This window comes from Lewinella sp. IMCC34183, assembly GCF_003390915.1.
Lineage (GTDB): Bacteria > Bacteroidota > Bacteroidia > Chitinophagales > Saprospiraceae > Neolewinella.
Window position 1 is genome coordinate 1 of sequence record NZ_QMEM01000005.1, and the last position, 57671, is coordinate 57671.

Consider the following 57671-nt stretch of genomic DNA (forward strand, 5'->3'; position numbering starts at 1 on the left):
GCAATGATGCCGAGGCGCTGCTGGGTGGAAAATTTGCTCTGACGCATAGCGTACAAATTGAACGGGTTTGAGAAAATTACGGGTAATTTTCTACTCATTCATGGACGCGGGGGAAGGGAAGTCTACAGGTCACTACTAAAGCAACTGCCACTACTGCTATAGGTAGACGGCGGTAGCGTTAGCTTCTCGGCTAAGCGGCGGTCGATCCGGCAATGGGAGGTAAGAGCACCAAGATTCCCGTCCGTGTACCCAACCGGAAATGTAGCTTTAGCCCTATAATCCAAGGCACATGAGGCAGCTGGCGCTCCACTGGAAGATCATCATCGGCATGGTACTGGGCGTGGCCTTCGGTTTCGCCGCCAGCGCGGCGGGGGCGACGGACTTCGTCGTCGACTGGATCAAGCCCTTCGGCATCATCTTCATCAATGCGCTGAAGCTCATCGCCATCCCGCTCATCGTGGCCTCGCTCATCAAGGGCATCAGCGACCTGCAGGACATCTCCCAGCTCTCCCGCATCGGCGGACGTACCCTGGCGATGTTCCTGTTCACGACCGTAACCGCGGTGACCGTCGGCCTGGGCATCGTCAACCTGGTGAACCCGGGCCAGGTCGTCCTCCCGGAAACGCGGGAAAACCTGCTGGCCGCCTACGCCACGGACGCCAACCAACGCATCGAGATCGCTACCTCCCAGGCGGAGCAGGGGCCGCTGCAGTTCTTCGTGGACATGGTGCCGGACAACATCGTCGGCGCGGCCGCCGCCAACGGCAACATGCTGCAGGTGATCTTCTTCGTCGTCTTCTTCGGGGTCGGGCTCATCCTCATCCCGCCCGACAAGGCGCGGCCGGTGAAGGCCTTCTTCGACGGGGTGAACGACGTCGTCCTGAAGCTGATCGACCTGATCATGGCCACCGCTCCCTACGCCGTCTTCGCGCTGCTGGCGGCCCTGGTGGTCGAGGCCCCGACCGCCGACCTCTTCGCGGCGCTGCTGACGTACAGCGTCTGCGTGCTGCTGGGACTGGCCGTGCTGGTGCTTGGGTTTTACCCCCTCCTCGTCCGCCTGTTCACCGGCGTCGGATACGGGGCCTTCTTTCGCGGCATCGCCCCGGCGCAGTTGCTGGCCTTCAGCACGAGCTCCAGCGCCGCTACCCTGCCGGTTACCCTGGAGCGCACCACGGGCCACCTGGGCGTATCGGAGGAGATCGCCAGTTTCGTGTTGCCCATCGGCGCCACCGTGAATATGGACGGCACGAGTCTGCACCAGGCGGTCGCGGCGGTCTTCATCGCGGAGGTCTTCGGGCTGGATCTCGACCTGACCACCCAGCTCGGCATCGTCGTTACGGCCAGTATGGCGTCGATCGGCGCGGCGGCCGTGCCCAGTGCCGGCATCATCACGCTGGTCATCGTCCTCGGGCAGGCGGGCATCCCCGTGGAGGGCATCGCCCTGATCTTTGCCGTCGACCGCCCCCTGGACATGTGCCGCACCATCGCCAACATCACGGGCGACTCCACCGTAGCCATGGTCGTCGCCAATTCGGTGGGCAAACTGGACAAGGAGTCGATCGCGCGCTGACCGACGCCGTACGCCGTGCACGCGGCCCGGGCATTGCCGGCGCCCCCTGCACCCGCGCTCCGCCGCCGCCTGGGGTACCCGGAGCCGGCGCGACGAGCCCGTCGCCGTGAACATCCGGGCCCGCGGCGACTTGCAGCTCTGAATCCCCGAAACTGTATCCCTATGGCCGCCTGCGAATTCCCCATCACCTTCCACCAGGACCTCGACGAGCTCCTGGACCGCTTCACCCAGGCCGTACAGGTGAAAGGCGGCTCCTTCTCCCGCGACGGGCGGGCCGGCCGCTTCAGCATCCCCTCCCCGGAGGGCCCGGTGGAGGGCCTCTACACCGTAGCCGGCAACACCTTCCACTTCGAGATCACCACCCAACCCGCGGCGATCACCTGCCACCGCATCGACAACAGCTTCCGCAGCCTCATCGGCTCCCCGCCGGATACCAGCCTCGACTTTGGCCTCGCGGAGGAAGAATAGGGGCGCCGGGCGCAGGTGCGAGGAAGCCGGAGTGGCCCGGGATACTGGCATCCACTGCTTCGGACCGCTGCCGTGGACCGTCTGGCGGGGCGGACGCATTAAAAGGGCAGGCATCGGGTGACAACTGAGGTTTCGCCGGTATAAAGGGGCACAAACACACGCTCCTATGATTACACTCCCCTACCCCCACCTGCTGGTCTGCCTACTGGTGCTGATCCTGCCCTCTATGCTAACCGCCCAGCTGGGTTACGCCCTGGAGATTCCGGACATACCCGGAGAGGAAACCCGCCTGGGCTTCGAGGACCAAATCACCATCAGCAGTTTCTCCTACGGCGTCTCCTCCGACGACGACGGGGGTTCGTCCCGCCCTTCCGTCACCCAGGGATGCTTTCTGCTGGGCAAGTTCACGGACCGGGCTACCCCCTTCCTCTTCGACGCGGTGGCCAGACACAGGCGCTTCGATGAGATAACCTTCACCGCGTACCGGACCACCGAAGGCACCGTCAACCTGATCGTCTACGAACTGAGGGACGTCAAAATCACCAAGTGGGAAACCGGCGCCGAAGACGGTACGGCCATCGAGGAGGTGATCGGTCTGGTTGCCGAGGAAGTTGAGGTCACGTACTACCTCCAGGACCCATCCGGCGGCCAGACGGAATACTCCATGAAGTACAACTTCGCGACGCCAAGATGAGCCCCCTGATCAACACGATCCTTCGCCTTACGGCCTTATCGGTACTCGTGGCACTGTCGGCGATCGGAGCGGCCCAGACTCCAACCCTGACCGCCCCCTCCGTCAGCCCGATCGCCATTGCCGATGCCGGGGCCATCTCCGAGATCAGCGTCCCCCGGATCGCTTTGGCCGACGCGCCGGGGAGCTGCGGGAAGGTATCGGCCCCGATCGTCTCCACCCACGATCCACAGCGCATGGTCGGCATGCGCGTGTACCCCAACCCGCTGGTGGGCTGGGCGAAAGTGGAACTTCCCGAAATCCGCCGCGCCGGCGAACTGCAGCTGATCAACCAGCTGGGACAACAAGTTTGGTCGCAGCAGTATGCACCCGAAGCCGGTAAGCTCGTCGACCTGCAGCTGCCCACGGTTCCGCCCGGTGTGTACCTGCTCCTGTGGCGGGTCGGTGGACAGGTGCTGGCTGCGGAACGGGTGGTGAAGGTGCGTAACTGACCGGAGCACGATCCCGCCGGCGGACGTCAACTCCCCACCCGCTCAGGTGTCCTATTGGCCACGTCGGACAATGAAATTACTGAAGCGGGTCATGGGTATAGCGATCATACTTTTTGCGGGCCTGGCGCTGGCCGGAGTCCTGTTCCTGCGGCAGGAGAAGCTGGGGGCCAGCCCGAGCGGGGAACGGCTGGAGCGCATCCGGCGGTCGCCGCACTACCGCGACGGCAAGTTTCGCAACCTGACGGAGACGCCCCTGCTCTCCGAGGGGCACGGCTGGCTCGACGTGCTGTACCGCAACTACGTCAAACCGATTCCGCGGCACCACCCCGTGGATACGCTGCCTTCCCTGAAGACGGACCTGCAGCAGCTGCCCGCGGACCGGGACCAGCTCGTCTGGTTCGGGCATTCGTCCTATTTCCTCCAGCTGGCGGGAAAGCGCATCCTGGTCGACCCGGTATTCAGCGGACAGGCGTCGCCGCTGCCCGGCACCCTGAAGGCCTTCCCCGGCACGGACGTGTACTCCGTCGCCGACCTGCCCGCCATCGACTACCTCTTCATCAGCCACGACCACTACGATCACCTCGACTACGAGACCATCGTCGCGCTGCGGGACAAGGTCGGCCAGGTCATCTGCGGGCTCGGCGTGGGCAGCCACTTCGCGCGCTGGGGCTACCCCCCGGAAAAGATCGTGGAGCGGGACTGGTACGAATCGCTCACGGTGGATACCGGCTTTACCGTCTACGTGGAGCCGGCGCGGCACTTCTCGGGGCGGGGCATCTCCTCCGCCAATACCCTCTGGGCGAGCTACGTAGTGCAGACGCCGTCGCGCACCGTCTACCTGGGCGGCGACAGCGGCTACGACCGCCACTACGCGGAGATCGGCGCCAAGTACGGACCGATCGACCTCGCCATCCTGGACAACGGGCAGTACGACACCGCGTGGCGGGAGGTGCATAACCTGCCCGAAGATGTCCTGCAGGCCGCGCAGGACCTGGGGGCAACGAGCGTCCTGCCGGTCCACTCCTCCAAGTTTCCGCTCGCCGCCCACGGGTGGGACGAGCCCCTGCGCCGGATCACCGAACTGAATGCGGACCATAATTTCCGGCTCGTCACGCCGATGATCGGAGAAGTGGTGTACCTGGACGATGGCGTGCAGCCATTCACGCGCTGGTGGGAGGGGGTTCGGTAAGCGGGTGACCGGCCGGCTAAACGCTGGAGCGGGCGAATGGCGCTTTTATCCTGCCCGCTAGCGCGCAGTTGTGCAGTATAAGCCCGTTCTTCAAGGCCGTGTCTATGACTATACGCACGATCCTACTATCCCTACTGGCATCTTCCGCTTCGCTACACGGTCAGTCCGGGGCCCCCATCATCCGTAGCGACGCCGTAGAAGTAAGTGGTACCGTGGGTAGAGATGGGAATGTGCTGTTGGCCGTACTGGAACGCCGCGTGGTCGCGGGATTACCCAGGGGGCAGATCTCGGTCTACGGCGCTTCCCATAAGGACGGATCCTGGGAGCCGATTTACCAAACGGGCGAAAGCAGTACCGCTGAGGACGTGGAATACGGAGACCCCAGTCTGGTGTACAACAGCCACGACGACCGTTTTTACCTGTTCGGAATGAAAATTCGTCGCTTGACGGGAAAGGACGGAGATGCGGTCTACGAGCCACCGGAGTTCAGGTCGGATCTGTTCGTCCGGTCGGCCGGCTCGGCCGGGAAGGACTGGTCGCCACCCAGGTTACTTCACGAAGATGCCGGCCGGTCCTTTGCCGACTATCCGGTAGCTCTGCTGCTCGATAAAACGCGCATCCTGGTGGCTTACACGGCAATTACCAGCCGGGACGCCGCAAGCGCTTCTTCCAGAATCCATTTGTCCTTGCTCAACCCGCTCGACGGCAGCTTGAGGTCCACTACCTTGCCCGAGGACCTCGGTATCGCACCCACGAAATCCGTAAGCTCCGTGGTGGCGGAGGGCAGCACCGTCTATTTGACGGTCGCTGACCCGGAGCGCCTTCATATTGTCGCGTACGACCTCGTCCGCGAATCCTTCAAATTGCTGATCAGCTACCCCCACTCGTTCGACTGGACCAGGAATGTGGTGATCACCAAGTCGGTCGTGCACGGGGGGAAGGTGTACGTCGCGGCGCACCAGGCGCATACCGTCAATTCGGTCGTTAGCCTGTACCGTTTTGACCTGCGGCGGGGCATAGCCGCGGCTATTCGCAGCGATATAAAGGGTTCGCATATCTGCCTGGTTGGGGCAGGAGACAGATTGGTGATCACCGCGAACCAAAAAATAGGAAGCCGGAGCAAGCTCGCCGTATACGCGCAACACCGGGGGAGCGAGAAGATCCGGCTGATCCGACGCTACGATACGGGAAAGTGGTCTTCGACGGGATATACGGGAGAATACCAGTACCTCCTGGAAACCGAAGGAAAGCTCACGCAATACTACATCAGGCATTCCCACCCACCCGGCGTCGGGCAGCGGCTGATCGGGCACTAGGCTTGTTTTCTCTTTTGCCCAACGTAAGTGCTGCGCTAGCCAGCCAATGGTATACATTGAACGAGGGATCAGTGCCTGTACCCTATCCCTCACCTAAATCAAGCCCCCACCACGGATACTTCCCAAATGAAAGCGCACGCGGTGGCCTGATGCCCGGCGGTACAGGACGGACCGGAAGGCTTTACCGGCCTACTTCGAGCGCATGCCGGAAGGTATTCCGACAGGATCATCACCTTCCTCCGCTGCATTGCCGAGCACGATCTGGTGGTCCTGCACACCCAGCAGACCCGGCCGGGCGAGTTGGAATACGTAACCGTGACTTTCTTCCGGGTTGACCGGGACGGCAAGATCTGCGAGGCCCGGGGCGCGGTACAGCAAGTCCCACCCCCGAGGCCAGCAACGGCAACACGATGTACTATCCGGACAACACTTCGATCCTGGCAATTCCCTGCACCTGCGTCCGCGCCCTACCCTGCCTGAAAAGCCGGAGGGCTTGAACGTACGAACGCAGCACCTACTATCTTTTGGCCTGCGGCAAACGACCCCGAACACGACGGCATGACGGAAATCACCTTCATCAGACACGGCAGCACCGACTGGAACCTGGAGCAACGCGCTCAGGGGCACACCGACATCCCCCTCAATGCCACGGGCAGGCTGCAGGCGCAGGCCCTCGCGGAGCGGCTGCGGGGAGAACGCTGGGACTACCTGTACTCCAGCGGGCTGAGCCGGGCCCGGGAGACGGCGGAGATCATCGCCGCGGTGCTGGGCCTGAGCGTCAGGACGGACGGGCGGCTGATCGAGATGTCCTGCGGCGACTGTGAGGGGACGACCCCTGCGGAACGGGTGCAGCGGTGGGGCAAGGACTGGAAATCGCTGTCCCTGGGGGTGGAAAGCAGGGAAGCGATCGTGGAGCGCGGGCGTTCCTTCCTCTCCGACGTGCTCGATCGCCACGGGGGTGCCAAGGTGCTGGTGGTCAGCCACGGTGCCCTGCTCGGCCTGACCCTGCGCCACCTGCTTCCGGACATCCATACCGTGGGGGGGCTGCGGAACACGTCCATTACCAGACTTATCTTCCGGGAGGGCAGGCGGGAATGCGCGCTGTACAACTGCGCCGAACACATCAAATAGCACTGGCTGCCCCCCCCCGACGCGCACCATGACAAAAATAAAGGGGGAGGCTGGCGCGCGCGGACGCGGGTGCCAAGCTGACTTCGGGCCGCGGTCCGTCCGTCCCGGAGCTTCACCTAGGAAATAAAACGGTTTGCCACCCGTGGGGGGCGTACCTTTGCGGCCGGTAGAGTTAGTACGCTATTACCTCGCCGATTAATACCAAGCAGACTCTACCATGAGCAACGGAACCGTAAAATTCTTCAACCAGAGCAAAGGCTTTGGCTTCATCGCCCCCGAAGACGGTGGTAAGGACATCTTCGTCCACGCCAGCGGCCTCAACGGCGCCGACCTCGAAGAGGGCGACAAAGTCACCTACGACGTCGAGGAAACCAAAAAAGGACTCAGCGCTATCAACGTCTCCATCGCGGAGTAAGCGCAGCGCCCCTAAAAAGCAAAGGCCCGTCAGTATCACTGACGGGCCTTTCTGTTTTATGGCTTGGGCGGTGCGGGCCGCGGCGGCAGCGCACATCCGCGTATCCGGACTAGTGGACGCGCACGGACATGGCCACGGGTCCCTTGGGCCCCTTCCCGGCCTCGAAGGTCACCTTGCTGCCTTCGCGCGCGGAGGTTCCCAGCTCGTCAATGTGGACGAAATAGCTGATCTGGCTGTTGTTGTCGGTGATGAAGCCGTAGCCCTTGTCGAGGTTCAGGAACTTGACGAAGCCCGTCTTCTCGAAGCGGGAGCCGGCCGGCTTTTCGCCCTTCGGAGTGCTCACGTCGATGTCCTCGATGGCGACTTCGGCCTTCTGGCTCTCGTCGGGGCGCTCGGTGGTCAGGTTGCCGTTCTCGTCGACGAACATGAACTCGGGCGGCTTGCTGTTGCTCAGTTTCTTCTGTTCGCGGCGCAGTTGCTTGTCCCGGTTTTTCTTGCGGCGCTTCTTGTCTTTTTCTTTCTTGCTAAAACTAATTGCCATACTGGTAATTTTGCGGCGATGGAGGTCAATATCGACCCGGTTGACAACCCGATACGTAGGTTACCAAAGCTCACCTACTATACCTAACCGATAGCTCGCCACAAAGTTACCGACCCCGCGAAACGGCCGGTCCCGATTCCGGGGGCGGGAAACTAGTACCGGAGCCGAGGCGTTCGCACGGCAGAGCAATCCCCTACCCATGACCCACCTGCGCGGCGTACTGTGTATCATCGCCGGCGCGGCCAGCTACGGGGTACTCGCGACGGGGGTGAAGCTCGCCAACCTCCAGGGCCACCACACCGCCGTCCTCACCTTTTTCCAGTTCCTCTTCGGCGCGGCCGCGCTCAGCCTCGCCGTACGCTTCGGTGATCGCCGTCCCTCCCCCACCCCCACGGCGGATCCCCACGCCCGCCGCACCTTGCTGCTCTACGGCACCTCCCTCGGCTTCACCAGCTGCTTTTATTACCTGTCGCTCCGCTACGTTCCCGTTTCCATCGCCATCATCCTGCTGATGCAGACCATCTGGATGGGCACCGTGCTCGAGATGATCCTGACGCGTTCCCGCCCCGAACGCCTCAAGACGGTCGGCAGCCTCGTCGTGCTGGTCGGCACGGCCCTGGCGGTCAACATTTTCGACAACCTGGACGCCCTCGACCCGCTGGGGGTAGCCTACGGTCTGCTCGCCAGTATGGCCTATACCGTTACCCTGCTGGCCTCGAACAAGGTGGCGGTCGAGCTGCCCGACGTGGTGCGCAGCAAGTACCTCGTACTGGGGGGCTTCGTCACCATCCTGCTCTTCTGGAACGTCCAGATCGTCCGCCACTTTCACCTGGACGACGTCCCCCTGCTGCTGTACGGCCTCTTCCTGGCGGTCTTCGGCACCATCCTGCCTCCCGTGCTCTTCAGCCGCGGCTTCCCCGTCGTCGGGGTGGGCATCGGGAGTATCCTGGCGGCGGTGGAGATCCCCGTATCCATCCTCTCCGCCAACGTACTGCTGGACGAGCAGGTCCGTGCCATCCAGTGGATCGGCGTGGGCATCATCATCCTGTCCGTGGTCCTGATCAACTACCAGCACCTGCGCCGGGAGACCAAGCTGATTTCCTAGCCTACCGATTAATTCGCGGCGCGGCCGCGGGTGCAGGGTGTTGGCTGAACCAGGCGGTGCGGGGCCGGTTACACCATTAAACGATCACACCATGCCCGCCAACCCCATTACCGTCAAGACCACCGTCGACGCCCCCCGCTCCGAAGCCTGGCACCTCTACACCGAGGCCGAGCACGTCATCAACTGGAACTTCCCCTCCGAGGGCTGGCACTGTCCCGCCGCCGCCAACGACCTGACCGTCGGGGGCAAGTTCAAGATCACCATGGCCGAAAAGCAGGGCAACCTGGAAGTCGAACTGGAGGGCACCTACGACGAGATCGAGGAACCCAACCACATCGCCTACACCCTCGACAACGGCCGCAAGGTGACCGTTGACTTTACCGAGCAAGGCGAAAAAACGGATGTCTCCGTCCAGTTTGAGCCCGGCGATAAGCAGCCGGCGGAAGAGCAGAAGAAACACTGGCAGGCCATCCTCGATAACTTCGCCACCTACGCCTCAAACTACGAGTCGGTCGCCGAGTAACCCCCGTACGACGCTGCCTCCGGAAGCCCAGTACAACGCTGCCTCCGGCAGCCCAGTACAACGCTGCCTCCGGCAGCGAAAGCACAATGCTGCCTCCGGCAGCGCAGTACAATGCTGCCTCCGGCAGCGCTACCCCCCCCCCACCATGTCCACCACCCCCACGTTCCACACCTTCACCGCCGACGACATCAAGGGACACCAAGTCTCCATGAACGACTACCAGGGCAAGGTCGTACTGGTCGTCAACACCGCCAGCCAGTGCGGCCTCACGCCCCAGTACGAGGGACTGGAGTCGCTCTACCAGCAGTTTCACGAGCGGGGCCTCGTGGTACTCGGTTTCCCCTGCAATCAGTTCGGCAACCAGGAGTCCGGCGGCGAGGAGGAAATCAGTGAGTTTTGCCAGGTGAACTACGGCGTCAGCTTCCCCATGTTTTCGAAGGTCAAGGTGAACGGGAGCGAAGCCCACCCCCTGTTTCGCTACCTCAAGAAAGCCACCGGCGGCTTCCTCACCGACGCCATCAAATGGAACTTCACCAAATTCCTGATCGACCGCGACGGTACCCCCGTCGAGCGGTTCGCGCCCACGACGGCACCGGAGCAGATCGCGCCCGCCATCGAGAAGCTCCTCTGACGCGTTGCACCCGCGCGCCGCCGCCCGCGGCACTGGGGTCGCTCACTCCGTAATCAGTCGTCATGTCCACCCCTACCCTCCCCGTTATTTTCTTTGACGTCAACGAGACCCTGCTCGACCTGCAACCCGTCAAGGACAGCGTCACCACCGCCCTCGGGGGCCGCCAGGAACTGGTACCGCTGTGGTTCGCCACGCTGCTGCAGTATTCCCTGGTGGCTACCGTGGGGAAGAATTACCAGCCCTTCGGAAAGATCGCCGCGGCGGCCCTGCAACTGGTCGCCAAAAAGAACGACCTTAACCTCTCGGAGGCCGACGCCCGCGCCGCCGTACGGGCCCTGCGGGCCCTGCCGCCCCACCCCGAAGTGCCCGACGCCCTGCGGCGGCTGAAGAAGGCGGGCTATCGCCTCTTCACCCTCACCAATTCCGACCCGGAGGCGCTCGCCAACCAGATGGGGCACGCCGGCCTCGACGACTTCTTTGAGGACCTGCTCAGCGTCGACGCGGTGCGCAAGTTCAAGCCCCACCATGAGACCTACGCCTGGGCCGCCAGCCGCGTCGGACACGCGCCCGGCGATTGCCTCCTCGTCGCCGCCCACGGCTGGGACGTGGCCGGAGCCGGCTGGGCGGGCATGCAGACGGCCTTCGTGGCGCGGTCCGGACAGGCGACCTACCCCCTGGCCGACGCACCCGGCATGACCGTTCCGGACCTCTCGGCCCTGGCGGACGCGCTCGTCGCCGGGTAGGCGCAGGGACCTCCGTGGGCCGGTCTGCCAGCGGCAGCTTACCTTAGGAGGGCTACGGTCACGCTATTTCCGCCCATGTTCTACCCCCTTACGCTATTGCTGCTGCTCGCTACCGCGGCGGGCGCCCAGGACTACCAGCCGCTGGACCCCCGGGATCCGGTCGATTTCCGGGGGAGCTACCTGGTGTACCGGGGGGATACCATACGCCCTGGACCGCGGACCTTCTACGTCGACGGGCAACTGAGCGCGGCCGAGGCCGCCGCTTACCCCTACGTGTTTCACTCCGTACAGGCGGCGGCGCGGGAGCTGAATGCCGGTAGCGAGGAGGAACCGATGACCGTCTACCTCGCGCCCTACGTGTACTGGATCGACGACCCCGACGACCCTGCGGTACGGGTCCCGAAGCCGGGCCGCCCCGTACCCTACGGAATGGAGATCGCCTGTCCCTGGCTGCGCTTCGTGGGGCTGAACCGCCATCCGGAGAACGTGGTCCTGGCCAGCAACCGCGGGCAGACGATGGGCGCGAAGGGCAACTTCACGATGTTTCGCTTTTCGGGCGACGGCACCGCCGCCGAGAACCTCACCTTCGGCAACTACTGCAACGTCGACCTCGACTACCCCCTGGCCCCCGCCCTCGGCCGGCCCCGGCGGGGAGACGCTATCGTGCAGGCGCAGCTGATCCACTGCGACGGTGACAAGATATTCGCCCGCAATGTGCGCTTCATCAGCCGGCTGAACCTCTGCCCCTTCGTCGGTGGCCGGCGGACGCTCTTCGACAGCTGCCACTTCGAATCGACCGACGATGCCCTGTCCGGCTCGGCGGTGTACCTGAACAGTACGCTGACCTTCTTCAGTTCCAAACCCTGGTACCACACCACCGGCACCGGTGCGGTACTGCTCGACTGCGATGTCACCGTGCACACCCGCGGGATGCAGTACTTTACGAAGGCCGGTGGGCAGCTGGCGGTGGTCGGTACCCGCTTTGCTTCGGACGCGATGACCGGCGCGGACTGGAGCGACCACCCCGCGCCCACCACCCGGAACTACCAGTACGCGGTAACGCTCAACCGTGCCCCCCTGCCCATCGGAGGAGCGGGCTCGCCGCATACCGTACCCCTCGCCGGCGCGCCGGTCTTGGACGCCTACCGCTTCGTACACGACGGCGATACGGTCTACAACGTCTACAACCTGCTGGCCGGGGACGACGGCTGGGATCCTTTACACCTCGGTGCGCGGGTACGCCGCGCGGAACGCGAGCTGGGCCGGCCACTGACGGGCCTCCCCGTACAGCTCAACCTGTCGCCCCGCACGGCGGCCCTGGAGACCGGGACCGACTCCCTCACCGTGACGGCCACCAGCCTTCGTTTCGGCAACGTGCCGGCGGCGGGTACGCAGGTGCGGTGGTCCGTGGATACCGCGGACGCGGATTGGGTTATGCTCCGACCGGGCCCCGATGGAATTTCCTGCCGGGTGATTCCCACCAACCGGCAGGATACGGCCCGCCAGGTAATACTGACGGCAAGTACGCCGGCCGGACTGCGGGCCGCCAGCGCCCTGACCGTGCGCCCGGCGCGGTTGCCGGCCCCGGCCTTCGTGCACCCACCCAGGCTGGAACGGGCTGGTCCCGATGCGTTCCGGGTAAGCTACACCCTGGGGCAACTGCCCTACGCCGACGTCTCCGACATCAGTTGGTACCGCTGCGCGGACGCCGCCTGCACCGACCCCATACGCGTGGCCGTCACGCGTGACGATGCGCCGCTGCGCAGGTACCGCCTCACCGCCGCCGACGCCGGCTGGCACCTGATGGCCGAGGTAGCCCCCCGCCACCTGCGCAGCGACCCCGGGGCCCCGCGTGCCGCGGTACTGGAGCGGCCGCTGAGCGCCGGGGAGGTACCGGCCCCGGACGCGGTCATCGCGACCGACTTCAGCCAAGAGGCCGTGGGAGACCAGCCTCGCGTGCTGCCCGGCTTCTGGACCTTTCGCCCCCTGACCGTTCCCGACATGAAAGAACCACCCCCACCGGGAGATACCTGGATGTACGGCCCCGGTAGTGCGGGCTCGGAGGGCATGACCGGCCTGCTACAGCGGGGCCGCACCGGCTCGCTGGCCTATACGCCGGTCGGTGAGGGATTCGGGGATATGGCCGCGCAGGTCACCGTCACCCCCTTCAAGACGGCCGGTCAGGGCTTCAGCGTAGCCCCCCTCTACATGGACATCCTGGTGAAGTACGACGCCGGCAGCAAAAGCGGTTACGGGCTGCGGCTGACCCGGGGCACTACCTACGGTAACGCGGTGGAGGCCTACCTGATCCGGTACGCGGACGGGGCGGTGGAGGCCCTGACCGAGCGCGTGTTCATCAGCGGATTCCGGCCGACCACCACCCTGGAGCTATCCGTGCGCGACGGCGTACTGCAGGCCCGATCCGGCACCACGGCGGAGTACGATGCCCGTGCTTACCCGGCGGAGGTCGTCCCGGACCTGGACCTCAGCGTACCCATACATGCCGGCCCGGCCGGCGGATTTGGCATCGAATACAACGGCGGTTCCACCACGTTGATCAATCGCGTGCGGCTGGAGTGGCGGCGGTAGCCCGGTCAGTGCCCGCCGGCGGTCTGGCGGTCGGTGCGGATGGCGTCCATGTGCTCCTTGGCCCATTCCACCAGTTGCTGGAGCAGGGGGAGCAGGCTTTCGGCGCGGTCGGTAAGCCGGTACTCCACCCGCGGGGGGACTTCGGGGTACACCTTCCGGTGGACGAGCCCGTCGGCCTCCAGCTTCTTGAGGCTCACGGTAAGCATCTTCTGCGAAATACTGCCGATGGCCCGGTGAATCTCCCCGAACCGCAAGGTGCCCTCCGTACCCAGCAGCAGCAGGATGAGGGTAGACCACTTATCGCCGAAGCGGTCCAGCACGTTGCGCACCGGGCACTGTTCGGCATCGGTAAAATCGATGGACTTTTTTTCTTCCATAAGTGACTGGTTATCAATAGTACTTACCCCGGGGTGCGTCGCGGAGACGGGCGTGCGCTCTTGTTCGCGGCGCAGCAGCCCCCTACCTTTGACTTACCAAAAGTAAGTAACAAACTTAAAACAACTAAAAGTAAATAACCATGCGTGAGACACTGATCACCGGAGTTACCGGACAACTCGGACGCGGCGTCCTGGAAGCACTTCAAGCGCGGAACGTTACCGACTCGCTGGCCGTCCTGACGCGTCACCCCGAGGGCGATACGACCGAGGGCTTCCGCGAGCAGCAACTAGACGTCCGCATTGCCGACTACGCGGACCGGGCCGCCCTGGAGAAGGCCTTCGCAGGAATCGCGGTCCTTTACTTCGTGTCGTCGAGCGACATCGAGCACCGCCTGCCGCAGCACGAGAACGTCGTGGCCGCCGCACGGGCCGCCGGGGTGGAGCACATCCTCTACACCAGCAGCGTGCGCAAGACGGAGGGGCCGGAGACGGTCCTGCACCCGGTCATCGAAGCCCACCGGCAGACGGAGGAGTGGATCCGGGAGTCCGGCCTCACCTACACCATCCTGCGGCACAACCTCTACGCCGACCTGCTGCCATTCTTCATGGGCGCCCCCGAGCAACTGCTGAATACCGATACCGTGTACCTGCCGGCGGGGGCGGGCCGGGTGGCCCTGGTGCCCCGGGACGACCTGGCGGAAGCGGCGGCCACCATACTGGCCGACCCCGCCCCCTACCGCAACCGGATCCTGGAATTCAACGGCAGCGAGAACGTCACCTTCGGCGAGCTGACGGAGCAGCTTTCCGGGGTCCTGGGCCGGGAGCTCGACTACGTTTCCCCCTCCCGCGAGGAATTCCGGGAAACCCTGCGGGGGCACGGCGTCCCCGACGGTGCTATCTGGATGACGGACGTATTCGCGACCGGAATTGCCGACGGGGAATTCTCCGGCAGCACTACCGATTTGGAGAAGGTCCTCGGTCGCCGGTCGCGTCCGCTGCGCTCCCTGCTCCACGAAGTCTATGGCTGAGCGACGTCTGCGGTACTGCGCCGCGGTGTTGTACATTTCGGGGGCGGACACGTTCCGCCCCCTACCCTACCGACCATGCGCCCCACGATCGATACCCAACCCACCGACTCCCCGGAAGAGGCCTTCCAGAACCAGACCCTGCGCCCCATCCTGAAGCAGCAGCACGACGGCCTCGTGAAGGTCCTGCAACACTACCTGCGCAAGCGCAAGGTGCGGATGGAGCAGGTAGCTGCCGACCAGCGCTTCGCCAAGGTAAAGGAGCTCGTCACCCGCGACAACCGCCTGCGCGGACTGCTCTTCGGCATGACGATCGGTCACTTCGACGCCACGGAATTGACGTTCTACCTGGACCACGAGGGGGAAATCAACCGGAGAATCACCAACTTGCTGGTGGAGCGGCTGCGGGGCGCCCTGTAGTTCGGCGACGGCCATCGGTAGCGCATGTCCCGGGTGGGCCGTAGCTTCTCGGGCAAAGCAGGATCATGCGTAATTTCTTTTCTCTCCTGTGCCTCGTGCTGACCGGTGCCCTTCCGGGTCAGTCCGCCGCACCGCCAAACGTTATCGTAATCTTTGCCGACGACCTCGGATACGGGGACCTGGGCAGCTACGGTCATCCGACCATTCGTACGCCCCGGCTTGACAGCATGGCGCGCGAGGGGCAGCGGTGGACGAGCTACTACGTGGCCGCCAACGTATGTACCCCTAGCCGGGCGGCCTTGCTTACCGGCCGCTATCCGATCCGCAGCGGCATGACGAGCGGCGTCCACGGCGTGCTGTTTCCCTACAGCACGGGGGGCTTGCCGGCCAGTGAGATCACCGTGGCCGAGCAACTGCGATCGGCCGGCTACGCTACGGCAGCGATCGGCAAGTGGCACCTCGGCCACCTGCCGCAATACCTGCCTACCCGCCACGGCTTCGACCGGTACTTCGGCATTCCGTACTCCAACGACATGGACCTGCAATCGGAACTCTCCTACGGCGATTTCTGGCGGCAACCCCACGACTCCATCCGCCCCGGAAACTTCAACGTGCCCCTGCTGCGCGACACTACGGTCGTGGAGCGCCCCGCCGACCAGCGGACCATCACGCGGCGCTATACCGAGGAGGCGCTGGACTTTATCCGTGAGCAGAAAGACGGTCCCTTCTTCGTATACCTGGCCCACAACCTGCCGCACGTACCGCTCTTTGCCTCCGCGGACTTCCTGGGCCGCAGCGACCGGGGACTGTACGGCGACGTAGTGGAGGAGATCGACGACGGCGTGGGCCGCATTCTGGACTTGCTGCGCGAGCGCGGCCTGGCGGAGAACACCCTGGTCATCTTCACCTCCGACAACGGTCCGTGGCGTTCCTACGGGCTCGACGGCGGCAGCCCCGGCCCCTTCTACGCGGGCAAGGGCACCACCTGGGAGGGCGGCCACCGCGTGCCGGCGATCTTCTGGTGGCCCGGGCACATCTCCCCGGCGACCGTCCGGGGCGTCGGCACGACCCTCGATCTGCTGCCTACCCTGTCGGCCCTGGCCGGCGTGGCGGTACCCGATGACCGCCTGATCGACGGCGTCGACCTGTCGGCCACCCTCCTGGAGGGGGCGGAAAGTCCCCGGCAGGAGATGATCTACTACCGCGATACGACGGTGTACGCGGTGCGGCAAGGCCCCTGGAAGGCACACTTCGTGACCCAGGGGAATTACGGGCAGTTCGGGGCGCGGGAGGTTCACGATCCGCCGCTGCTGTACCACCTGGGCCGGGACCCCGGAGAAACCACTGACGTGGCCGCCACCCACCCCGACATCGTACGCGCGCTCACCGCACTGGCGGACCGCCACCGGGCTACGGTGGTACCGGTGCCGGACCAACTGGCGGAATGGCGGGAGTGAGTGGTGGGATCGTCGCCTCGGTGACGGGATTCGGCGCCGGGCGGTCCTAGTAATCGGGTAATCAGTACCTTGTATCGACCGACCCGAAATGCTAAACGGCCATGAAGCTGCTGTTCCCCCTCCTTTTCCTGCTTTCCACCCCCCTGATGGCCCAACTGGACCTGCCGGCCGACTTCCAGGCGCGCCTAGACGGTATGGACATCCGGTTCAACGCCCCCCTCGACAGCGACTTTCGCGAGCGGACGCTGCGGCAGGACAACCGCTGGCTGGAGGACCACTTCGCCATGACCTCCCGCAGCGAGAAACTGGAACTGCGCTTCCACCTCCTGCCCGAGCACGAAGGGGACACCTACTACCAGATGCCCCACCTGGCCGCGACCACGCTGGCCATGAACCTGGGCAGCAACGACGAGGACGCCGTCACGGCCGTACACAGCTTCGGGGAGGAGGAGCTGATCCTCTACGGGGCCGATTGGGCGCGGATGTACACTTTTCGGCCTAAACGTAGCTTCAGCGACAAGGAGCAGGCCCAGCTCATCGCGCTGTACCGGGAAGGGCGGGGGCTGGCCTATACCATCCTGTTGTTCGATAAGGCACCCATTACGCTGGAGGGGCGACAGCTATCGCTGCGGTTCCGCTAAGTTTTCAGGCGACGGCCAGCACGGATTGCTCCGCCAGGACGAACACCCGGTCGCCGGGCCGTACCGCTACCTGCGCACAGCCGGTAAATTCTCCGAAGGCCGGCAGGATTCCTTCGGCGGCACCAAAGTAGAAGGCGGGCAACTTCATGCCGCGCCGGCTGCGGTCGAGCAGCTTTACGCAGGGATGCACGTGTCCGCACAGGTTGTACCGCCCCGGGATACGGTCGGTCTCCGACAGCGGATGGTGGCTGAAGCTGAACCCGTCCTCGGTGATGACCTCGGGGTGAAGGATCAGCCGCGCCTCCCGGTAATGATGCGCCGGCAGTATGTCGTGATTGCCGGGTACCAACTCGAACGAGATCGCCGGATAGGCAGCGGTGAAGTCACAAAACGACTGCCACACGTGGTTGTGGTCGCTGTGGAACAGGTCGCCAAGTAGGAGCACCCGCCGGGGCCGTAGTTCCTCCAGCAGGCCGCGGAGGCGGGCAAAGTTGACGTCGCACACCAGTGACGGCACGGCAATGCCCGCGCGCCGGAAGTGAGCGCCCTTGCCGAGGTGCAGGTCGGCGAGCAGCAGCGTCGCTTTCCGTTCCCAGAACACGGCGCGGTCGGGGTGCAATAACAGGCGTTCGTCCGCTACGGTGATGGGTTCCATGTCCCGGCAAAAGTAGCGCAAGGAACGCTAGCGGAGGGCGGCCGGGGGGGACGGCTTGCGTCATACGGGGGACAGCTGCGCGGGGGCGGGGTGCCTCCAAACCGTCAAGGAAACGTCAAGGTGGGCCCCGTTACCCAACCCCGGGGTGTCCCGGTACCTTGTACAGGCGTATGCAACTGAACCAAATCCCCCTACTGCTTTCCCTGCTTCTTTGCACCTGCGGCCCCGCCACCTCGGAGGGGCAGCTGCCCTACGATGTCAATGGCCCCGAGTTGGTAGCCGACCTGCCGGACCAACTCGAGGAAATTTCCGGATTGGGTAGTGACGGCGACAAGCTCTACGCCATTGAGGACGAGGACGGTATCCTGTTCGTACTCGACCGCACTACCGGCTCCCTGATCGGACTGTACGACTTTGCGGAAGACGGGGATTACGAGGGCGTCGACGTAGTGGGCGATGAGGTGTGGGTCGCTCGCAGTGACGGGCACCTCTTTCAGATCCGGCAACCGGGCCAGGAGGACCAGGACGTGACCGAGTACAAGACCTTCCTCACCGAAGGGAACAACGTCGAGGGGCTGTTTTACGACGCCCCACATGACCGCCTGTTACTGGCCTGCAAGGATGACCCGAAGGGGAACGGCCTGGACAATGAGAACCGCTACGTCTTCGCCTTCGATCTGAACAGCCGGCGACTGGAGGAGGACCCCGTGATCTCCTTCCCGCGCATGAACAGCTTTTCGCCCTCCGCGATCGCCATCCACCCGCAGCGTTCGGAGATCTACCTGCTCAGTAGCGTAGGGAAGCAGCTGGCGATCCTGACGCCGGAGGGTAAGTTCAAGTCGCTTCACAAGTTGCGAAAAAGCCTCTTCGGGCAACCCGAGGGGCTCACCTTTACGCCCGACGGTACGATGTACATCAGTACCGAGGCCCGCGGCGGCAATCCGGCCCGGTTATATAGGCTACCTTTGCTGCCCTAATCAGCCGCCCTCCCCTGATGGCCACCGGCCTCGACGAAATAAAGCGACCCATCGCCCACGAACTGGAAACCTTCGAACGAAGGTTCCGCGAGACCCTGCGGTCGCCGGTACCGCTGATGGACCGCATTACCTACTACATCGTGCGGCGGAAGGGCAAGCAGATGCGGCCGATGTTTACCTTCTTCTGCGCGCAGGCCTGCGGCGGCATCAACGACGATACCTACACCGCCGCCAGCCTCATCGAACTGGTGCACACGGCCAGCCTGGTGCACGACGACGTGGTCGACGAAAGCTACGAACGCCGCGGCTTCTTCAGCATCAACGCCCTGTGGAAGAACAAGATCGCGGTGCTGGTGGGCGACTACTTCCTCGCGCGGGGGCTATCCATCGCCCTTAAGAACCGTCAGTACCGTACGCTGGAGATCAGCTCCGACGCGGTCCAGTCCCTCGCCGAGGGGGAACTGCTGCAGATAGAGAAAGCCCGCCGCCTGGATATCGACGAGGACATCTACTTCGAGGTCATCCGGCAGAAGACCGCCAGCCTGATCGCCGCCTCCTGCGCGGCCGGCGCGGCGTCGGCCACCGAGGATGAGGACACGGTGAGCCGCATGCACGCCTTCGGGGAAAAGATCGGTATCGCCTTCCAGATCCGCGACGATCTGTTCGACTTCGGCCTCGACAACGTCGGCAAGCCCCGCGGCATCGATATCAAGGAGAAGAAGATGACCCTGCCCCTGATCCACGCGCTGAACCGCGCCCCGCGGGCGGAACGTCGCCGGGTGATTCGAAACATCAAGAAGCACAGCGACGAACCCGAGCGGGTCCAGGAAGTACTTCGCTTCGTCCGGGAAAGCGAGGGAATTGCGTACGCGGAGGCCGCGATGTACCGCTACCGCGACGAGGCCTTCGAGCTTCTACGGGAACTGCCCCCCTCCGAGGCCCGCGCCTGCCTGGAGCAGTTGGTGAACTACGTGGTCGACCGCGAGTACTAAGCAGAACCGGCCCGAACTTATCCGGCCGGTTGACCTTGATATGACGTCTTCTCCCTCCCCTCGCTAATTGCCCAGCTATGCGTAATGTCAGCCTGCTCTCAGTCGTCCGGGGAAGATACCAGCAACTGTGCCGCGTACTGCAGGGGGTCGCCCAACTGGATGTTCGACCGCGTGAGGTGATACTGGTATTCATCAACGAACCCATCCCCCACTGTCTACCGAATCCGGGCTGCCCGGCATACTCCTTCCGGCTCTGTGCCGCTGACGCCCGCTTCCGGTCAGCGTATTGAACGAGCCCGGGACCGATGAGGGGGGGGCGGCCGCCGCGACGGGCTCTTCCGCTGATTCAGTAAATGCCTCCGGTGTGGGCGACTACGATCACGGCACCCGAGGGGTATGCCCCGGCGCTCACGCGGTCCAGTACTCCCGTGAACAGCTTGGCGGTGTAGACCGGCTCCAGCGGCGGCAGGCCGGCCACGCCGATATCGGCCCGCGTGGCCAGCGCGCCCGCCGGCCGGTGGAGTTGCCAGTGAGCGGGAAACTTCGCATAGCCGCGTCCGGCATACCGGGAAAACACGCTGAACTCCGCCCGGGCGTTTCCCATCTGCCGCCGGATGGTTTCCGCCATCCACTCACCGCGCAGGGCAGGGAATACTTCCACGTGGGTAGTGGTGCCCGCAGCCGCGGCAACGACCCCGGCGGCCGTTCCTCCGGTGCCGGCACTGAGGCAAAAGTAGTCGGGGGCATATCCGAGTTGGCGCACGGTTTCGTGAAACAGCTCTCCGGTGAGGGGCAGGGAAGCGGTGGAGGTGCCGCCCTCAGGAACGATGATATGATCCGGATCCGGCACCAGTTGGCGCAGGGTAGCGGCATCGTCCCGCAGGCGGTAGGTCGTACGGTCCAGGAAGCGGAGCTCACCGCCGCGCGCCGCGGCAAAGTCGAGTACGGGATTGCGTACGGGTTCGCCGCGGATGAGGAAGCTCGTCCGGAAGCCGAAGCGCTCCCCGGCCGCAGCGAGGGCCGCCACGTGATTACTGTAGGCACCACCGAAGGTCACTACCGTACGGCCGGCCAGATCGCTGCGCCGTAGCAGGGGGCTAAGCTTACGCACCTTGTTGCCCTGGAGCGGACTCCCGGGTTCGAAGGCGTATCGATCGTCGCGCTTGACGAAGCACCGCAGGCCGCGGGCCGTAATTTCCGGCAGAAGGAGGGGTTCGAGGGGGCTCGGCGGGAGCACGCCTAGTCGAGGGGCCGAATATCGTAGCCGGCGTCCTCGACGACGCGAACGATCGCGTCTTCGGAGGCCGTGCCTTCGACGGTGAGCACCTTCCGGTCGTCCTCCACGTCAACGCGCCAGATGGTCACGCCCTCCAGGTCGTCGAGGAAGGAGCTCACGCTGCGGACGCAGCTGACACAGTTGATGTTAGTGGCAAAGGATTGAAGCGTAGCGGTCATGGGTTTACATGGTCTATTCGGTGCTATGAACGCCCCAAACCGAAAAATGGGTCACCCTCCCGGAGGAAGATGACCCATTTAATGATTCGGGGGGGCGGTTTAGCCCAGGGCGACGTGCTTGAAGTCGGTGACTTTCAGTCCCTTCTCGACGCTGTCGAGGTACTGGGCTACGGTCTGCTTGTCGCTCTTCACGAAAGCCTGGTTTTCCAGGGTGTTCTCCTTGAAGAACTTGTTCAGGCGGCCCTGACCGATCTTTTCGAGCATGGCCTCGGGCTTGCCTTCCTGGCGGGCGAGGTCCATGGCGATGTCGAGCTCCTGGTCGATGGTAGCCTGGTCTATGCCTTTCTTGTTGACGGCGATCGGCTTCATGGCGGCTACCTGCATGGCAACGTCGCGGCCGGCCTCGAAGGCATTTTCGTCGTTCTTGGTAAGGGCCACCAGCACACCGGCACGGTAGCCGCTGTGGATGTAGGGAGCCACCAGCGGGGCGCTGAGCTGCTCGTAGGCGGTGACGCTGATCTTCTCGTTGATTTTGCCGACCATTTCGGTGACCTTGTCGCCTACGGTCAGGCTACCTTCCATGGTGAGGCCGTTGAGGGCGTCCACGTCGGCGGGCTTTTGGGCCAGGGCGAGGTCGGCGATCTTCTGGGCGAAGGCGACGAAGTCGTCGTTCTTGGCCACGAAGTCGGTCTCGCTGCTGAGCCGAACGATCACTCCGTAGTCGTTAGCGTCGTTCACCTGGGCGATGACCACGCCCTCGTTGGCTTCGCGGTCGCCGCGCTTGGCCGCAACCTTCTCGCCGCGCTTACGCAGAATTTCAATGGCCTTGTCGAAGTCTCCCTCGGCTTCCGCCAGGGCCTTCTTGCAGTCCATCATACCGGAACCGGTCATGTCCCGCAGTTTCTTTACTTCTTGGGCTGAAATAGCCATAGTCTGTAGATATTTATTGGTTCTTGATAGGTGGTGGCGGGTAGTATATAGCGGAGAGTGGATAGCGTACTACACGCTACCCACTCTCCGCTACTTCCTGCTTACTCGGCGGTAGCGGCAGCTTCCGTCTCCTCCCCGCTGCTTTCCTTGGCGTCCTTCTCTTCGCCGCGCTGGGCCAGGCCCTCCTTGATGCACTCGACGAGGTAGGCGATGATCACGCCAACGGCCTTGCTGGCGTCGTCGTTGCCGGGGATAGCGTAGTCGACGCTGGTGGGGTCGGCGTTGGTATCCACGATACCGAAGGTGCGCATGCCCAGCTTCTTGGCTTCGGCGATGGCGAGGTGCTCGTGTACGATATCGACGACGAAGATGGCGTTGGGGATCCGCTGCATGTCAGCGATACCACCCAGTACTTTATTCATCTTCTCGTGCTCCCGGGTGAGGGTCAGGCGCTCCTTCTTGGTGACGCTGTCGAGGGTACCGTCGGCGAGCATGCGCTCGATGTTCTGCATCTTGCGGATGGAGCGACGGATGGTGTTGAAGTTGGTGAGCATACCTCCCTGCCACCGGTCGGTGACGTAGGGCATGTTCGTTTCCTGAGCGGCGGCGGTAACGATGTCGCGGGCCTGCTTCTTGGTGGCCACGAAGAGGATCTTCTTGCCGGCACGGGCGATCTGCCGCATTGCGTTTCCGACGCGGTCGAGGCTCTCGAGCGTCCGATTAAGGTCGATGAGGTGAATGCCGTTCTTTTCCGTAAAGATGTAGGGCGACATCTTGGGGTTCCACTTCCGGCGCAGGTGGCCGAAGTGTACGCCGGCGTCCAGGAGCTGCTGATGGGTGGGCTTAGCCATGGTTTCTTTATATATGTAGTCCGCGGGGGGAGTACGGACCGGTTCGTTAAATGATGGGAAAAAGGGAAGGGACCGGAAGTACCCCGACAAGCGGCGGCCCACAGGGAACCACCAGCCGGGTGAGCTTCCGTACGGCCGCTAGCGCTTGGAGAACTGGAAGCTCTTACGGGCCTTGGGCTTACCGTACTTCTTCCGCTCTACTACGCGGGCGTCGCGGGTCAGCAGCTTGTTGCTCTTCAGGGGGCTGCGGAAATCTTCGTTGAGCTTGACGAGGGCGCGGCTGATGGCCATGCGAATGGCTTCGGCCTGTCCTTTGTACCCGCCGCCGTCGACGTTTACGTTGACGTCGTAGATGGCATTGTCCACCTCAATGACGTGGAACGGCTGGACGATTTTGCCCTGGACGTGCGTCTGGGGAAAGTAGGTCTTGTAGTCCTTACCGTTGACGGTGATATTACCCTTACCCTGCATGAGGTAGACGCGGGCGACGGCGGCTTTACGGCGGCCTATGGCATTAATTTGTTCCATTAGTTGTTGCTTTGGTGCGTTGTCGGATTGGTGCGTTTTCGGCTCTCAGAAACGGAGGTTTCGGCGGGGCCGCAGGTGCGAGGGCCGTGGGTGGGGGAAGCGGGCCAACGCAACAACGCAGTAAATCACTGACGCAATAACCTATTTGAGTTCTTCGGGTTGCTGGGCGGTGTGGGGATGCTCGGCGCCGGCGTATACGTGAAGCTTCCGGTACTGGGCGCGACCAAGCTTGGTCTTGGGCATCATGCCCTTGATGGCGTGCTCGATCACCAGCTCGGGCTTGCGGGCCAGGATCTGACGGGGCGTTGCCTTCCGCTGTCCCCCCGGGTAACCGGTGTGGCGCAGGTATACCTTATCGTTGAACTTCTGTCCGGTGAAGCGGACTTTGTCGGCGTTAATGACGATCACGTGGTCGCCGTTGTCGAAGTGGGGGGTGTAGTCAGGCTTGTGCTTGCCGCGCAGAACGTGCGCGATGCGGCTGGCCAGGCGACCGACGATCTCGCCCTCGGCGTCGATCACGTGCCACTTGCGCTCAACGGTATTCACGTTGGCCGACTGCGTCTTGTAGGAAAGGGTATTCACGGGAAATACTTGATTTTACGGATTTATCGCCCCGCGAGGCACTCCGCAGGGAGCGCCGTTACGAAAGCGGACGCAAAGGTACAAGTATCCGGCGGTACAACCAAGGGTTTGGAATCCTATTTTCCGCACCCTACCCTCATAAGTCACTGAAAAACAGTTAAAATTTCGCACGGAGCCGCGCACGGTCCCTTCGGAGGGCAACGCTAATGAACTTACCCTTAGCGTAATATGTCCGGCCGTACCGCACGTCCGGCGATTAAACTCAACGCCGCGTGTCGGGGTCCGAAGGCGAACCCGCCGCATCGGGGCCGGACGCTTCCACGATCTGTACCCTTTCCCTGGCCAGCCGGGCTCCGGCGGACAGGCGGGCGAGGTAGCGTACCATTGCCTCGCGGATGTCGCAGTGCAGGTCCCAGGCGGAACTGGCGTCCTTTGCAGAGCACAGGCACCGGATTTCCAGGGCCTCCTTGTCGCTGCCAATTACCTGTACGGTGGGCTTACTTTCCTGGTCGTAGAGATCGTGGTTACGCAGCAACTCCCCGAACTTGTCGCGCATCGCGTCTACGTCTACCGTGTAGTCGGCGTGCAAAATGATGGGCTTGAGCATGTGTGGATCGTTCATGCTCCAGTTTTCGAACGGATGAGTAATGAAGTACTTCAGCGGTATGATAAGCCGCCGGGCGTCCCAGGTCTTGATTACCAGGTACGTAAAGCGGATAGACTCGATGGTGCCGTACTCGCCCTCGAAGATGACGCTGTCCCCGATCCGGGCGGGTTTGGAAATGGCGATCTGCAGGCCCGCCACGATATTGCCGAGCGTGGGTTGGGCGGCGATACCGAGCAGAATAGTAGCCAGCCCCGCCGAAGCCATCAGGCTGACGCCCAGGGTCTGCAGGCCGGGAAACTGCCCCACCACGACGCCCATTCCCACGACCACGACGACAAAGATTACCACCCGGCGCGCCACGCTGATCGAGGTCAGCATCCGCCGGCTTTCCATGTTCTGGTCGTCGGTGATGTCGCCCACCTGCGTATCCGTCAGGCGCTCCATGAAGTAGTCTACTGATCCGATGACCAGCCAGATGACGGACACGATGACCACTACCAGCAGAAATGCGTAGATGTAGGCCGACCACGCTCCGGCAATGCTGAGTACGTCATTCATCCCCAGGTAGAAAACGAAAACGGCCAGCGCCAGTGACACCGGTCGGGCCACGTGCTCGCTGAGGTCAGTCACCCAGGGGTTTTTGCTGCGCCCCAGCAGGAAGCGGGTCACGTACCGCATGAAGTAATAAAGCCCCCAGCACACGGCCGCCAGCAGCAGCACCGCCACGACTTTCCACAGCGAGATCCCCAGTACCGTGCGGTCCGCCCACTCCGGGACGTTGCGGTCCAGCCAGGTAGGGCCGAAAGCCGCGTACAGGGTTTCGACATTTTCGACCGTTGAGGGGGCCACCACCCACACCGGCGCGCGCTCTCCTACCCGCACGCGCTGGAGGTAGAGTTGATATTCCCGGTCGGCGGGTTGCAGGCGGCCCCAGGAAACGGTCCGCCGGGGCTGGCCCGCGATGGCTTGCTGGCCGGCCGCCGCCATGTTCGTCTGGGCATCGGGCCGGTCGGACAGCCCCCCCCAGTCGATGGAAACCCGCTGGTTGATCACGTAAAACAGCTTGCGGGCAAGTACAGCCCCCTGGGCTGCCTGTACGCGGGCGGGCAACAGATTGAAATTCAGGGCGTAGGCCGCCCGCTCGAAATCCCCTTCCCGGGCGCTGGTTATAAAGTGTTCCAGCGCAGCCTGCGGGGTCCGCAGGTTGATATCTGCGGGTCGCTCGGGCAGGCCCGCATTGAGCCGGTCGAGTGAAAAGTAGGCCGCCTCGTAACCGTTGAGCGCCATGGTATCCGGAAGGGTGGCAGGAGCCGGACGTACCAACGTATCCTTGGACGGGAGGGAATCGGAGGAGGTTGACTGCGCAATGAGCAGGTAAGGAAGCAGTAACAGGTAATAAATCAGTGAGCGCATACCGATGCAACGCCCCGGATGGGCTACCGTGTTTGCAAATTGCTGGTCGGTGCCGAGGAATTATCCGGTAAGTAGAAGGTAAAGGTGCTACCGGCACCCATCTCGGATTTTACCTCAATGGTCCCGCCGAGTGCCTCGACCAAACGCTTCACGATGGACAAGCCGACGCCGTGTCCGGCCGGTCCGCTCTGCCGGGCGCTGTGAAAAAGCCTAAAAATGGCCTTGAGGTCGTGTTTCGGAATCCCCGGTCCGTTATCGGTTACCGAGAAGCGGCATCCCCGCCCCGCCTCCTGGCCGCAATCGATTTCTATTCGGCACACAGCCTTCTCGCAAAACTTGTGGGCATTACCGATGAGGTTCTGGAAGATTTGGAGAAGGGCCACGCGGGAAGTGTATAGCTCCCTCAGGTTACCGGTCAGAACACACTCGCACCGCTCCCGGGTACCAAGCTGCCGGATAGCCAGTTCCACGATCTCCTGCACGTTGACCTGCGTACGGTCGGAGGTTAGGCTGCGTGATACCTGGCTGTACCGCAATACCCCCTCGATCATACTGGAGGCGGCTGCGGCCCGCTCGGTGATCATGTCCACCAGTGTCCAGCCGTCCGGCGGGAGAGCATCCCGGTATTCCTCACGGAGGATTTCGCCGGCCTGCTGGATGTTGCGCACCGGGGCTTTCAGGTCGTGGGCAATGACGTGACTGAAATCACGCAACAGGGAATAGGCGGCCTCCCGCTCCCGCAACCGTTCCTCCGCCTCCGCGAGAAGCCGCCGCAGTTCGAACAACTTAACTACCTGGCTGGCAAGACCCTCCAGCGCAGAAAGTTGTTCCTCCGTCAGCACCCGCGGTTCCCGGTCGATCACGCACAGACTGCCCAGCGCGTGCCCTTCCCGGGTCACCAGGGGTACCCCCGCATAAAAGACGATCTGGGGGTCGCCTTTCACGAATTCATTGGCCGCGAAGCGCTTATCCTTCCGGGCATCCGGGACGATCATGGGCTGCTGCGGGGTGAGTATGGTATGGGAACAGAACGCCAAATCGCGGTCCGTCTGCCGCAGGTCGGGATCCAGCCCCCGCTGGGACTTAAACCACTGTCGGTTCTCGTCCACCAGGCTGATGAGGGAGATCGGCGCACCGCAGATGTAGGCCGCCATGGCCGTGAGGCTATCGTACTCGTCTTCAGGCAGGCTGTCGAGAATGCGGTACGACCGCAGGTTCTCCAATCGTTCCGCCTCTTGCTCGCTTGAAGGTGATTCCACGTACTAATAAGCGAATGAGCGGCCGGAGAGTTGGGTTTACTTCAAAAATGAGCGGACTTTCCACAGGTGAAGGTCCAGCATATCCTTGACGGAGATGAGCAGATCCTGGGTGACGGGGTCCGTTTCGCCGGTTTCGGTGATGCGACGGGCCACGTTGTTGGAGAGTTGTTCGTAGCGCTCCGCAAGGATCTCCAGGCTCCGCTTGTCGCTGACGAAGCCGGCGGGGGTGGCCGGGCTCAGCGGACTGTCGGAAACCACCGTGGCGGGACGGTTGTCGGCGGGTTGGTCGAGGGCGAGTTTACGCTCGGCTACTTCGTCGATCGTGCCGGAAAGGCCTTCGTAGAATTCTTCGTAGAGCTCGTGCAGCGAGATGAAGAGCGGGCCGGTTATGTTCCAGTGCAGCTGGTGCACGGCGTAGTACTGATCGGTCAGCTCTACCAACGTGGCCTGTAGCGCATCGGTGGTGGGCGGGATGTCGGTTTCGGCCCGGGGCACGCGGTCGGCACCGGTCGGGGATCGGTAATCGGTACTAAAGCTCTGCTGGGCGAAGCCAACGACGGGTAGGAGGAGAAGGGAGAAAAGAAGGGATTTCATGATCTTATAGGTTGGGGGTTATCAATTGTCCAAACAATCAAATCCAAGCCCCCCTACGGGCACCCGGTCGTGTCTGCTCTGGTGGAACCACCGGGGCCCCGCGGCTTGTTCCGGGCAACACGCTGTTAGTTTAGACAAATGCGAAAAGGTACTGGTCCGCCCAACCCCTACGGTGTCGGTGTCGGTGGTCACGCGTCGGTCAGGCCTTTTTGGGGTGCCGGTTAACCAGAAAGTAGAAATACACCCCCCCGAGTCCGTAAAACAGATAATCGATCACGTCGCGGCTAAACCCCTCCTCGTAACGGGGGAAGACTTCCTCGAACAGCACCGCCAGCAGCAGGGTAGCCACGGCGGTTTCGAGCGCGGTCAGCCGCGGAACCCGGAAGATGACCCGGCGCTCGAGCAACCAGAGCCCCAGCAGTACCGGAGGACACAGGAAGGGATCGAGGTAGCCGTCCAGCAGGCCGGAGCGCAGACCGAACCCGAGTTGCGCTACCTGGTGCAGCACGAAGGCCACCACGGCGATCCACCAGAACGGATTGCGCAGCACCCTCACAGGACGGCGAAGAATGCGACGACCACGCCAATGAGGATGAGGGGGGAAAGGGCAAGCAGGACGATGATCCCCAACAGTCGGACCCCGAGCTTCGTCAGGCCGACCAGGGGCGGATCCTCGGGGTGGATGGTCGCGAGGTTGTTCCACCACTGGTAGGTTTCCACCGCCTTTTCGGTGATGGCGGGTTTACCGGCCTCCGACGCGGCTTCCTGTTCTTGCTCCATGCAGACCCTAACGCCGGCGACCGCCGTTCGGGTTCGCGCGCGGGAAGGGCGAGCCCGGGCCGCACCTTACCTTAGCGTAAAGCGATCCGATGCACCCACCCACCCTTTTGGCGGTTCTCCTCGCCTGCCTCGCAGCTCCGCTCGCCGCCCAGGCACCTTACGTCTTCTCCTACTTTACCGGCAACGGAGAGGACGGGCTGCACCTTGCCTACAGTGAAGACGGGTTTGCGTGGGTCCCACTCAACGAAAACAGGCCCGTCCTCACCCCCTACGTGGGTGAGGACAAACTAATGCGCGACCCCTGTATCGTGCGCGGGGGAGACGGCATGTTCCACATGGTCTGGACCGTCAGCTGGCACGAGCGCGGCATCGGGTACGCCCGCTCGCCCGACCTAATCCACTGGTCCGACGAACGCTACCTGCCCGTCATGGAGCACGAGCCGGAAGCGCGCAACGCCTGGGCCCCCGAAGTATACTACGACGCTCCGAGCGGCCGCTATTTGATCTACTGGGCGTCCACTATTCCGGGACGCTATCCCGCTACCGACTCCAGCGGCGACAATGGCCTCAACCACCGTATGTACTATACCGTCACCGAAGATTTCTCCTCCTTTACGCCGACGGAAGTGCTCTACGACCGGGGCTTCAACGTCATCGACGCCACCATCCACGCCGACGGGGACCACTACGTGATGTTTTTGAAGGACGAAACCAAACTGCCGACGGCCGAGAAAAACATTCGCATCGCCTACGCCGACCACCTTACCGGTCCCTATACAGACGCCTCACCCCCCGTGACCGACCATTGGGTGGAGGGCCCCACGGCTACACGGATCGACGGCGATTGGGTGCTGTACTACGATCGCTACACCCACCACGCCATGGGGGCGGTACGCTCACCCGACCTGCAAGCGTGGACCGATATCTCGGACCGACTCGCGTTTCCGGAAGGTACCCGCCACGGTACGATAGTGCCCGTCACGACCGTCGAACTGAAGCAGCTACGGGAAGTGCTGGAGGAGTAGCCTGAGGGAGCAGTGGGCGCCCGGCGCAGGCAGTGAAGGAGGACTCGGTGAGTGAAAGGACGGAGCCAAAGCAAGCGGGATAATCACTACTGGCGTTGGTGTGGAAGAAACCACGAGGCTCTCTCCGGCCAATGAAAATAATGCGGTACCCGGGGCAGTATCGGGTTGTTGGCCTGGAAAATGATACTCGGCGGGCCGATGCGTAAGGTATTTCCGCCCAATCGTCCAGGCGGGTTACCTTACGGAATGGATCCGACCTTGCTGCTGGATGTTTCCCTCACGCGCCCGCACCCCGGAGGGCTCTTCTGGGGATATCTCGTTCTTTTCGTGTTGCCGTTGCTGATCGGCGGGATTGCCCTAGTCCGGTGGCTAAGTGGCCAGAAAACCCGGGGATCGGAAAAATAGGAATCACGTCTTGCCCAGCAACGAATAGTATCTCCTCAGAAGAGGACGGCTACCGTACGGTTGCATCTAAAGAAAAGGGAAAACGGGTTCGGCGGCGATCTATCTAGCCGATGAAGTACACCGGGGCCAGGATATCGTGGCGCGAAGCTGCCTGATGATCGCAATTGCCCGCGGGGCAATCGGAAGGAGCGAGGTGATCGAGGGGGGCAGCGTCTATCCGCTCCCCTACGCAGATACAGTGGAGATCGCTGTCGTCCGAATGCGTAACGGTAACCGAAACACCGAACACACCGGTCACGCCACCTACCAGGTACAGGGGTTCCTCGACATCAACGAAAAAGGAGTCGGAAGCGGTCGCACGCCGGGCGGCGGCGGGCGCGAAGGGCTTGAACTGATCGTAGGACATGGCGGTGGCTTGGGCGGTGAAGGATAATCCCCTATTTAACATAACACTAACCTAACAAGGCCGTGTTCGGTCCTAACGTGAAAATTCTTCACTTTTCTTCCACCCAGGTCACCCGGGTTTGCTTCACGGGCTACCCTCCTCCGCCGCCCGCTCCCCTACTCTGCCGGGGGAGGGGCCGCTGCCGGTCAGGGAAGGTCCATATCCAGTAGTACGCCGCTCATACACTTGCCGTGGGCATCGCTGACGAGCGAAGTGGTGACCCCGCCGTGAAGCGCGCGCTCGCACACAAATAGCAACGCCTGTAGCTTCGGCAGTTCGTAGCGTTTAACCTCCCCCCGCACGTTATGGCGCAGGTGATGCGCTACACGATCGGCGGTAACTTCACGTAGCAGGCGCTGGTAGTCCTCCCCGGCGTAGGGTATAAGCGAAAGGGTAAGGGTATCTCCCTTGTCTCCCGCACGGGAGTGAGCGATATCGTAGAGTTTCACGGGCGGTACAGGCTAAGTTTGGGTTCAATAAGCTTACGGTCGAGTAGCACGGACACTATGCCGATCACCTCGGTGACCGATTTTCGCGCACCTCCGCCACCAAAGGGCCCGTTGGTGTACAGGGCTTCGACCTCCTCGCCTACCCTGCCGGCCAGCGCGGCATCGGAGGCGTGGCCGGCTATGCGCAGGCGGCATTCCTTGTCGGTTGTCGGCGCGGCTCCCCCCAGGTTGACGGAATCAACCCCTACCAGGTCAATGCGCAGGTCCGGCACGTCCGGTTGCAGCCGTTCCCGGATGATCTGTCCGGCCAGCCGCGCCCGGTCGACGGCACCCGGCCCCGCGTAGGATATCTCCCCCTCCCCCCGGTAGCCGGCCCGGTACCCCACGCTCACTTTCAGCCGGTCCGGGCGGGGCGCCCCGCCGCCGCCGCTGACGTGTACCTCATCGGTGGCCATTTGCTGCAGGGAAACGGTGCTGAAGTCCGCCGCCACGTCCGGCGTCAGGTAGGCAAAGGGATCGATGACCTCGTAGAGCAGCTGTTCCTTGACCGTCCGCAGGTCGATGCGGCCGCCGGTTGCGGGCAATTTGGTAAGGGTGGCCGCCCCGTCGGCCTCCACTTCCGCTATGGGGTAGCCAATGTGGGCGGGGTCGGGTACCTGTTTACGGTTCGCGTCGAGAAAATAGCCGCCGCAGACCTGGGCTCCACACTCGAGCAAGTGCCCCACGACGGTACCCTGGCCGAGCCTGGTGACATCGTCCGGTGACCAGCCGAAGTGGTACATCAGGGGTGCCAGCACGAGACTGGGGTCGGCTACGCGGCCGGTCACCACGATATCGGCCCCGGCGGCCAGTGCCGGCAGGATGGCATCGACACCCAGGTAGGCGTTGGCGGAAATGATGCCGGGATAATCGGCTAGTGGGCGGCCGGTTTCCAGGGTAGGCAGGTCGGGACGTAACTGATCCAGGACGTCGTCGCCGCTCACCGCCGCTACCGTAACGGACAGGCCAAGCCGGCGGGCGATCGCCTGTACCCGGCGGGCGGCGGCCTCCGGATTGGCCGCACCGAAGTTGGTGACGAGCCGCACGCGATGCTCCACCAGCGCGGGCAGCAACAGCTCCATCCGCCGCTCGAGGAGCGGGTCGAAGCCGGCTTCCGGGTCCTGTAATTTTCGCCGCTGGGCCAGCGCGATGGTCCGCTCGGCCAGGCATTCGAGGATGAGGTAGTCAAGGTTACCCCGGCTGACCAGGTCCACGGCCGGTTCCAGCCGGTCGCCCGAAAAGCCGGCGCCACCACCGATGCGGAGGGTAGTTTTTTTGCTCATACGCTGATGGCGCCGATCAGTACGGCGGATAGAAGAATGATGAGGGTGACGAGGAAGGCCAGTGGGATCGTCCGCCGCTGGTGCTCGCCGAGGTCCACGCCGGTGAGCCCCACCAGCAGGTAGGTAGATCCGGTCAGGGGGCTGACGGGGAAGCCCGTCGTCATCTGTCCCATGATCGCGGCCCGCCCCACCTCAAGGCCGTCACCGCCGAAGTGCTCCGCAGTGGTGCTTAGCAGGGGCAGCATACCGAAGTAGAAACTATCGGGATCAAAGAGCAGGCTGGCGGGCATGCTCGCCAATCCGGTCAGCAGTGCAAGCCGCTCGCCTACGGCGTCGGGTACGAAGGTGACCGCGGCGGCTGCCATGGCCTCGATCATGCCGGACGATTTGAGGATCCCCGTAAAGCAGCCGGCGGCAAACAGGATGCTGGCCATCAACAGGGCCGCCCGCGCGTGGGCGTCTATGCGCTCGCGCTGTCGTGCCAGTCTGGGGTAGTTCACCGTCACCCCGATCACGAAAGCCCCAATGAAGACCACGTGGGGCGGTACGATGGCCGAAATGAGTATCCCAACCGTCACCAGGATCAGCAGTCCATTGAACCAGAGGCGGTCCGGGCGGCGGTTGTCCGGCTCCTCTCCTTCCGGTTCCGGCCGCTCGGTGACGATCGCGACAGACCGCTGTCCGGCAAGGCGCCGCCGCTCCGTAAGGCCGAGCCACCAGGCGATGGCGAGCACCGACAGCAGGCCCACAACTACCGGCAGCAGGATGGGATTGAAGAGCTCCGTCACCGGCACGTCCAGCGCCGTCGCCGCCCGGATGGTCGGCCCGCCCCAGGGCAGGATGTTCATCGTCCCGGCCGCCAGGGCCGCCACGGTGGCCAGGGTGGTCCGGCGCATACCAAGGGCGTCGTAAAGGGGAAGCATCGCCGGTATGGTGATGAGGAAGGTGACGGCGCCGGACCCGTCCAGGTGCACCAGCATCGCCAGCAGGGCGGTCACGACGGCGATCCGCGCGGGATCGTTGCCGGCCAGCGCCAGCAACCGCCGGATGACCGGTTCAAAGGTGCCCGCGTCCATCATGATGCCGAAGAACAGGATGGCGAAGACGAACATGGCCGCCGTCGGTGCAATGGCCACGATGCCCGCGGTCATGAAGTCCGCGGTTTCCAGGCCGAAGCCGGCCAGCAGGGCCGTGGTAACGGGCACGACCACCAGCGCCACCACCGGGGAGAGGGTCTTGCTGATGACGAGGAAGAGCAGCAGAAGGATCGTGAGCAGTCCGAGAAAGGCGAGCACGGCAGCAAGATAACCGATAGGAGTAAACCCGCTTTGCCGCGAACCGGTCTTGGCACCTTTCCCCTACCGCCTTACGGAGAACGATTTGCTAATTATCGGAACGGTATCCTGATTCTCGTAGACCTCGATGCGCGTGTGCGGATAGGCTACATAGTCGGGGTTACGTACGCGCTCCTCGGGGCAGGTTTCCGGTGGGATCGCGTTGCAGTACTCGCTACCGAGGTACTCATTCTTCAAATTGTCCATCGTGAACAGGAGGAGTCTGAAATCGGCACGGCCCTCCGTGTCCGCGGTGAAAATGCGCGAAGTATCGGACCGGTTGAATTCCGAAAGCTGCCACGCCGTCTGAGCGCCATCCATGTACATGCCCCAATTGGCACCGGAAACCTTCACCCTGACGCTTGCCCCCTGCGGCAGCTCTGCGGAGAGGGAGTAATCCCCCGAGGTGAATACCGAATCCGAACCCAGTAAATTCCTGCCGTACGCCCCCGCCTCAGGGTAGAAGACCGGATTGGTGAACGTAAAGGAGGTTTCCTGAATGAAGCGGTTTATATAATCCTCGAAATTCGGTATTTCAACCTCCTGATTCAGTTCCGCATAGCGGGCTTCCAGGTGATTCCGGATGCCGGCGGGGTGCAGATAAGTGGCGTTGTTGATGAGTTGGGATCCCAGGGTTTCATTGTCGAGGACGCCGTCGGTCCTGATGTCGTTACTGATGCTGGCTACCAGCGTGGAAAGCTCGCCCACCGCCAGTTTTCCCTGGAGAATGACGGACATTGCCAGCAACTTCGCGTTATCATCACCCCCACGGGTAATATCCATCAGCTCAGATGCGGCCCCTACTTCCGCGCCCATTTCAAACAGGCTGAGAATTTCCCGCTGCGCCTGCGTTTTCGCCGCTGCGAACTCCTTTCCGTTCTGCACCAGGTACTCCACCCTCGGTCGCTCCAGGGTAGTCAGCAAATTCACGTTCAGGGAGCTGCGGTCCGCCAGATCGCTGACGGCGTGGAGCGTAAGCTGTGCGCCGGAAATTTCGTCAGTGACTTCATTAAAGTAGAACCCGTCGGCCCGCAGGAGAACGTAAGGCGAAGCCAGGGTCACGTCCCGCAGTTCGAAGGTGCCGCGATCGTCGACAATCTGGGTGGCAAACTGCTTGCCCGTCTGGGAGAGCCGCTCCGTCAGCTCCCCGATGCTCAGCGATGTGCCGCTGAGGTAGGGGCCTTTCTGTACGTAGCCCCCGACGCTGTCGTAATGCACCGATCCAGATTCGGGCTCCGTGGTGGGAATCTCCGCTACCGGCGGGGCGATGTACTCCTTTTCACAGGACAGGAGAATGCACAAAAAGAGGGCAAGAACGCAGAGCGGACGGTACATACGGGAAGTCGGATAAGCCATTGGGGAAAACGACCGTCATCGATATTCATCGGTAAATACCGACGATGATCCCGCGGTCGGGAATTCACTTCTCTGAACGGCTGGGCCGGCACCCCATTGCCCATTAAGAAAGCGCCCGGCAGCAATGCTACCGGGCGCTTAATCTGTGTACGTAAGTGCGAAAGACTAGTCGTCGTCGCGGTCACGCCGGCGTCCGCCGCCGCGACGCTCGCCGCGATCACGTCCGCCACCACGGCGGTCGCCGCGGTCGCCGCGGTCGCCCCGGTCACGTCCGCGCGATTTGGCGGCCTTGCGCTCTTCCTCAAGCTCCTCGTCCGTCGGGATGGTACCGTCGGCGCGGGGCATGATGGCCTTGCGGCTGAGGCGTAGCTTGCCGGTCCGCTCATCGATGTCGACGATCTTGAACTTGACCTTGTCGCCTTCGTTGAACTCGTCCTCAACGCTCTCGATGCGGCTGTGACTCATCTCGCTCACGTGCAGCAGGCCGTCGCGGCCGCCTTCGAAGCCGACGAATACGCCGTAGGGCATGATCGTCTTGACGGTGCCTTCGTAGACCTCGCCCACCTCGGGGGTGAAGGTGATCTTCTTGATGCGGGCTACCGCGTCTTCGATGGCCGCCTTGTCCGAGCTGGCGATAGACACGTGGCCCTTGCCGTCGATCTCGTCGATGTTGATGTTGGTGCCGGTGAGCTCCTGCAGCTCCTGGATGATCTTACCGCCGGGTCCGATGACCGCGCCGATGAAGCTTTTCTCGATGATGAGCTTGACGATGCGGGGGGCGTGGGGCTTGATATCGTTGCGGGGCTCGCTGAGCGACTTGTCCATCTCACCGAGGATGTGCAGGCGGCCGACGCGGGCCTGTTCGAGGGCCTGCTCCAGCTGCTCGTAGGGCAATCCGTCAATCTTGATGTCCATCTGGCAGGCGGTGATACCCTTGCTGGTACCGGTGACCTTGAAATCCATATCGCCCAGGGCGTCTTCGTCGCCGAGGATGTCGCTGAGGATGGCAATCTTGCCGCCCTCGGCCACCATACCCATGGCGATACCGGCTACGGGCCGCTTGATCTGCACGCCGCCGTCCATGAGGGCGAGCGAGCCGGCGCAGACGGTAGCCATCGAGCTGGAGCCGTTGGACTCCATGATGTCGGAAACCAGGCGGATGGTGTGGGTCATCTCATCGGGCAGTACCTGCCGGATCGAGCGGCCGGCCAGGTTGGCGTGGCCCACTTCGCGGCGGCCGGGGCCGCGCATCGGCTTGGTCTCACCGACCGAGTAGGCCGGGAAATTGTAGTGCAGGATGAAGTTGTCGTAGCTGTTTTCGTAGGCGATGTCGACCATGGCCTGGTCGGTCTTGGTGCCCAGCGTAAGGCTGGTAAGGGACTGGGTCTCGCCGCGGTTGAAGATGGCCGAACCGTGGGCGGAGGGCAAATAGTCCACTTCCGTCCAGATGGGACGCACCTCGTCGAAGGCGCGGCCGTCAAGGCGCTTCTTGTCGTCGAGCATCATGTTGCGGATGAGCTTCTTCTGCACCTTGTCGTAGGCGGCGCTGACGTCCTCCTTGTTCTCGGTCATCCACTCCTCGCCCTTTTCGGCCAGGGCTACTTCCTTGAAGTTCTCCTTGACCTCCTTGAAGGAGCTCTTGCGGGTAGCCTTGTCGCTGGCCGATCCGGCGACGCGCAGGATCTCGCTGCGGATGGATTTTTCGACGTAGCTGAGCACGTCGGGGTTGATCTCGTGGATCTCCACGTCGCGGGTGGTGGCTTTATCGCCGACCTGCTCCTTCAGGCGCAGCTGGGCGTCGCACATGGTCTTGATGGCCCCGTGGCCGACCTTGAGGGCCTCCAGGATGGCGCTTTCCTCTACTTCCTTGGCTTCGCCCTCCACCATCATGATGTTGGACTTGTCGGCGGCCACGATCAGGTCGAGGTCGGCCTCGGCCAGTTGACTGCGGTCGGGGTTGACGACATACTCGCCGTTGATGCGGGCGACGCGGCACTCCGAGATGGGGCCTTCGAAGGGAATATTCGAGCAGGTCAGCGCGGCCGAGGCGGCCAGACCGGCGAGGGCGTCGGGCATGACCTCCTCGTCGAGAGAGATCAGGTTGATGATGATCTGGGTATCAAACATGTACCCCTTCGGAAACAGCGGACGGATGGCGCGGTCAACGAGGCGGGAGATCAGGATCTCGTAGTCGTTGAGGCGGGCTTCGCGGCGGAAGAAGTTACCGGGAATGCGGCCGGCGGCGGCAAACTTCTCCTGGTAATCCACGCTGAGCGGGAAGAAGCTCTGTCCCTCCCGTACGCTGGTGCTGGATACGGCGGAGCAGAAGAGCATGGTCTTGCCGCACTTGACGACGACCGATCCGTCGGCTTGGGTGGCCAGTTTACCGGTCTCGATGGTGACTTCCCGGCCGTTGGGCAGGGAGAAGTTCACCGACATTGGGGTTTGATTACCCATTATTGATTGGACTTTAAATGAAAATATACGTTCGTTCGCCGGCCGCGTGGAGCACGGCAGACGGTGACACAAAACAAACTGCGATGGGGAAGGAAGGGGCGGCGGGGCGCAGGTGCGGAGCAGCGTACGGGCCAGCCGGTTGGCGCGGTTCGTGACCGCGTTGTTCTTTCTATCCCGCCGGGGGTCGCTGGAGACCGACGGATGCCGCACGCGCGCGACAGTTCATGTAGTCATTTTGTATCGGCGCGAATATACAAACAATTCACAGCTTGCCCGTCGGAGGAACCTTCATGGAAGATTTCCCGCCATCCGCAACGGGTACCGTAGCTTCGCGACCGCCGCCGGGGTTTGCCGGTCCCGGCCGCAGCGTTTATCTTGAGTACTTCCGACACCTTCCCTGACCACCAATTTCCACGCCTTTGCAAGCATCCCCCGCCGAGCCCGTGAGCGACAAGAGCTACCGGCTCTTTCGTATCGTCTTTGTGGGGCTGATCCTGCTCACCATCATTGTGCTGGCGTCGGTGATCACCGAGTTCCGTGCCGTGAACGTCCGCAAGAAACTGGACCACGCCCTCCACCTGGAACGCAGTATCGGCAATCTGCTGAGCCTCATCCAGGACGCCGAAACCGGGCAGCGGGGATACCTGCTCACCGGTGAGCCCTCCTACCTGAAGCCCCAGCTCCAGGCCACCGATGCCATCGACCGCATCCTGGCCGAAATCAACGAAGCCGTGGCCGGGGATTCGCTGCAGACCGCGCGGGCCGAGAACGTGACCGCGCTCACCCGGCGCAAGTTTCAGGATATCGCAGCCACCATCAAATACTACCGCCAGGGTAATACGGACGCGCTCACCGAACGCTTCCAGACCCAGCGCGGCCGCTCCATTATGGATAGCATCCGGCTCGACGTGCAGCTGCTGCGGAGCATAGAGACCCGGGACGTTGAACTGCGGCAGCGGCAATTGGATAGCCTCAGTACCGTGACCACCTTCCTGCGGCTGATGGGCGTGATCGGACTGGCGACAGTCTTCTACTACATCTACAGCCAGCTGCGCCCCCTAGTATCCACGATCAGCGGATGGAACGAGGCCATGGCGGCCGAGATCGTGGAGCGGCGGCGTATCGAGCAGGTCAATAACGAGCTCATCGCCTCCCTCAACAACAAGAACCGCGAGCTCGACCAGTTCGCCTACATCGCTTCCCACGACCTCAACGAGCCGCTGCGGACCGTAAGCAACTACGTGGAGGTACTCAACGAAGACTACGGAGGACAGCTCGACAGCAAGGCGAGGGAACTACTCGACACCATCCAGCGGGCTACGGTACGCATGCGCGACCTCATCGAGACGCTCCTCCACTTCAGCCGTATCGGCCGTAGCGAAGCCGCCGCCCGCGTAGACCTGGGCTGCATCGTCAACGAAGCCCGCGAAAACCTCGAATTGCGTATCGAGGAATCCGCGGCCACGATATCCGTCGAACCGCTGCCCGACGTGACCGGCTACGCGGTTGAACTCCGTCAGCTTTTCCAAAACCTGCTGGCCAATGCCCTGAAGTTCCACCGTCCCGGTCACCCGCCCCGGATCGAAGTGTTCGGCCGGGCAACGGCGGAGTGCGTCCAGGTGAGCGTGCGGGACCAGGGCATCGGCATGTCCGAGGAGGACCAGCAGAAGATTTTCGACTTATTCACCCGGTTGAATAGTCGCGATAGTTACGAAGGGCAAGGAATTGGTCTGGCGTTTTGCCAAAAAATAGTACAATTGCACCAGGGTACGATCACCGTGGACAGCCAGCCCGGCCGCGGGAGTACCTTTACCGTGACCATACCCAGGAGTCTAGACTATGAACAAGTTAGGGTGCGTCCTTCTAATTGACGATTCGGACGCTGATAACTTTATCCATACCCGGCGACTCACGAAGATGAATATCGCCAATGAGATCGTGGTCCGACACAACGGCCGCGAGGGGCTGCGCTATTTCACTACCCCACCCTCCGACGGCTCTACCGCTACCCGCCCCGACCTGCTTTTCCTGGACATCAACATGCCCGTCATGGACGGGTGGGAATTTCTGGACGCCTACCGCGAATTACCCGCCGAGCAGCGCGCCCGCGTGACGATCCTGATGATCACCAGCTCCATTGGCGAGGGCGACCAGGAGCGCTCCCGGCAGTTTACCTGCATCGATGGCCACGAGCCCAAACCGCTGACCCGCGAGAAGCTCCGCAACCTTCTCACTACCCACTTCCCGGATTTCTCCGTCGACCACCTCGACTAGACCAGCCGGCGCTGCGCCAGCATGGTTCCCAGATGCAGCGCTTCGTGCACGTTGTTGAACTCCACCGCGCGTAGCAGATCGGTCACGGTCACCCCCAGTTTGGTAGTGTATGGCCGGTACCCGCTCCAGTCCAGGTCGTCGCAGGCTTCCCGTAGCTTCTCGTTGCCGGCGAGCAGTTCGGTCCGGATGTAGGCGTAATCTTCCGTGGCCAGGTCACCTTCGGGACGGGTACCCCGCCGGTAGCGCGCCACGAATGCCGCGCCGCTCGGGGTCGGGTGACCGCCCAGCGCGTAGGTAAGTTGTTCCTGGGTGGCGATGACGTGGCCGGCGTTCCAGATCAGATTGTTATTGAAGCCCGCCGGCACCCGGTCGAGCTGCGCCGGCGTAACGCTTTCGGTGAGGGCCAGGATGCGCTTGCGGAGTTGCAGGTGGTCCTGGAGGGCGGTAGCGAAGCGGTCGGTCATGCATCGGGGGTAGTTAGGCGCTTAAGGTACGGCAGCACCCACCGGCGGTCCGCATTGAGGGCGGGCAGGTGCCGCAGGGTACGCTGCAGGGGGGCGCTGCCGCCGGTGCAGAGAAAATCGTGTCGAACTGATATTTCGGGTTCAGAAGCCGCCAGACCCCGCCGTTGAAGCAGACGTTGCACCTGCCGCGCCGCCGCCCCGGAAGGATCGATCACGTCGGTGCCGGGGGGCAGGGCCGCGCGGATGTCCCCGATCACCAGGGGATAGTGGGTGCAGCCCAGTACGACGGTGTCCAGCTCACCGGCGCCGGACAGCAGGTCCTCCAACAGGGCGCGTACCGGCACGGATCCGGCACCGTGGGCCTCGATGCGCTCCACCAGGCCCACGCAGGGGCTTTCCCATACCGGCCGGTCCGCCAGATAGCGGGCACGCAGGGCACGGTAGCGGGCGCTGCGCAGGGTGACCGCCGTAGCCAGTACGCCGACGTTGCGGCCCCGGGCGGCCGGCTTCACGGCAGGCTCAAGTCCTACGAAAGGCACGTCGGGGTAGCTTTCCCGTAGCCCGTCAATGGCGATGCTGGTAGCGGTATTGCAGGCTACCACCACGAGCTTCGCCCCCGCGGCCAGCAGGTAGTCGGTGATGCGTCGGCTGAAGTCGAAAACTTCCGCATCGGTGCGCGCGCCGTATGGGGCGTGGTGGTTGTCCGAAACGTACAGGAGGGATTCCCGGGGCAGCAGCCCACAAACAGCATTGGCGACCGAGAGGCCGCCAATGCCGGAGTCGAAGACTCCAATGGATCCGTTATGGGGGGGCAGGTACACCGGCCGGAGTTAGATACCCAGCTTGGCGCGCACCATGGCGCTGACGTCCTGGCTTTCCTGACCGTAGAGCAGCACCTGCTGGTCGAAGATGAAGGTGTAGCCATTCTCCTCGGCGACCGCCTTGATGGCGTCGTTGACGGACTTGTAGATGGGCTCGAGCAGTTCCTGCCGCTTCTTCTGCAGGTCGTTCATCATGGACTGCTCGAAGGAGCCGATCTCTTCCTCCCGGGCCTGGAGCTTGGCGGCCTCCTCCTGCTGTTGCTTGGGGCTCATGGTGCCTTCCTGGGCCTTGGCCTGCAGGGCCTGGTAGTCGGTCTGGAACGTCTGGACCATGGCCTGACCCTTCTTCTGGAGCTGCTTCTGCAGTCCCTCGAGGTTGGATTCGGCGGCCTTCATAGCGGGAAGATCGGCGAGGATCTCGGCGGAGTTGACGTACCCGAATTTCTGGGCGGTTGCGGTAGCGGTGGCTACGAAGAGCAGCAGCGCTACGAAAGCGAATTTAAAAACCTGGTTCATCGTTGATGTTTAGGGGTTAGTATACGTGAGGGCGACGCGCGCGTCGATCAGTTCCGCAGGGAGCGGAGGATCTCGTCGGTCTTATCGTACTGGTCGCTGGAGAAAATAATCCCTGCGGCTCCGGCACGGTCGAATATGAAATCGTAGTTGTTCTGGTTGGCGTAGGTCTCTACGGCCTCGTAGATGGCGTCCTGGATCGGCTTCACCAGCTCCTGCCGGCGCTGGAAGAGGGCTCCCTCGGGGCCGAAGCGCTCGCGCTGCATGTTACGCACCTTTGTTTCGCGATCGAGGATCGCTTCTTCCTGGGCGGAGCGCTGGTCGTCGGTCATGAGCACCTGCTCGGCTTGGTACTTGTTGTACAGACCCTTGATGGCGTCGTACTCCTGGTTGATCTCCTGCTGCCACTTGGCGGCCAGCTGGTCGAGCTGCTCCTGCGCGTCCTGGTATTCGGTGATGCTGCTCAGGATGCGCTCCATATCGATGGAGGCGATCTTCTGAGCGGACAACTGCGTACCCAGGCCGGCGACGGCGAAGAGGGCGATCATCAAATAGGTGCGAAAACGCATAGCGTCGAATTTTGGATGACAAAAGTACAGAGGCACGTGCCGTTCTGCTAAGCAATAGACGTCTGAATACGTGCGAAGTTACCTCGATAAGGAACTTTTAATTCCGCCTCAACTCATTTAAACATCTGATTAACAAACGTTTGTACCGCCAATTTAGCCGTAATCCAACTACCTGTTTAACGCAATATTAACGGCCCCGCCCCGGTCGGGACGGGGCCGTCAGGGCACCCGGAGGGGGAATAACGCTAACTGCGCACCTTGCGTCGGCTGCCGCGCGACTGCCGCTTGGGCTTCTCGGCGGGTGCGGGCTCGCCGTGCACTTTGAGGACGCTGACCAGCGACATATCGATGCGCCGGCGGTCGAGATCGACGTCCTCGATCTTCACGCGGACCTGGTCGCCCATCTTGAGTTTCTTGCCGGACTTCTTGCCGGTGATGAAGAGCTTACCGGCCGCCATATCGTAGGGCTCGTCCATTTTGTCGAAGGGTACCATGCCCTCTACGAAGTTATCGATCAGCTCAATGAAGACGCCGAAGTCGGCCAGGCCGTTAATGACGCCATCGAATTCTTCCCCGACGTTGTCCAGCATGAACTCGGTCTGCTTGTACTTGATGCTCTCGCGCTCGGCGGTGACGGCCTTCCGCTCCTGACTGCTGATGTGCTTGCAGGTCTCTTCGAGCTTTTCGGGATTCGCCTTGAAAAGGCTGCCCTTCTCCAGGTTCTTCTCCAGCAGGCGGTGTACCAGCACGTCGGCGTAGCGGCGGATGGGCGAGGTGAAGTGGGTATAGTTTTCGAAGCCCAGTCCGTAGTGTCCGATATTCTGGGTCGTGTAGACGGCCTTGGACATCGTACGGATGGCGATCGGGGAAAGCATCTTGACCATGGGGTCCTCGTCGGCCTTGGCCAGCAGGTTGTTGTAGCTCTGGGTTACGGCCTGCGGGGAGCTCAGGTCCATGTCGTAGCCGAGCGCCAGGGCGAACTTGGCCAGTTCGGAAACCTTCTCCATATCCGGCTCGTCGTGGACCCGGTATACGAAGGGGATGTTTTGCTTCAGGCGCTCCTCCTTCTTTTTGATGAAGGTGGCTACTTCCTTGTTGGCGAGGAGCATGAAGTCCTCGATCAGCATATTGGTATCGATGCGGTCCTTGATGTAGACCTCCAGGGGCTTGCCGTCGTCGTCGAGCTTGAAGCGCACTTCATTGGTGTTGAAGTCGATGGAGCCTTCCTTGAAGCGGCGCTTGCGGAGCTTGTCGGCGATCCGGTCCATGAGGTCCAGTTCGTCGACGAAGTCGCCCTCGCCCGTATCCAGCACTTCCTGGGCCTCCTCATAGGTAAACCGGCGGTCGGAGTGAATGACGGTACGCCCGAACCAGCGGTCGGTGACCTTGAAACTCTTGGGGTTGAACTTAAAAACCGCGCTGAAGGTGAGCTTATCCTCGTTCGGACGCAGCGAGCAAAGCTCGTTACTGATCCGCTCGGGCAGCATGGGGCAGACCCGGTCCACCAGGTAAACGCTGGTGGTGCGGTCGGCGGCCTCCTCGTCGAGGGCGCTGCCGGGCCGGACGTAGTGGCTGACGTCGGCGATGTGCACGCCGATCTCGATCTGCCCGTCTTCCAGGGTCTGGATGGAGAGGGCGTCGTCGAAGTCCTTGGCCGTGAGCGGATCGATGGTGAAGGTGGTCACCTCGCGCATGTCGCGGCGGATATTGATCTCCTGGGGCGTGATCTCGCCGGGCAGGGCCTCGCTCTCGGCGAGTACCGCATCGGGGAAGGTGATCTGGAAGCCGTTGTTGATCAGAATGGACTGCATCTCGATGTTGCTCGAGCCGGGCTCCCCGAGTACGGCGGTGATCTGGCCGCTGATCTGTCCGTAGCGGTTCTCTTCCCAGTCGACGATCTGTACGACGACCTTTTCGCCGTTATTCGCGCCGATGAGTTCCGACCGGTGTACGGCCACGCTCAGGGTTTTGCCGCCCGGGCCGTCGACGACGACTTCGGCGTATTTCTCGTGGATCTTCAGGGTGCCGACGAAGTGAGTCACGCTGCGTTCGAGTACCTCGGCCACTTCGCCCTCGGGCTTGCGGCGGCCGCCGGGGGTCCAGTAACGTACCTTGACCTTGTCGCCGTCCTGGGCGTTACCGAGCCGGTTGGAGGAAACGTATATGTCGTTGGCCTCGCCGTCCATAATAATGTAGGCGGCGCCGCTGCGCGTCATATCGACACGGCCCTCGGCGTAGCTGGTGGACCGCTTCTCGCCGCCGCTGCGGTTGAACTGGTAGCGGTGACCGTCGGTTACTTTGGCTTTCCCGCCGCTGACGAGCTTATCCAGGGCCGCCTGGATGCTTTCGCTGCTGTTCTTGATCTTAAGTTTACGCTGTAGTTGCTTGGGGTTGAGCTGCTTTCGGGCATTAGCCTTTAGCTCCTGGTAAATGGCGCGCTCCAAATCGCGCGACTTGAGCTTACCGCTCTTCGATTTATTCTTTGGCATTCTTGGGATACATGCGATCGCCCCCGTTGGACGATCGGTGCGCGGAAGTGGCGCAACGGATACATTGGTATGGGTATTCACTTCGGGAACACTCAATTTGCGCATTAGTTTGTTTGCCCCCGGGCCGCGCGGCTGAACACCGGGACCCCCGCAAGCGGTTAGGTGGATAAAGTAGTTATCCGTGAAAATTATACCCAACTGCACCCTGCTGCTGCTTCTGGCCATATCGCTGCTGGCTACGTCCTGTACGAAAGACGGTGACCTCAACGTGTTTTCCGTAGAACAGGAACTGGAACTCGGCCGGCAGACCGACGCCGAAATCCGCAGCATGCCCGGTGAGTATCCGATCCTGGAACGGTCGGCCTACCCCCAGGCTTACGCCTACCTGCAAGGTATGGTCGACGAAATCGTACGGGAGGGCCAGGTGAGTTACGCGGACGAATTTCCGTATACGGTGACGCTCATCGATTCCGACGTGGAGAATGCCTTTGCTACCCCGGGGGGCTTCATCTACGTGTATACGGGGCTCGTAGCCACACTGGAAACCGGAGACGAGCTGGCCGGCGTACTGGGCCACGAGATCGCCCACGCCGCCCGGCGGCACGCCACTAACCAGCTGACCAAACAGTACGGTTTCTCCACCCTGGTCAGCCTGGTTACCGGCAGCAGCGACCCGGGCTTGCTGGGGCGGGTCGCCGGCTCCCTGCTTAGCCTGCAGTTTACCCGCAGCGACGAGAAAGAGGCCGACGACTATTCCGTGGACTACCTCTGCCAGACGAATTACGCCGCCAACGGGGCCGCCGGCTTTTTCGAGCAGATCCAGGACCAACCCTCTCCCCCCGCCTTCCTGAGCTCTCACCCCAGCCCCGCCAACCGCGTCGAGGACATCAATGCCCGCGCCGACGACAAAAACTGCAGCACCCTAACCAGCGACCGCGTGGACTTTCAGGCCTTCCAGGCCCGGGTAACGAACTAACGTCCCGCACCGCCGCCCTACCCTACCTTTGCGGCCATGTCTTCGACCCCCATCGTTATCGTAGGTGCCGGCCCCGCCGGTGCCGCTACCGCCTTGCGCCTGTCGTACCTCGGTATCCCCAGCGTCCTGCTGGACAAGTCAGGTTTTCCCCGCGATAAAGTGTGCGGTGACGCCATCTCGGGCAAGGTCCCTACCCTGCTCAACCGCCTCGATCCGGCCATTATGGACCGCTTCCGGCAGCGATTCTCGCCGGCCGACGTATGGGGCATCCGCTTTTACCCCCCGAGCCGGAAGCTGATCGAGCTGCCTTTTAAGATCGGGTACGAACGTGTTCCCGACGCGGCTCCCGGCTACGTCAGCAAACGAATCGACTTCGATCACTTCCTCATTCAGGAAGTGCAGCGACGCGATGATATCGACCTCCACCTCCACGCCGACATCGTGGCCACGGAGCGCACCGGGGAAGGGTACGTCGTACGGGCCAGGGACGGCCGCGAATGGCAGTGCCGCCTGCTCATCGACGGCAGCGGCGCCCACAGCCGCTTCAGCCGACACGAGGCCGGCCTGGAAACCGACCGCCGACACCACGCCGCCGCGGTACGCGCGTACTACCGCGGGGTGACGGGCTTCCACCCCGACAACTTCATCGAGCTGCACTTTCTGGACGCCTACAACCCCGGCTACTTCTGGATCTTTCCCCTGCCGAACGGCGAGGCGAACGTAGGCCTGGGTATGCGCTCCGACATCGTCAAGGCGCGGGGCCTGAACCTGCGCCGCGAACTGGACGCGATCGTCGCCTCCGAACAGTTTCGCGATCGCTTCCGCGACGCCGAGCAGATCGACCCTACGGTCGGCTATGGCCTGCCGCTGGGTTCCCGCGACCGCACCCTCTCGGGCGACCACTACCTGCTCACCGGCGACGCCGGCCACCTCATCGACCCGCTCACCGGCGAGGGCATCGGCAACGCGGTGTACTCCGGCTTCATCGCCGCCGAGCTGGCGCAGCGGTGCCTGCAGGAAAATCGCTTCGATGCGGAATTTCTTTCCGCCTACGACATCCGGATCGACCGCGTACTACGTACTGAACTACGACTGAGTTACCGGTTGCAGCAGATCATGCAGCGAAAGTGGATAACAAATTTGCTTACCGGCATCATTGCAGCCAACCCTAAGCTCGTCGAACTACTCTGTAGAATGTACACCGACTTCGAGCTGCGCAAGCAGTTGGTCAAACCGACCTTCTGGTGGAAGCTGTTCCGCACTAAACGCGGCAAACTCCCCGCCGTAGCCGAAAAGTGACGAAAGTGTTAAAGGGAAAAAAATTCCCAACCCCGATGTAACATTTCGCTCCGTCCGGTGGTTAAGTGAGCAGTTGATTAAGTTTCATATATACTAGTGAGTGTAAAGTGAGCCTCCGACCCTATTTTAGGGATTGGGGGTTCTTTTTTTATGCCATGTCGTCAACGACCGCGGCCCCCCACAGCCTTCCTTTTCCTGCTTTTAGTCCACTAACCGCCAGCTGGCCCCGATCCGCAAGGCCGCGTCGGGGTAGGGATGTTCGGCCGTCAGGTACAGCAGACGATCGCTGATCAGTGTCTGGGCCTGTATGTATTTGACGAAGAACCGGAATTTGGTCACCCGCAGGCTGAAGAACGGATCGGCCTGGGCGTAGAACGTGGTGCGTTGCCGTTCCTGCAACTGGAATTGCTGAAGCAGGGGGTTGTAGTACCGCGGCTGAAAGCCGCTCACCAGCCGCACGTCAACGCCCAGGTTCACGTTCAGTACGCCGAACCACTTGCCCGCGTAGTAGAAACTGTGCTCACCGTAGAACTGCGGCAGGCGAAAGATCTCATCGGCCTGCTGTAGCAGCACCCGGTTGTCCAGGCGGTACGCCCCGAAGCTAAAGTTACGCTCGGCGGTAAGCTGCAGGATGCTATGCGGTCCGTCGCTCTGCTGCGGCAGGCCTTCCGTATCGAAGTATACGTAATTCGACAGCAGGCTATAGGCCAGTCCTGCCCGCACCCGGACGAAGGGCAGCGTGTAGGCGCCCTCCAGCCGCAGCTCGAGGGTTTTCCCGAAGTCCCGGTCGTAAAGCGGGCTTCCGTTCAAGAGGTACGTACGCTGCACCAGGTCGGGAGCGTACAGCTGGTTGACGGCCCCTACTTCCAGCTTGCCAGCCCGGCCGAGGTCGAGTTCCCCGGCGGCCGCGATCCGGTAATCGCCGATCTGCCCGATCAGGTTGAACTGTCCGTCCACCTGCAGCTGCAGGCGGTCGCTGGGGCGTACGCCCAGACTGGCGTTGGCCAGCAGGAAACTCAGGGTACTGTCGCCGCGGTCCCCTCCCAGGCGGTGCAGCTGGTGAGTGAGGCCAAGTTCGAGCAGATCGCGCTGTACGGTTTCCTGGCTGGCGGAGCGGGTTCTCCGGAAGGTGGAGAAGCCGACCTCGTTGCTGATCAGCTGGTGGGTGATGAGGTTGCGCAGGCCGCGAACGTCCCGGTCGAGCAGGGGGTAGTTGTTGTAGAAGCTGCTGTCGGCGGGCGCGCGCAGGTTGCTCAGCCGGTAGGATTGCCGGTCGACCTTCAGCTGGTGCTTCAGCGTGAAGGCCCGCCGTTCCCGGCCGGTCAGGGTGTCCGTGGACGCCCCGAACTGCAGGTACTGGGTCACCGCTATCTCCCGGTAGGCATGGCGGCCGAAGGTGGTAGCGAGGTAGGGGGTGAGCAGGCCCAGGTTATTGATCTCGTCCGTACCGTTCGTCTCGCCGAAGCTGGCAATACCACCATTCTGTTCTTGCTCGAAGGTATTGGCGGCGTAGCTGAAGTATCCGCTGTAACGGCTCCCGGGCGGGCGCACGGCCAGGCCCACGGCTACCGAACTGTTGCGCACGCGGCTGCCGGGGAAGTTATCCTGGTTGCCGGTCTGGAAGATCCGCTGGTAGTTCAGCAGCAGGTTGACCCCGTCGGCGAAGTTGCGGCTGAAGCGGGCGGTCAGCATGCCGTCGTTCTGCTCGCTGCCGCGCAGGTACTGGAGGTAGGTAAACGGCCGCTGCAGACGGTAGAAGTCGAGGTTGTCGCTATCCACCTTGTACAGGTCGTACTGCCGCAGCCCCACCTCCAGCCCACGCCGGTATACGGGCGCGTACCGCAGTGGGTAGGCCGGCGTACCGTTTGTGCCGAGCGTACCGTAGTCGTAGGGTACCACGCGGTCGGGCTCGTAGCGCTGGAAGCCGTTGAGCAGGCTGTCGTCGAAGCGCCGTTCCACGTTGGGGTTTTCCACCCGGTACAGGAATATACCGAAGGTATCGGGGGCGATGACGCGCTGGTCCTGCGGCCGGCCGCGACGGGCGCTCGCGGCGTCGTAGTCGGGGTCGTCGGGGCTCAGCTCCCCGGTGTCGGTCGGATCGAGGACCTGGGCCGGGAGGCAGGTGCAGAGCAACAGCCCGAATAGCAGCAGTGTATGGCTCAGGTTCCTGTTCATCGTCCTTATCAACGCGGCACCGGCACGAATCGCGCCCGCCCCCTAGTGCTCAAGTGCCTTGGGGTTCATTCCCATGTTGCTGAAGCCGCCGTCGTGGTACAGGTTCTGCATCGTTACGTAGCGGGTGTAGTCGCTGAAGAGGGTGGCGCAGTACTCACCGCAGCTGCGGGCGGTTGCGTTGCCGAGGGGCGACATCTTGTCGGCGTAGCCGAAAAATTCGTCGAAGCCTTTCACGCCCTTGCCGGCGGTCGTCATCGTGGGCGACTGGCTGATGGTGTTTACGCGTACGTGGTTCTTTTCCCCGAAGTGGTAACCGAAACTGCGGGCGAAGCTTTCCAGCAGCGCCTTCGACTCGGCCATTTCACTGTAGTCGGGGAAGGTGCGCTGCGCGGCGATGTAGGTCAGTCCCAGGATGCTGCCCCAGTCGGCCATGTGGTCTCCATTGTAGAGTACCTGGCACATCTTGTGAAAGCTGATGGCGCTGATGTCAAAGGTCTTCAGCATCCAGTCATGCTTGAGGTCCGTGTAGCTTTTTCCCTTGCGTACGTTGAGCGACATACCGATGGCGTGGAGTACGAAGTCGAGCTTGCCCCCCAGGATCTCTTCCGACTTGGTGAAGAGATTTTGCAGGTCCTCCAGGCTGGTAGCGTCCGCCGGGATGATCTCGGCTCCCAGGCGCTCCCCCAACTCATTGAGGCTGCCGAAGCGCAGGGCCACGGGCGCGTTGGTCAGGGTGAATTTCGCGCCCATTTCGGCGCAAACCTCGGCGACCTGCCAGGCGATGCTTTGATTGTCCAGGGCTCCGAAGATGACGCCGCGCTTGCCGGCGAGTAATTGGCTGCTCATGTAGGGGATATTTTTGTGAGCGCCAAAGGTAAGCGTTAAGCCTTTGTACTCCCGTCCAGCCGTTCGCGCACCTTGCGGACCACCAGGGGCAGGTTGTCGGATTCGACGATCCGGCTGTGTACGACCACGGGCGTGGTGAACCGCGGCGTCCCCCGTTTGCTGAGGATCTGTACGCGCATGTCGTAGAGGTTGGCCGTCCGCACGATGTCGAAGCGGTACCGTTGCCCCTCGTTGTCGTAGGTGAGCACGAAGTAGAACTCCAGGGGCAGCGGCCGGCCGATCAGGAGGAGCTGGGGGGCGTCGAGCATCACGTTCTCGCCCTGTTGTACGGGCCGGAAGCGGCCGGTAAAGGACGGGTACTCGCGGAATTGCGACCGTACGCCCACGGTGGCCAGCGCCAGGCGGGCCTCGTTCAGGTACTGCCGGTTGATGACTAGGGGGTCGGCGGGGGCGGGATCGGGCGCTTCTGGATGGACACGCCATTCGCCGCTGGCGATATCGCGGTACTCCATCGGCCCGAGCCGCAGCTTATAGTCGAAAGCGGGGAAGGTGGGCGAGTAGTAGCCCGGGTAATAGTAGGTGAAGTCGCGCTCCAGCCCCAGTTCTACCTCCAGCAGCATGGTGTAAAGTCCAAGGCTGGCGCTGGCGTAGGCCGGGTCGTAAATACCGGCCTTGGTGTACATCACGCGGCGGCCGACGTCGAAGTAACTAAAGGCCACCAGGCGCTCCCCCTCGTACACCCGCAGCAGGTGGGTACCCAGCACCTGTTGCCCGTCTTCGTTGTATACGTTATACTCCAGGTCTTCCCGCGTCTTGTCCGGATGCTCGCGCATGTAAAGCCGGTTGACGTGCAGGAGCTCCTCGTCCGGAGTGCCGGCACGCTCGTGGGTGACGCGGAACCGCCGGCCGTTCCGGCGCAGGAGCTTGCGGTGGCGCCGCTTGAAGGTGAAGTCGGTCAGCGGCAACCGGATCTGCAGGCAGCCGTGGAGCTCGTCGTCGTCGGTACGCAGGTAGTCGGACGTATAGATGGACTGGCCCGTGGGCCGCCACCCCCGTTCCAGAAAGGCGTCGAGGTTCTCCGGCTCAAGGAACTGCTGAGGATGGATAATGTGGGTGGCCAAAGGGCGGGGGTATTACGGCAAAGGTACCGGGGTGGCAAGGTAACCGCCGCTGCCGGGTACATTGTTTTAACGGGCGGGAGGTATTATGAGTTCCGCCTCGCGGAAGTCGTGACGCCCCGCCCCGCACGTCCAGCAGCTGTAGTCTTCGGGTACTTCCGCAAAGGGGGTGCCGGCCGGCACCCCCGCCGCCGCGTCCCCGTAAGTCGGATCATAGACGCTCAGGCAGCGGCCGCACTGCATGGCGGAGCGGGTCGACGCGGCGGCGGCGGGCCGGTGGGTACTGCGGACGACCTCCTCCAGCTGCCCGTCCAGCTGCTCGAAGTACCGCTGGCTGAGCTCCAGCATCAGTTCCGCGAGTTCCGAGCGGTCGACGCGGCGGGCGTATTCGGCGTACTGCCGCGTATTGGGGTCAAAGTTGCGCGCGCACTTCAGCGTGTAGAGGGGCGGCACCGGGAAGCCGTCGACCAGGCCCTCCCGCGACGGCTCCCGTTCGATGAAGATGCTGGTGAAGGGCACGTGGTCGCCGTCGCTGATGCCGAAGGTCAGCCCGTAGGTGCTGATGTCGCGGCGGTCGAACTCCCGCACCAGGTACCGCTTCAGCTCGAGGGCGTCGCCGTCGGCGACCGGCAGGTGCCAGTTGAGCTCCAGGCTGCTGTGGCGGGCGTTGATGCCGAACCGGCCGAGCAGCTTTTCCCAGCGCAGGCGACCGCCGTCCGGGATGCCGCTTACGATGAAGCTCTTCCAGGGCGTGATGCTCAGCTTGCCGATCCGGTGCTCCAGGCAGAGGTCGCAGGCGGCGGCCATGAAGTCGAGGGAGTACCAGTTGTCGCGCCAGTAGAGCCCGAGCCAGTAGTGCTCGGCGTCCAGCCGGTTCATGCCCTCGTAGTAGGGGAAGGGCCGGAAGGGGATCGTCAGGTCGTCCCGCACGTCGCGCAGGTTGAGGTTTTCGTTTTCGTGGACCAGGGCGATCACTTCCTCCAGGTCTTCGGCGCTCCCGGCCCCGCACAGGCTGCCGGCTACGCGGCCCAGGTCCCAACTGTGGATGAGGGCGGGGAAGGTGCGCATCTCCGGCCAGCCGGGCAACTTGATGTAGAGGTACCAGTAGTCCTCCTCCGCCGAGGCCACAAAATTGAGGTGGCCGGTGAAGAGCGGCACCAGGCGCTGGCGCGGGTCCGCCAGGTTGATCTCCAGGGTTGCCGGAAAGCTGAATTGCTCCAGCAGGTACAGGTAGGTGGAGCTGGTGAGCCAGGGCGTGGAGGGAAAGATTCCTGCCGCTACGTAGCTGCACACGATGTTGGCGCAGTGGGGGCCGGCCAGGGACTCGACCCGCAGCCGCGGGAAGCGCGCCAGTATGCCGGCCTGCTCTTCGCGGACCGGAAAGAGGATATCCTGCCGCGACCCGAAATGCAGGCCGTCTAGGCCCAGGGCACGCGCCAGGTCGATGATGGTGAGCAGTTCGCTGGGCGACAGGACGCCGCCGCGTACGGCCACGCGGTGGAGCTTGGTTCTCATACGGCGCTGAGTTGGTGTTCGAGGATGCTTTTCACTTCGGGGCGGCAGCTTCCGCAGCCCAGGCCGGCGCCCGACTGCGCCACCAGGGCGTCGTAGTCGCGGCAACCGCCGGCGATGGCCCCGACCAGGTTGCCCTCGCCGACGTTGTTGCAGCTGCACACCAGGCGGCCCTGCAGCGGCGGCCGGGAGCTGCCCGACCGCAGCAGTTCCTCGCGCCGGTCGCCCAGTTCGAGGCGGTCCTCGATGAGCGCGCGGTACTCCGCAAATTCGTTCTTGTCGCCGATGAGTACGGCCCCGACCAGGCGGTCCTGGTACACGACGCACTTCTTGTAGTACCGCCGGCTCAGGTCGCGGAAGACCACCTCCTCGTAGCCGTCCACACCGGGCGGCGGACTGGTTTCGCCCAGGCTGCAGAGGTCGAGGTCGCGAAACTTGAGGATATTCATCGGTACGGACCCGGCGTACACCGCCGTTACGTCGCCGGCCAGGGAAGCGGCCAGTACGTCGGCCTGCTGCTCGGCCGCGGCGGTGATGCCGAAGCGGCGCCCCCGCCACTCCGCCACTTCCCCTATGGCGTAGACCCGCTCGTCGCTGGTCTGCAGCCGATCGTCTACCTGTATGCCGCCGCCGCAGCGCAGCCCCGCGGTCCGGCCTACCTCCAGGTTCGGGCGCGTGCCGATGGCGTACACCACCGCGTCGCATACCAGGCCGATTCCGCTCTTGAACGTTACCCGCAGCGCACCTGCGGCCCCGCCCTCCCCCGCGGCGATGGGGAAGATGGTGTCCACCTCGTTGCGGAAGTAGATCTGGATGCCCCGCGCGCCGACGTCGTCGGCCAGGAGCTGGCTGGCCGTAGCGTCCAGTTGCCGCTCCATCAGGCGGTTGCTGCGCTGCACCAGCGTCACCCGCACGTCGATCTCCTGCAGGGCGGCGGCCAGCTCCAGGCCCAGCAGCCCGCCGCCGACGATGAGGGCGTGGGCCGGGCGTTGCCGGCGGGCGGCGGCCAGGTGGCCGTTGAGTCGGTCCGCGTCTTCCCGCTGCCGCATCGTGAAGACGCCCGGCAGGTGCAGGGGGACGTCGCGGGGCACGAAGGGGCGGCTGCCGGTGGCGATCACCAGGCGGTCGTAGGCGTAGCTTTCGCCGCTGGCGGTGTAGAGCACGCGGTGCTCGCGGTCGATCCGTTCGATCGTGGTGTCGAGGTGCAGGTCGAATTCCGGTCGCTCGTCCCGGCGGAGCTTCTGCAGCTGCTCCCAGCTCAGGTGCTCGGTGACGTACTCCGGCAGGAGCACCCGGTTGTAGAAGGCGTGGGACTCCCGCGAGAACACCGTAATGCGGTCGCGGCGGTTGTGCGCCCGGTAGCTGGCGATGAAGCGGTGGGCCGCCGCGCCGGCCCCGATCACCACGATGTGCTCCGCTTCCTTCTCATAGGGCCGTACGCTCACGTGGCAGAACTTGTAGTTGGGCTGCTTGCTGTAGGGGTCCAGGCTGTCGTCGGTCAGGTTGTTGGCCCGGGTCAGGGCGCTGCCGAGGGTCTTTCCCCAGTGCATCGGCAGGAAGACGACGCCCCGCCGCAGGTCACGCGAGTAGCGGACGCGAGCGCGTACCTCCCCGTTGGCGGAGCGGATCACCGCCAGCTGGTCTTCCGCCAGCCGCTCGGCCGCAGCGTCCAGTGGGTGGATCTCGAGGTAGGGCAGCTCGATGTGCCGCCGCAGCCGCGCCACCTTGCCCGTGCGGGTCATCGTGTGCCACTGGTCGCGGATGCGGCCGGTGGTAAGCACGTACGGCCGGTCGGGCGGCGGGGGCGGGGGCACCTCCTGGTGGGAGATGGTACTGAGGAAGCGGGCCCGGCCGGTCGGGGTATAGAAGCGGTGGTCGGTGAACAGCCGCGGCGTTCCGGGGTGGACGGGTGTCGGCACGGGCCACTGAAAGCTGCCCTCCCGCCGCAGCCGCTCGTGGCTCAGGCCGCTGACGTCGATGCGGGTACCGGCGGTCATGCGCGCGTACTCGTCGTACACTTCCCCCACGTCGCGGTAGTCGAAGCCGGCAAAGCCCATGCGCCGCGCGAAGTCTATGAGGATATCCGCGTCCGGCCGCGCTTCCCCCGGCGGGGGCACGAGGGGCTGCAGCAGGCTGATGCGGCGGTCGGAGTTGGTCATCGTCCCGGTCTTTTCCAGCCAGCCGGCGGCGGGCAGCAGCAGGTCGGCGTAGGCGGCGGTGTCGCTGCGGTTGCTGATGTCCTGTACCACCACGAAGCGGGCCTTGCGCAGGGCCCCGTCGGCCCGCAGGGCGTTGGGGAGGCTCACCGAGGGGTTGGTACAGATGATCCAGATGGCCTTCAGTTTGCCGCTTTCCAGGGCGTCGAACATCTGGGTGGCGGTCAGGCCGGGCGCGGCGGGCAGCTGTTCCACGCCCCAGAAGCGGGCGATTTCCTCCCGGTCCTCCCGGTTGGCCAGCACGCGGTGGGCGGCGAGCAGACTGGCCATGCCCCCCACCTCGCGGCCGCCCATGGCGTTGGGCTGGCCGGTGAGCGAGAAGGGGCCGGCACCCGGCTTGCCGATCTGCCCGGTCAGCAGGTGGAGGTTGATCAGGCTGCCGTTCTTTTCCACCCCCACCCGGCTCTGGTTGAGGCCCATGGCCCACATCGACAGGAAGGCCCGGGCGTCGCCGATGTAGTCGGCGGCGCGCTTGATGTCGTCCAGGCTTACGCCGCAGGTCTTGGCGGCGGAGCGCAGGTGCAGCGCCTTGAGGATGCGGACGTAATTTTCCCCGGCTTCCGTGTGGCTGCGGATGAACTCGAGGTCCATGCGGTTGGTGTCGTACAGCCGGCGGGCGATGGCGTGGTAAAGCAGCACGTCGGTACCGGGCACGATCTGCAGGTGCAGGTCGGCCAGGGCGCAGGTGTCGGTCCGGCGGGGGTCCACCACGATGATCCGGGTGCCCGGGGCGGCCGCTTTCCGGGCTTCTACCCGCCGCCACAAGATGGGATGGCACCAGGCCGGGTTGGCCCCGGCCACCAGCAGGCAGTCGGTGTGGTCGATGTCCTCGTAGCTCACGGGCACGGCGTCCTCCCCCAGCATCTTGGTGTAGGCGACGACCGTGGAGCTCATGCACAGCCGCGAGTTGGTATCGATGTTGTTGGTGCCCAGGTATCCCTTCACCAGCTTGTTGGCCAGGTAGTACTCCTCCGTGAGGCACTGCCCGGAAATGTAGAAGCCCACGCTGTCCGGCCCGTGCTCCGCGATGACGGAGCGAAATACGGCCGCGGCGCGGTCGAGGGCCTCGTCCCAGCTGGCGCGCCGCAGTTCGTGGTGGCGGTTGAGCCGCAGCTGGGGGTAGAGGAGGCGGTCCGAGCGATCCTGGACTACGTAGTTGAGGGTGCGCCCCTTCGAGCAGAGCTGCCCCCGGTTGGCGGGGTGGTCGGGGTCGCCCTCCACCGTGAGGTGGCCCCGCCCGTCGCGGCGGGCAATGATTCCGCAGCCTACGCCACAGTACGAACAGGTGGTCTTCACTTCGGATACGGCCATAGAGCAGGTAGAGTACGTAGGTGATTGGGGGTAGATACCGCCCGTAAAGGTACACAAAGGGGGCAAACGAATAAATTATACTTAGAAATTTACGTATTTATTTACGTAGTTAAACTAAGTGTACGTAGATTTGTCCCAGCGGGCGCTTCCCGCTTACTCACTGCTCACTACCGTACATCGCTATGAAACAGCTTATCTACCTGCTTTTCCTCGTCGGCGCCGCGGCACCACTCGGTGCCCAGTTCCGGCTTTCGGCCGAGGTGCGGCCGCGGACCGAGTTCCGTAACGGCTTCAAGACCCCCCGCTCGCCGGGCGACGCCCCGGCCTTCTTCACCGAGCAACGCAGCCGCCTCTACGTAGACTACGCAGAGGAGAAGTACACCTTCCGCCTGGCGCTCCAGGACGTCCGGCTGTGGGGGGAGGAACCCCAGATCTTTAAGGACGACGCCGGCAACACCTTCCTGAGCGAGGCCTGGGGGCAGTACCACGTCAGCCCGCGCTTCTCCGTCAAGGCGGGCCGCCAGATCATCAGCTACGACAACGAGCGCATCCTCGGTGGCCTCGAGTGGGCCCAGCAGGGCCGCCGGCACGACGCCCTCCTGCTGCAGTTCACCGACGAGAAGAAGGTCAACCAGCTCCACCTCGGCTTCGCCTTCAACGCCGACGACGACCGCCCGGAACCCGGCTACCTACAGGCGCCGGGGGCTAATTTCTACACCGTCGCGGGCAACTACAAGAGCCTGCAGTACGCCTGGTTCAACCATACCTTCGCCGAAGAACAGGGGACGCTGTCGCTGCTGACCCTCAACGCCACCCAGCAGAACCCCGACTCCACGGTCTCCAACAAGCAGACCCTGGGCGCCTATCTGGACTACCAGCTCGGCAAGTTCCGCCTGGGCGCCGACCTCTATACCCAGACCGGCCGACTGGGCGGCCGCAGCGTCGCCGCCTGGCTCGGCGGCCTCAACGTCACCTACCCCACCAAGGCCACGCCCCTCACCCTGGGGGTCGAGTACGTGTCCGGACAGGACGACGCCAACGACACCGACCGGGCGACCTACTTCCTACCCGACTACGGCACGAACCACGCCTTCAACGGCCTGATGGACTACTTCTACGTCGGCCCCGCCAACGGCACCGTCGGCGTGACGGACCTCTACCTTAAGACCAAGTGGGCCGTCGGGGGAGCCTCCCTGCTGGCCCACGTTCACCACTTCCTCACCGGCTCCGAGCAGCTGGACGCAGCCGGCAACGCCCTCTCCCCCTCCCTGGGCAGCGAGCTCGACCTGGTGTACGTGCGCGCCCTGGCCCCCGCCGTCACTCTGCACGTCGGCTACTCCCACCTCCTC

General features: G+C 63.3%; 55 protein-coding genes and 1 pseudogene (1 of these 56 running past the window's edge). 26 read left to right on the forward strand and 30 right to left on the reverse strand.

Annotated features, from left to right (window positions below; genetic code table 11):
* Positions 1-289 precede the first annotated feature (289 nt).
* From DQG19_RS11755 to DQG19_RS11795, 9 genes and pseudogenes are all read left to right on the forward strand, one after another.
* Positions 290-1570 (forward strand): dicarboxylate/amino acid:cation symporter, encoded by a 1281-nt coding sequence (locus DQG19_RS11755; protein WP_116126466.1) that lies wholly within the window; start codon positions 290-292, stop codon positions 1568-1570.
* A 162-nt stretch (positions 1571-1732) separates the two neighbouring features.
* Positions 1733-2038: a hypothetical protein gene (locus DQG19_RS11760; protein ID WP_116126467.1), complete on the forward strand. Its 306-nt coding sequence runs from the start codon at positions 1733-1735 to the stop codon at positions 2036-2038.
* Positions 2039-2204: 166 nt separating this feature from the next.
* A complete protein-coding gene (locus DQG19_RS11765) occupies positions 2205-2732 on the forward strand; it encodes a type VI secretion system tube protein Hcp (RefSeq protein ID WP_116126468.1) in 528 nt (175 codons plus the stop codon).
* Positions 2729-3220: a T9SS type A sorting domain-containing protein gene (locus DQG19_RS11770; RefSeq protein ID WP_116126469.1), complete on the forward strand. Its 492-nt coding sequence runs from the start codon at positions 2729-2731 to the stop codon at positions 3218-3220. Before DQG19_RS11765 ends, DQG19_RS11770 begins: the two co-directional genes overlap by 4 nt.
* A 70-nt stretch (positions 3221-3290) precedes the next feature.
* Complete coding sequence (locus tag DQG19_RS11775) at positions 3291-4409, forward strand: MBL fold metallo-hydrolase (protein WP_198661731.1); 1119 nt, start codon at positions 3291-3293, stop codon at positions 4407-4409.
* 104 nt (positions 4410-4513) lie between these two features.
* Positions 4514-5725 carry a hypothetical protein gene (locus tag DQG19_RS11780; protein WP_157974474.1) on the forward strand — a complete coding sequence of 404 codons (1212 nt, stop codon included), beginning with the start codon at positions 4514-4516 and terminating at the stop codon, positions 5723-5725.
* Positions 5726-5899: 174 nt separating this feature from the next.
* Positions 5900-6205: pseudogene (locus tag DQG19_RS21645) on the forward strand (hypothetical protein); the annotation flags it as partial.
* Positions 6206-6283: 78 nt separating this feature from the next.
* Positions 6284-6856: a histidine phosphatase family protein gene (locus DQG19_RS11790; protein ID WP_116126473.1), complete on the forward strand. Its 573-nt coding sequence runs from the start codon at positions 6284-6286 to the stop codon at positions 6854-6856.
* A 217-nt stretch (positions 6857-7073) separates the two neighbouring features.
* Positions 7074-7271: a cold-shock protein gene (locus DQG19_RS11795; RefSeq protein ID WP_116126474.1), complete on the forward strand. Its 198-nt coding sequence runs from the start codon at positions 7074-7076 to the stop codon at positions 7269-7271.
* Positions 7272-7380: 109 nt separating this feature from the next.
* On the opposite strand, the gene DQG19_RS11800 is transcribed toward DQG19_RS11795, so the two are convergent.
* Complete coding sequence (locus DQG19_RS11800) at positions 7381-7812, reverse strand: cold-shock protein (protein WP_116126475.1); 432 nt, start codon at positions 7810-7812, stop codon at positions 7381-7383.
* A gap of 199 nt (positions 7813-8011) precedes the next feature.
* Between DQG19_RS11800 and DQG19_RS11805 the strand changes: the two genes are divergently transcribed.
* From DQG19_RS11805 to DQG19_RS11825, 5 genes are all read left to right on the forward strand, one after another.
* A complete protein-coding gene (locus DQG19_RS11805) occupies positions 8012-8917 on the forward strand; it encodes an EamA family transporter (RefSeq protein WP_116126476.1) in 906 nt (301 codons plus the stop codon).
* A gap of 91 nt (positions 8918-9008) precedes the next feature.
* Positions 9009-9440, forward strand: coding sequence for an SRPBCC domain-containing protein (locus DQG19_RS11810; protein ID WP_116126477.1), 432 nt, complete (start codon positions 9009-9011; stop codon positions 9438-9440).
* A 145-nt stretch (positions 9441-9585) separates the two neighbouring features.
* Positions 9586-10071, forward strand: a complete 486-nt coding sequence (locus DQG19_RS11815) for a glutathione peroxidase (protein WP_116126478.1) — start codon at positions 9586-9588, stop codon at positions 10069-10071.
* Between the two features lie 62 nt (positions 10072-10133).
* Positions 10134-10814 carry a haloacid dehalogenase type II gene (locus DQG19_RS11820; RefSeq protein ID WP_116126479.1) on the forward strand — a complete coding sequence of 227 codons (681 nt, stop codon included), beginning with the start codon at positions 10134-10136 and terminating at the stop codon, positions 10812-10814.
* 75 nt (positions 10815-10889) lie between these two features.
* Complete coding sequence (locus DQG19_RS11825) at positions 10890-13403, forward strand: hypothetical protein (protein WP_116126480.1); 2514 nt, start codon at positions 10890-10892, stop codon at positions 13401-13403.
* Between the two features lie 5 nt (positions 13404-13408).
* Here the strand turns inward: DQG19_RS11825 and DQG19_RS11830 are convergent, their stop codons facing one another.
* Positions 13409-13780 carry a winged helix-turn-helix transcriptional regulator gene (locus DQG19_RS11830; RefSeq protein ID WP_116126481.1) on the reverse strand — a complete coding sequence of 124 codons (372 nt, stop codon included), beginning with the start codon at positions 13778-13780 and terminating at the stop codon, positions 13409-13411.
* Between the two features lie 140 nt (positions 13781-13920).
* Between DQG19_RS11830 and DQG19_RS11835 the strand changes: the two genes are divergently transcribed.
* The 4 genes from DQG19_RS11835 (at position 13921) to DQG19_RS11850 (ending at position 17323) form a co-directional block, all read left to right on the forward strand.
* A complete protein-coding gene (locus tag DQG19_RS11835; RefSeq protein WP_116126482.1) occupies positions 13921-14808 on the forward strand; it encodes an NmrA family NAD(P)-binding protein in 888 nt (295 codons plus the stop codon).
* 75 nt (positions 14809-14883) lie between these two features.
* Positions 14884-15225, forward strand: a complete 342-nt coding sequence (locus DQG19_RS11840; RefSeq protein ID WP_116126483.1) for a hypothetical protein — start codon at positions 14884-14886, stop codon at positions 15223-15225.
* 65 nt (positions 15226-15290) lie between these two features.
* A complete protein-coding gene (locus DQG19_RS11845; protein WP_116126484.1) occupies positions 15291-16682 on the forward strand; it encodes a sulfatase in 1392 nt (463 codons plus the stop codon).
* A gap of 101 nt (positions 16683-16783) precedes the next feature.
* Complete coding sequence (locus tag DQG19_RS11850) at positions 16784-17323, forward strand: hypothetical protein (RefSeq protein ID WP_116126485.1); 540 nt, start codon at positions 16784-16786, stop codon at positions 17321-17323.
* Between the two features lie 4 nt (positions 17324-17327).
* Here DQG19_RS11850 and pdeM read toward each other — a convergent pair whose 3' ends face one another.
* A complete protein-coding gene (gene pdeM, locus DQG19_RS11855) occupies positions 17328-17978 on the reverse strand; it encodes a ligase-associated DNA damage response endonuclease PdeM (RefSeq protein ID WP_116126486.1) in 651 nt (216 codons plus the stop codon).
* A 170-nt stretch (positions 17979-18148) separates the two neighbouring features.
* Here pdeM and DQG19_RS11860 point away from each other — a divergent pair, with 170 nt between their 5' ends.
* A complete protein-coding gene (locus DQG19_RS11860) occupies positions 18149-18955 on the forward strand; it encodes an SdiA-regulated domain-containing protein (protein WP_116126487.1) in 807 nt (268 codons plus the stop codon).
* 17 nt (positions 18956-18972) lie between these two features.
* A complete protein-coding gene (locus tag DQG19_RS11865) occupies positions 18973-19947 on the forward strand; it encodes a polyprenyl synthetase family protein (RefSeq protein ID WP_116126488.1) in 975 nt (324 codons plus the stop codon).
* A 346-nt stretch (positions 19948-20293) separates the two neighbouring features.
* On the opposite strand, the gene DQG19_RS11870 is transcribed toward DQG19_RS11865, so the two are convergent.
* From DQG19_RS11870 to DQG19_RS11920, 11 genes are all read right to left on the reverse strand, one after another.
* Complete coding sequence (locus DQG19_RS11870) at positions 20294-21184, reverse strand: pyridoxal-phosphate dependent enzyme (protein ID WP_116126489.1); 891 nt, start codon at positions 21182-21184, stop codon at positions 20294-20296.
* A 2-nt stretch (positions 21185-21186) separates the two neighbouring features.
* A complete protein-coding gene (locus DQG19_RS11875; protein ID WP_116126490.1) occupies positions 21187-21402 on the reverse strand; it encodes a heavy-metal-associated domain-containing protein in 216 nt (71 codons plus the stop codon).
* 99 nt (positions 21403-21501) lie between these two features.
* Entirely contained in the window at positions 21502-22332 is an 831-nt protein-coding gene (gene tsf / locus DQG19_RS11880; protein ID WP_116126491.1) for a translation elongation factor Ts, read from the reverse strand.
* Positions 22333-22433: 101 nt separating this feature from the next.
* Complete coding sequence (gene rpsB, locus DQG19_RS11885) at positions 22434-23183, reverse strand: 30S ribosomal protein S2 (protein ID WP_116126492.1); 750 nt, start codon at positions 23181-23183, stop codon at positions 22434-22436.
* Positions 23184-23321: 138 nt separating this feature from the next.
* Positions 23322-23711, reverse strand: coding sequence for a 30S ribosomal protein S9 (rpsI, locus tag DQG19_RS11890; RefSeq protein ID WP_116126493.1), 390 nt, complete (start codon positions 23709-23711; stop codon positions 23322-23324).
* A 141-nt stretch (positions 23712-23852) separates the two neighbouring features.
* On the reverse strand, positions 23853-24293 hold the full coding sequence (rplM, locus tag DQG19_RS11895; RefSeq protein WP_116126494.1) for a 50S ribosomal protein L13: 441 nt from the start codon (positions 24291-24293) through the stop codon (positions 23853-23855).
* 262 nt (positions 24294-24555) lie between these two features.
* The gene (locus tag DQG19_RS11900) at positions 24556-26313 is read right to left on the reverse strand and encodes a mechanosensitive ion channel family protein (protein ID WP_116126495.1); all 1758 of its coding nucleotides are present in this window, start codon (positions 26311-26313) and stop codon (positions 24556-24558) included.
* A gap of 23 nt (positions 26314-26336) precedes the next feature.
* On the reverse strand, positions 26337-27572 hold the full coding sequence (locus DQG19_RS11905) for a GAF domain-containing sensor histidine kinase (RefSeq protein WP_157974475.1): 1236 nt from the start codon (positions 27570-27572) through the stop codon (positions 26337-26339).
* A 36-nt stretch (positions 27573-27608) separates the two neighbouring features.
* Positions 27609-28166 (reverse strand): Dps family protein, encoded by a 558-nt coding sequence (locus DQG19_RS11910; RefSeq protein ID WP_116126497.1) that lies wholly within the window; start codon positions 28164-28166, stop codon positions 27609-27611.
* Positions 28167-28365: 199 nt separating this feature from the next.
* Positions 28366-28722 (reverse strand): hypothetical protein, encoded by a 357-nt coding sequence (locus DQG19_RS11915; RefSeq protein ID WP_198661732.1) that lies wholly within the window; start codon positions 28720-28722, stop codon positions 28366-28368.
* Positions 28719-28946 carry a hypothetical protein gene (locus DQG19_RS11920; RefSeq protein WP_116126499.1) on the reverse strand — a complete coding sequence of 76 codons (228 nt, stop codon included), beginning with the start codon at positions 28944-28946 and terminating at the stop codon, positions 28719-28721. Before DQG19_RS11920 ends, DQG19_RS11915 begins: the two co-directional genes overlap by 4 nt.
* An 89-nt stretch (positions 28947-29035) precedes the next feature.
* On the opposite strand from DQG19_RS11920, the gene DQG19_RS11925 reads away from it, so the two are divergent.
* Positions 29036-29971, forward strand: a complete 936-nt coding sequence (locus DQG19_RS11925) for a glycoside hydrolase family 43 protein (protein WP_116126500.1) — start codon at positions 29036-29038, stop codon at positions 29969-29971.
* 508 nt (positions 29972-30479) lie between these two features.
* Here the strand turns inward: DQG19_RS11925 and DQG19_RS11930 are convergent.
* From DQG19_RS11930 to pnp, 6 genes are all read right to left on the reverse strand, one after another.
* The gene (locus tag DQG19_RS11930; RefSeq protein WP_116126501.1) at positions 30480-30782 is read right to left on the reverse strand and encodes a hypothetical protein; all 303 of its coding nucleotides are present in this window, start codon (positions 30780-30782) and stop codon (positions 30480-30482) included.
* A gap of 185 nt (positions 30783-30967) precedes the next feature.
* On the reverse strand, positions 30968-31270 hold the full coding sequence (locus DQG19_RS11935; protein WP_116126502.1) for a hypothetical protein: 303 nt from the start codon (positions 31268-31270) through the stop codon (positions 30968-30970).
* Positions 31267-32592: an acyclic terpene utilization AtuA family protein gene (locus DQG19_RS11940; RefSeq protein WP_116126503.1), complete on the reverse strand. Its 1326-nt coding sequence runs from the start codon at positions 32590-32592 to the stop codon at positions 31267-31269. Before DQG19_RS11940 ends, DQG19_RS11935 begins: the two co-directional genes overlap by 4 nt.
* Entirely contained in the window at positions 32589-33887 is a 1299-nt protein-coding gene (locus DQG19_RS11945; RefSeq protein WP_116126504.1) for a CitMHS family transporter, read from the reverse strand. Before DQG19_RS11945 ends, DQG19_RS11940 begins: the two co-directional genes overlap by 4 nt.
* 63 nt (positions 33888-33950) lie before the next feature.
* Positions 33951-35261, reverse strand: a complete 1311-nt coding sequence (locus DQG19_RS11950) for a hypothetical protein (RefSeq protein ID WP_157974476.1) — start codon at positions 35259-35261, stop codon at positions 33951-33953.
* Positions 35262-35447: 186 nt separating this feature from the next.
* Positions 35448-37739, reverse strand: a complete 2292-nt coding sequence (gene pnp, locus DQG19_RS11955; protein WP_116126506.1) for a polyribonucleotide nucleotidyltransferase — start codon at positions 37737-37739, stop codon at positions 35448-35450.
* A 419-nt stretch (positions 37740-38158) separates the two neighbouring features.
* Here pnp and DQG19_RS11960 point away from each other — a divergent pair, with 419 nt between their 5' ends.
* Together DQG19_RS11960 and DQG19_RS11965 are read left to right on the forward strand one after the other, a co-directional pair.
* Positions 38159-39610: a sensor histidine kinase gene (locus DQG19_RS11960; protein WP_116126507.1), complete on the forward strand. Its 1452-nt coding sequence runs from the start codon at positions 38159-38161 to the stop codon at positions 39608-39610.
* A gap of 46 nt (positions 39611-39656) precedes the next feature.
* Positions 39657-40013 carry a response regulator gene (locus DQG19_RS11965; protein ID WP_232826508.1) on the forward strand — a complete coding sequence of 119 codons (357 nt, stop codon included), beginning with the start codon at positions 39657-39659 and terminating at the stop codon, positions 40011-40013.
* Here the strand turns inward: DQG19_RS11965 and DQG19_RS11970 are convergent.
* From DQG19_RS11970 to rnr, 5 genes are all read right to left on the reverse strand, one after another.
* A complete protein-coding gene (locus DQG19_RS11970) occupies positions 40010-40477 on the reverse strand; it encodes a DinB family protein (protein WP_116126509.1) in 468 nt (155 codons plus the stop codon). The genes DQG19_RS11965 and DQG19_RS11970 overlap by 4 nt on opposite strands.
* Positions 40474-41298 carry a glutamate racemase gene (gene murI, locus DQG19_RS11975; RefSeq protein ID WP_116126510.1) on the reverse strand — a complete coding sequence of 275 codons (825 nt, stop codon included), beginning with the start codon at positions 41296-41298 and terminating at the stop codon, positions 40474-40476. Before murI ends, DQG19_RS11970 begins: the two co-directional genes overlap by 4 nt.
* Before the next feature lie 9 nt (positions 41299-41307).
* On the reverse strand, positions 41308-41814 hold the full coding sequence (locus tag DQG19_RS11980; RefSeq protein WP_116126511.1) for an OmpH family outer membrane protein: 507 nt from the start codon (positions 41812-41814) through the stop codon (positions 41308-41310).
* Between the two features lie 47 nt (positions 41815-41861).
* Positions 41862-42380: an OmpH family outer membrane protein gene (locus DQG19_RS11985; protein WP_116126512.1), complete on the reverse strand. Its 519-nt coding sequence runs from the start codon at positions 42378-42380 to the stop codon at positions 41862-41864.
* 245 nt (positions 42381-42625) lie between these two features.
* A complete protein-coding gene (gene rnr / locus DQG19_RS11990; protein ID WP_116126513.1) occupies positions 42626-44869 on the reverse strand; it encodes a ribonuclease R in 2244 nt (747 codons plus the stop codon).
* Between the two features lie 181 nt (positions 44870-45050).
* Here rnr and DQG19_RS11995 point away from each other — a divergent pair, with 181 nt between their 5' ends.
* Complete coding sequence (locus tag DQG19_RS11995; protein ID WP_232826509.1) at positions 45051-45845, forward strand: M48 family metallopeptidase; 795 nt, start codon at positions 45051-45053, stop codon at positions 45843-45845.
* A gap of 36 nt (positions 45846-45881) precedes the next feature.
* Positions 45882-47144 (forward strand): NAD(P)/FAD-dependent oxidoreductase, encoded by a 1263-nt coding sequence (locus DQG19_RS12000; protein ID WP_116126514.1) that lies wholly within the window; start codon positions 45882-45884, stop codon positions 47142-47144.
* Between the two features lie 201 nt (positions 47145-47345).
* Here DQG19_RS12000 and DQG19_RS12005 read toward each other — a convergent pair whose 3' ends face one another.
* The 5 genes from DQG19_RS12005 to DQG19_RS12025 form a co-directional block, all read right to left on the reverse strand.
* Entirely contained in the window at positions 47346-49319 is a 1974-nt protein-coding gene (locus DQG19_RS12005; RefSeq protein WP_116126515.1) for a putative porin, read from the reverse strand.
* A gap of 42 nt (positions 49320-49361) precedes the next feature.
* Positions 49362-50165, reverse strand: a complete 804-nt coding sequence (locus DQG19_RS12010; RefSeq protein WP_116126516.1) for an enoyl-ACP reductase — start codon at positions 50163-50165, stop codon at positions 49362-49364.
* Positions 50166-50200: 35 nt separating this feature from the next.
* A complete protein-coding gene (locus tag DQG19_RS12015) occupies positions 50201-51286 on the reverse strand; it encodes a hypothetical protein (RefSeq protein ID WP_116126517.1) in 1086 nt (361 codons plus the stop codon).
* Positions 51287-51352: 66 nt separating this feature from the next.
* Complete coding sequence (locus DQG19_RS12020) at positions 51353-52798, reverse strand: rubredoxin (protein ID WP_116126518.1); 1446 nt, start codon at positions 52796-52798, stop codon at positions 51353-51355.
* The gene (locus DQG19_RS12025; RefSeq protein ID WP_116126519.1) at positions 52795-56322 is read right to left on the reverse strand and encodes a nitrate reductase; all 3528 of its coding nucleotides are present in this window, start codon (positions 56320-56322) and stop codon (positions 52795-52797) included. The genes DQG19_RS12020 and DQG19_RS12025 overlap by 4 nt, the downstream gene beginning before the upstream one ends.
* A 182-nt stretch (positions 56323-56504) precedes the next feature.
* Here DQG19_RS12025 and DQG19_RS12030 point away from each other — a divergent pair, with 182 nt between their 5' ends.
* On the forward strand, positions 56505-57671 hold the 5' portion of the coding sequence (locus tag DQG19_RS12030) for an alginate export family protein (protein WP_116126520.1). Its footprint extends 117 nt past the window's final position; only the first 1167 of its 1284 coding nucleotides appear in the window; its start codon is at positions 56505-56507; the stop codon falls past the right edge of the window.

Coding starts and splice junctions, on each gene's coding strand:
- DQG19_RS11930 (WP_116126501.1), bottom strand. CDS start 30,782: ATGTCCTACGATCAGTTCAAGCCCTTCGCGCCCGCCGCCGCCCGGCGT.
- DQG19_RS11985 (WP_116126512.1), bottom strand. CDS start 42,380: ATGCGTTTTCGCACCTATTTGATGATCGCCCTCTTCGCCGTCGCCGGC.
- DQG19_RS11860 (WP_116126487.1), top strand. CDS start 18,149: ATGCAACTGAACCAAATCCCCCTACTGCTTTCCCTGCTTCTTTGCACC.
- DQG19_RS11765 (WP_116126468.1), top strand. CDS start 2,205: ATGATTACACTCCCCTACCCCCACCTGCTGGTCTGCCTACTGGTGCTG.
- DQG19_RS11950 (WP_157974476.1), bottom strand. CDS start 35,261: ATGTACCGTCCGCTCTGCGTTCTTGCCCTCTTTTTGTGCATTCTCCTG.
- DQG19_RS11770 (WP_116126469.1), top strand. CDS start 2,729: ATGAGCCCCCTGATCAACACGATCCTTCGCCTTACGGCCTTATCGGTA.
- DQG19_RS11810 (WP_116126477.1), top strand. CDS start 9,009: ATGCCCGCCAACCCCATTACCGTCAAGACCACCGTCGACGCCCCCCGC.
- rpsI (WP_116126493.1), bottom strand. CDS start 23,711: ATGGAACAAATTAATGCCATAGGCCGCCGTAAAGCCGCCGTCGCCCGC.
- DQG19_RS11790 (WP_116126473.1), top strand. CDS start 6,284: ATGACGGAAATCACCTTCATCAGACACGGCAGCACCGACTGGAACCTG.
- DQG19_RS11865 (WP_116126488.1), top strand. CDS start 18,973: ATGGCCACCGGCCTCGACGAAATAAAGCGACCCATCGCCCACGAACTG.
- DQG19_RS11850 (WP_116126485.1), top strand. CDS start 16,784: ATGAAGCTGCTGTTCCCCCTCCTTTTCCTGCTTTCCACCCCCCTGATG.
- tsf (WP_116126491.1), bottom strand. CDS start 22,332: ATGGCTATTTCAGCCCAAGAAGTAAAGAAACTGCGGGACATGACCGGT.
- DQG19_RS11845 (WP_116126484.1), top strand. CDS start 15,291: ATGCGTAATTTCTTTTCTCTCCTGTGCCTCGTGCTGACCGGTGCCCTT.
- DQG19_RS11920 (WP_116126499.1), bottom strand. CDS start 28,946: ATGGAGCAAGAACAGGAAGCCGCGTCGGAGGCCGGTAAACCCGCCATC.
- DQG19_RS12025 (WP_116126519.1), bottom strand. CDS start 56,322: ATGGCCGTATCCGAAGTGAAGACCACCTGTTCGTACTGTGGCGTAGGC.
- DQG19_RS11835 (WP_116126482.1), top strand. CDS start 13,921: ATGCGTGAGACACTGATCACCGGAGTTACCGGACAACTCGGACGCGGC.
- DQG19_RS11775 (WP_198661731.1), top strand. CDS start 3,291: ATGAAATTACTGAAGCGGGTCATGGGTATAGCGATCATACTTTTTGCG.
- DQG19_RS11800 (WP_116126475.1), bottom strand. CDS start 7,812: ATGGCAATTAGTTTTAGCAAGAAAGAAAAAGACAAGAAGCGCCGCAAG.
- DQG19_RS11910 (WP_116126497.1), bottom strand. CDS start 28,166: ATGAAATCCCTTCTTTTCTCCCTTCTCCTCCTACCCGTCGTTGGCTTC.
- pdeM (WP_116126486.1), bottom strand. CDS start 17,978: ATGGAACCCATCACCGTAGCGGACGAACGCCTGTTATTGCACCCCGAC.
- DQG19_RS11965 (WP_232826508.1), top strand. CDS start 39,657: ATGAATATCGCCAATGAGATCGTGGTCCGACACAACGGCCGCGAGGGG.
- DQG19_RS11925 (WP_116126500.1), top strand. CDS start 29,036: ATGCACCCACCCACCCTTTTGGCGGTTCTCCTCGCCTGCCTCGCAGCT.
- DQG19_RS11755 (WP_116126466.1), top strand. CDS start 290: ATGAGGCAGCTGGCGCTCCACTGGAAGATCATCATCGGCATGGTACTG.
- DQG19_RS12020 (WP_116126518.1), bottom strand. CDS start 52,798: ATGAGAACCAAGCTCCACCGCGTGGCCGTACGCGGCGGCGTCCTGTCG.
- DQG19_RS11780 (WP_157974474.1), top strand. CDS start 4,514: ATGACTATACGCACGATCCTACTATCCCTACTGGCATCTTCCGCTTCG.
- rpsB (WP_116126492.1), bottom strand. CDS start 23,183: ATGGCTAAGCCCACCCATCAGCAGCTCCTGGACGCCGGCGTACACTTC.
- DQG19_RS12000 (WP_116126514.1), top strand. CDS start 45,882: ATGTCTTCGACCCCCATCGTTATCGTAGGTGCCGGCCCCGCCGGTGCC.
- DQG19_RS12010 (WP_116126516.1), bottom strand. CDS start 50,165: ATGAGCAGCCAATTACTCGCCGGCAAGCGCGGCGTCATCTTCGGAGCC.
- pnp (WP_116126506.1), bottom strand. CDS start 37,739: ATGGGTAATCAAACCCCAATGTCGGTGAACTTCTCCCTGCCCAACGGC.
- DQG19_RS11825 (WP_116126480.1), top strand. CDS start 10,890: ATGTTCTACCCCCTTACGCTATTGCTGCTGCTCGCTACCGCGGCGGGC.
- DQG19_RS11830 (WP_116126481.1), bottom strand. CDS start 13,780: ATGGAAGAAAAAAAGTCCATCGATTTTACCGATGCCGAACAGTGCCCG.
- DQG19_RS11875 (WP_116126490.1), bottom strand. CDS start 21,402: ATGACCGCTACGCTTCAATCCTTTGCCACTAACATCAACTGTGTCAGC.
- DQG19_RS11970 (WP_116126509.1), bottom strand. CDS start 40,477: ATGACCGACCGCTTCGCTACCGCCCTCCAGGACCACCTGCAACTCCGC.
- DQG19_RS12005 (WP_116126515.1), bottom strand. CDS start 49,319: ATGAACAGGAACCTGAGCCATACACTGCTGCTATTCGGGCTGTTGCTC.
- DQG19_RS11795 (WP_116126474.1), top strand. CDS start 7,074: ATGAGCAACGGAACCGTAAAATTCTTCAACCAGAGCAAAGGCTTTGGC.
- DQG19_RS11980 (WP_116126511.1), bottom strand. CDS start 41,814: ATGAACCAGGTTTTTAAATTCGCTTTCGTAGCGCTGCTGCTCTTCGTA.
- rnr (WP_116126513.1), bottom strand. CDS start 44,869: ATGCCAAAGAATAAATCGAAGAGCGGTAAGCTCAAGTCGCGCGATTTG.
- DQG19_RS11760 (WP_116126467.1), top strand. CDS start 1,733: ATGGCCGCCTGCGAATTCCCCATCACCTTCCACCAGGACCTCGACGAG.
- DQG19_RS11840 (WP_116126483.1), top strand. CDS start 14,884: ATGCGCCCCACGATCGATACCCAACCCACCGACTCCCCGGAAGAGGCC.
- DQG19_RS11940 (WP_116126503.1), bottom strand. CDS start 32,592: ATGAGCAAAAAAACTACCCTCCGCATCGGTGGTGGCGCCGGCTTTTCG.
- DQG19_RS11820 (WP_116126479.1), top strand. CDS start 10,134: ATGTCCACCCCTACCCTCCCCGTTATTTTCTTTGACGTCAACGAGACC.
- DQG19_RS11805 (WP_116126476.1), top strand. CDS start 8,012: ATGACCCACCTGCGCGGCGTACTGTGTATCATCGCCGGCGCGGCCAGC.
- DQG19_RS11815 (WP_116126478.1), top strand. CDS start 9,586: ATGTCCACCACCCCCACGTTCCACACCTTCACCGCCGACGACATCAAG.
- DQG19_RS11900 (WP_116126495.1), bottom strand. CDS start 26,313: ATGCGCTCACTGATTTATTACCTGTTACTGCTTCCTTACCTGCTCATT.